This is a genomic window from Stenotrophomonas sp. 2YAF26, assembly GCF_052114625.1.
GTDB classification, from domain to species: Bacteria; Pseudomonadota; Gammaproteobacteria; order Xanthomonadales; family Xanthomonadaceae; genus Stenotrophomonas; species Stenotrophomonas indicatrix.
Map to the genome: position 1 here is coordinate 111461 of NZ_JBFRFC010000016.1, position 54243 is coordinate 165703.

General features: G+C 67.2%; 55 protein-coding genes, 1 pseudogene and 1 riboswitch (1 of these 57 running past the window's edge). Of the genes and pseudogenes, 34 read left to right on the forward strand and 22 right to left on the reverse strand.

Annotated features, from left to right (window positions below):
* The first annotated feature begins 400 nt into the window (after positions 1–400).
* The 13 genes from AB4Y98_RS16590 to AB4Y98_RS16650 all read left to right on the forward strand — a co-directional run bounded on the left by AB4Y98_RS16590 (position 401) and on the right by AB4Y98_RS16650 (position 12729).
* Complete coding sequence (locus tag AB4Y98_RS16590; RefSeq protein WP_312786981.1) at positions 401–817, forward strand: YciI family protein; 417 nt, start codon at positions 401–403, stop codon at positions 815–817.
* Positions 818–856: 39 nt separating this feature from the next.
* Positions 857–1279 carry a VOC family protein gene (locus AB4Y98_RS16595; protein ID WP_313251441.1) on the forward strand — a complete coding sequence of 141 codons (423 nt, stop codon included), beginning with the start codon at positions 857–859 and terminating at the stop codon, positions 1277–1279.
* A 37-nt stretch (positions 1280–1316) separates the two neighbouring features.
* On the forward strand, positions 1317–1727 hold the full coding sequence (locus AB4Y98_RS16600) for a VOC family protein (RefSeq protein ID WP_442244733.1): 411 nt from the start codon (positions 1317–1319) through the stop codon (positions 1725–1727).
* Between the two features lie 24 nt (positions 1728–1751).
* Positions 1752–2108 carry a DUF1428 domain-containing protein gene (locus tag AB4Y98_RS16605; protein ID WP_025878383.1) on the forward strand — a complete coding sequence of 119 codons (357 nt, stop codon included), beginning with the start codon at positions 1752–1754 and terminating at the stop codon, positions 2106–2108.
* Positions 2109–2153: 45 nt separating this feature from the next.
* Positions 2154–3416, forward strand: coding sequence for an RNA polymerase sigma factor (locus tag AB4Y98_RS16610; protein ID WP_442244734.1), 1263 nt, complete (start codon positions 2154–2156; stop codon positions 3414–3416).
* A gap of 107 nt (positions 3417–3523) precedes the next feature.
* On the forward strand, positions 3524–4720 hold the full coding sequence (locus tag AB4Y98_RS16615; RefSeq protein WP_025878385.1) for a hypothetical protein: 1197 nt from the start codon (positions 3524–3526) through the stop codon (positions 4718–4720).
* Positions 4711–5811, forward strand: coding sequence for a hypothetical protein (locus AB4Y98_RS16620; protein ID WP_025878386.1), 1101 nt, complete (start codon positions 4711–4713; stop codon positions 5809–5811). The genes AB4Y98_RS16615 and AB4Y98_RS16620 overlap by 10 nt, the downstream gene beginning before the upstream one ends.
* A gap of 89 nt (positions 5812–5900) precedes the next feature.
* Positions 5901–6575, forward strand: a complete 675-nt coding sequence (locus AB4Y98_RS16625; protein ID WP_032977073.1) for a hypothetical protein — start codon at positions 5901–5903, stop codon at positions 6573–6575.
* A gap of 16 nt (positions 6576–6591) precedes the next feature.
* Positions 6592–8238: a CsgG/HfaB family protein gene (locus AB4Y98_RS16630; protein ID WP_033830237.1), complete on the forward strand. Its 1647-nt coding sequence runs from the start codon at positions 6592–6594 to the stop codon at positions 8236–8238.
* Positions 8239–8542: 304 nt separating this feature from the next.
* Positions 8543–10192 carry a M28 family metallopeptidase gene (locus AB4Y98_RS16635; protein ID WP_442244735.1) on the forward strand — a complete coding sequence of 550 codons (1650 nt, stop codon included), beginning with the start codon at positions 8543–8545 and terminating at the stop codon, positions 10190–10192.
* Positions 10193–10332: 140 nt separating this feature from the next.
* Positions 10333–11592, forward strand: a complete 1260-nt coding sequence (locus AB4Y98_RS16640) for a sensor histidine kinase (RefSeq protein WP_032977067.1) — start codon at positions 10333–10335, stop codon at positions 11590–11592.
* Positions 11582–12352 carry a LytR/AlgR family response regulator transcription factor gene (locus AB4Y98_RS16645; RefSeq protein ID WP_033830239.1) on the forward strand — a complete coding sequence of 257 codons (771 nt, stop codon included), beginning with the start codon at positions 11582–11584 and terminating at the stop codon, positions 12350–12352. Before AB4Y98_RS16640 ends, AB4Y98_RS16645 begins: the two co-directional genes overlap by 11 nt.
* Positions 12353–12384: 32 nt before the next feature.
* The gene (locus tag AB4Y98_RS16650) at positions 12385–12729 is read left to right on the forward strand and encodes a hypothetical protein (protein WP_312108141.1); all 345 of its coding nucleotides are present in this window, start codon (positions 12385–12387) and stop codon (positions 12727–12729) included.
* A gap of 39 nt (positions 12730–12768) precedes the next feature.
* Here the strand turns inward: AB4Y98_RS16650 and AB4Y98_RS16655 are convergent, their stop codons facing one another.
* Positions 12769–13383: a hypothetical protein gene (locus AB4Y98_RS16655; RefSeq protein ID WP_033832034.1), complete on the reverse strand. Its 615-nt coding sequence runs from the start codon at positions 13381–13383 to the stop codon at positions 12769–12771.
* A 310-nt stretch (positions 13384–13693) separates the two neighbouring features.
* Between AB4Y98_RS16655 and AB4Y98_RS16660 the strand changes: the two genes are divergently transcribed.
* On the forward strand, positions 13694–14623 hold the full coding sequence (locus AB4Y98_RS16660) for an oxygenase MpaB family protein (RefSeq protein WP_025878394.1): 930 nt from the start codon (positions 13694–13696) through the stop codon (positions 14621–14623).
* A 134-nt stretch (positions 14624–14757) separates the two neighbouring features.
* Here AB4Y98_RS16660 and AB4Y98_RS16665 read toward each other — a convergent pair whose 3' ends face one another.
* Complete coding sequence (locus AB4Y98_RS16665; RefSeq protein WP_394198644.1) at positions 14758–16869, reverse strand: M13 family metallopeptidase; 2112 nt, start codon at positions 16867–16869, stop codon at positions 14758–14760.
* A 174-nt stretch (positions 16870–17043) separates the two neighbouring features.
* Between AB4Y98_RS16665 and AB4Y98_RS16670 the strand changes: the two genes are divergently transcribed.
* Complete coding sequence (locus AB4Y98_RS16670) at positions 17044–20106, forward strand: bifunctional diguanylate cyclase/phosphodiesterase (protein ID WP_442244736.1); 3063 nt, start codon at positions 17044–17046, stop codon at positions 20104–20106.
* A gap of 94 nt (positions 20107–20200) precedes the next feature.
* On the opposite strand, the gene AB4Y98_RS16675 is transcribed toward AB4Y98_RS16670, so the two are convergent.
* Positions 20201–21082: a LysR family transcriptional regulator gene (locus tag AB4Y98_RS16675; RefSeq protein WP_025878397.1), complete on the reverse strand. Its 882-nt coding sequence runs from the start codon at positions 21080–21082 to the stop codon at positions 20201–20203.
* A gap of 94 nt (positions 21083–21176) precedes the next feature.
* Here AB4Y98_RS16675 and AB4Y98_RS16680 point away from each other — a divergent pair, with 94 nt between their 5' ends.
* The 3 genes from AB4Y98_RS16680 to AB4Y98_RS16690 all read left to right on the forward strand — a co-directional run bounded on the left by AB4Y98_RS16680 (position 21177) and on the right by AB4Y98_RS16690 (position 24322).
* Entirely contained in the window at positions 21177–21587 is a 411-nt protein-coding gene (locus AB4Y98_RS16680) for a DoxX family protein (protein ID WP_442244737.1), read from the forward strand.
* A 43-nt stretch (positions 21588–21630) separates the two neighbouring features.
* Positions 21631–22440, forward strand: a complete 810-nt coding sequence (locus tag AB4Y98_RS16685) for a dioxygenase family protein (protein ID WP_442244738.1) — start codon at positions 21631–21633, stop codon at positions 22438–22440.
* Positions 22441–22678: 238 nt separating this feature from the next.
* Positions 22679–24322, forward strand: coding sequence for a Na+/H+ antiporter (locus tag AB4Y98_RS16690; protein ID WP_025878400.1), 1644 nt, complete (start codon positions 22679–22681; stop codon positions 24320–24322).
* 81 nt (positions 24323–24403) lie between these two features.
* Here the strand turns inward: AB4Y98_RS16690 and AB4Y98_RS16695 are convergent, their stop codons facing one another.
* The gene (locus AB4Y98_RS16695) at positions 24404–24652 is read right to left on the reverse strand and encodes a DUF3297 family protein (protein WP_025878401.1); all 249 of its coding nucleotides are present in this window, start codon (positions 24650–24652) and stop codon (positions 24404–24406) included.
* Between the two features lie 90 nt (positions 24653–24742).
* Between AB4Y98_RS16695 and AB4Y98_RS16700 the strand changes: the two genes are divergently transcribed.
* On the forward strand, positions 24743–25285 hold the full coding sequence (locus AB4Y98_RS16700; protein WP_025878402.1) for a DUF6630 family protein: 543 nt from the start codon (positions 24743–24745) through the stop codon (positions 25283–25285).
* Positions 25286–25421: 136 nt separating this feature from the next.
* Here the strand turns inward: AB4Y98_RS16700 and AB4Y98_RS16705 are convergent, their stop codons facing one another.
* The 5 genes from AB4Y98_RS16705 to msrB form a co-directional block, all read right to left on the reverse strand.
* Positions 25422–25697 carry a DUF4031 domain-containing protein gene (locus AB4Y98_RS16705; RefSeq protein WP_223494123.1) on the reverse strand — a complete coding sequence of 92 codons (276 nt, stop codon included), beginning with the start codon at positions 25695–25697 and terminating at the stop codon, positions 25422–25424.
* 13 nt (positions 25698–25710) lie between these two features.
* Entirely contained in the window at positions 25711–26220 is a 510-nt protein-coding gene (locus AB4Y98_RS16710) for a hypothetical protein (protein ID WP_089238433.1), read from the reverse strand.
* A 119-nt stretch (positions 26221–26339) separates the two neighbouring features.
* The gene (motB, locus tag AB4Y98_RS16715) at positions 26340–27278 is read right to left on the reverse strand and encodes a flagellar motor protein MotB (protein WP_442244739.1); all 939 of its coding nucleotides are present in this window, start codon (positions 27276–27278) and stop codon (positions 26340–26342) included.
* A gap of 3 nt (positions 27279–27281) precedes the next feature.
* Positions 27282–28136 carry a flagellar motor stator protein MotA gene (gene motA / locus AB4Y98_RS16720; RefSeq protein WP_012509934.1) on the reverse strand — a complete coding sequence of 285 codons (855 nt, stop codon included), beginning with the start codon at positions 28134–28136 and terminating at the stop codon, positions 27282–27284.
* A gap of 100 nt (positions 28137–28236) precedes the next feature.
* The gene (msrB, locus tag AB4Y98_RS16725) at positions 28237–28704 is read right to left on the reverse strand and encodes a peptide-methionine (R)-S-oxide reductase MsrB (protein WP_442244740.1); all 468 of its coding nucleotides are present in this window, start codon (positions 28702–28704) and stop codon (positions 28237–28239) included.
* A gap of 137 nt (positions 28705–28841) precedes the next feature.
* On the opposite strand from msrB, the gene AB4Y98_RS16730 reads away from it, so the two are divergent.
* The gene (locus tag AB4Y98_RS16730) at positions 28842–29216 is read left to right on the forward strand and encodes a classical arabinogalactan protein 4 (protein ID WP_442244741.1); all 375 of its coding nucleotides are present in this window, start codon (positions 28842–28844) and stop codon (positions 29214–29216) included.
* Between the two features lie 413 nt (positions 29217–29629).
* Positions 29630–29782, forward strand: a complete 153-nt coding sequence (locus AB4Y98_RS16735; protein WP_089238441.1) for a lana protein — start codon at positions 29630–29632, stop codon at positions 29780–29782.
* A gap of 57 nt (positions 29783–29839) precedes the next feature.
* Here AB4Y98_RS16735 and AB4Y98_RS16740 read toward each other — a convergent pair whose 3' ends face one another.
* Positions 29840–30319 (reverse strand): Lrp/AsnC ligand binding domain-containing protein, encoded by a 480-nt coding sequence (locus AB4Y98_RS16740; RefSeq protein WP_442244742.1) that lies wholly within the window; start codon positions 30317–30319, stop codon positions 29840–29842.
* 149 nt (positions 30320–30468) lie between these two features.
* Here AB4Y98_RS16740 and AB4Y98_RS16745 point away from each other — a divergent pair, with 149 nt between their 5' ends.
* Together AB4Y98_RS16745 and alr are read left to right on the forward strand one after the other, a co-directional pair.
* A complete protein-coding gene (locus tag AB4Y98_RS16745) occupies positions 30469–31773 on the forward strand; it encodes a D-amino acid dehydrogenase (RefSeq protein WP_025878410.1) in 1305 nt (434 codons plus the stop codon).
* Positions 31752–32822, forward strand: coding sequence for an alanine racemase (alr, locus tag AB4Y98_RS16750; protein ID WP_223494127.1), 1071 nt, complete (start codon positions 31752–31754; stop codon positions 32820–32822). The genes AB4Y98_RS16745 and alr overlap by 22 nt, the downstream gene beginning before the upstream one ends.
* A 124-nt stretch (positions 32823–32946) precedes the next feature.
* On the opposite strand, the gene AB4Y98_RS16755 is transcribed toward alr, so the two are convergent.
* The gene (locus AB4Y98_RS16755) at positions 32947–33513 is read right to left on the reverse strand and encodes a DUF3016 domain-containing protein (RefSeq protein WP_442244743.1); all 567 of its coding nucleotides are present in this window, start codon (positions 33511–33513) and stop codon (positions 32947–32949) included.
* 249 nt (positions 33514–33762) lie between these two features.
* Here AB4Y98_RS16755 and AB4Y98_RS16760 point away from each other — a divergent pair, with 249 nt between their 5' ends.
* Positions 33763–35748, forward strand: a complete 1986-nt coding sequence (locus AB4Y98_RS16760) for a hybrid sensor histidine kinase/response regulator (protein WP_312787045.1) — start codon at positions 33763–33765, stop codon at positions 35746–35748.
* A 44-nt stretch (positions 35749–35792) separates the two neighbouring features.
* Positions 35793–36083, forward strand: coding sequence for a DUF3247 family protein (locus AB4Y98_RS16765; protein ID WP_025878414.1), 291 nt, complete (start codon positions 35793–35795; stop codon positions 36081–36083).
* 208 nt (positions 36084–36291) lie between these two features.
* Here the strand turns inward: AB4Y98_RS16765 and AB4Y98_RS16770 are convergent, their stop codons facing one another.
* Positions 36292–36555, reverse strand: a complete 264-nt coding sequence (locus tag AB4Y98_RS16770) for a hypothetical protein (protein WP_025878415.1) — start codon at positions 36553–36555, stop codon at positions 36292–36294.
* 155 nt (positions 36556–36710) lie between these two features.
* On the opposite strand from AB4Y98_RS16770, the gene AB4Y98_RS16775 reads away from it, so the two are divergent.
* The 3 genes from AB4Y98_RS16775 to AB4Y98_RS16785 are packed head-to-tail and all read left to right on the forward strand — an operon-like array spanning position 36711 to position 39159.
* Positions 36711–37781, forward strand: coding sequence for a class I SAM-dependent methyltransferase (locus tag AB4Y98_RS16775; RefSeq protein ID WP_442244744.1), 1071 nt, complete (start codon positions 36711–36713; stop codon positions 37779–37781).
* Positions 37778–38479 (forward strand): pseudouridine synthase, encoded by a 702-nt coding sequence (locus AB4Y98_RS16780; RefSeq protein WP_312787121.1) that lies wholly within the window; start codon positions 37778–37780, stop codon positions 38477–38479. The genes AB4Y98_RS16775 and AB4Y98_RS16780 overlap by 4 nt, the downstream gene beginning before the upstream one ends.
* Positions 38476–39159, forward strand: coding sequence for an HAD family hydrolase (locus AB4Y98_RS16785; RefSeq protein WP_442244745.1), 684 nt, complete (start codon positions 38476–38478; stop codon positions 39157–39159). The genes AB4Y98_RS16780 and AB4Y98_RS16785 overlap by 4 nt, the downstream gene beginning before the upstream one ends.
* Before the next feature lie 311 nt (positions 39160–39470).
* On the opposite strand, the gene fabB is transcribed toward AB4Y98_RS16785, so the two are convergent.
* Positions 39471–40679 (reverse strand): beta-ketoacyl-ACP synthase I, encoded by a 1209-nt coding sequence (gene fabB, locus AB4Y98_RS16790; protein ID WP_394198942.1) that lies wholly within the window; start codon positions 40677–40679, stop codon positions 39471–39473.
* Entirely contained in the window at positions 40679–41194 is a 516-nt protein-coding gene (fabA, locus tag AB4Y98_RS16795; RefSeq protein WP_025878420.1) for a 3-hydroxyacyl-[acyl-carrier-protein] dehydratase FabA, read from the reverse strand. The genes fabB and fabA overlap by 1 nt, the downstream gene beginning before the upstream one ends.
* Positions 41195–41385: 191 nt before the next feature.
* On the opposite strand from fabA, the gene dinB reads away from it, so the two are divergent.
* A complete protein-coding gene (gene dinB, locus AB4Y98_RS16800; protein WP_442244746.1) occupies positions 41386–42474 on the forward strand; it encodes a DNA polymerase IV in 1089 nt (362 codons plus the stop codon).
* A 293-nt stretch (positions 42475–42767) separates the two neighbouring features.
* On the opposite strand, the gene AB4Y98_RS16805 is transcribed toward dinB, so the two are convergent.
* On the reverse strand, positions 42768–43679 hold the full coding sequence (locus AB4Y98_RS16805; protein ID WP_442244747.1) for an MBL fold metallo-hydrolase: 912 nt from the start codon (positions 43677–43679) through the stop codon (positions 42768–42770).
* Between the two features lie 173 nt (positions 43680–43852).
* Positions 43853–44491 (reverse strand): NAD(P)-dependent oxidoreductase, encoded by a 639-nt coding sequence (locus AB4Y98_RS16810; RefSeq protein WP_442244748.1) that lies wholly within the window; start codon positions 44489–44491, stop codon positions 43853–43855.
* Positions 44492–44597: 106 nt separating this feature from the next.
* Between AB4Y98_RS16810 and AB4Y98_RS16815 the strand changes: the two genes are divergently transcribed.
* The 3 genes from AB4Y98_RS16815 to gph are packed head-to-tail and all read left to right on the forward strand — an operon-like array spanning position 44598 to position 47022.
* Complete coding sequence (locus AB4Y98_RS16815; RefSeq protein ID WP_442244749.1) at positions 44598–45527, forward strand: LysR family transcriptional regulator; 930 nt, start codon at positions 44598–44600, stop codon at positions 45525–45527.
* Positions 45524–46315 (forward strand): class I SAM-dependent methyltransferase, encoded by a 792-nt coding sequence (locus tag AB4Y98_RS16820; RefSeq protein WP_312111296.1) that lies wholly within the window; start codon positions 45524–45526, stop codon positions 46313–46315. The genes AB4Y98_RS16815 and AB4Y98_RS16820 overlap by 4 nt, the downstream gene beginning before the upstream one ends.
* Positions 46316–46365: 50 nt before the next feature.
* Positions 46366–47022, forward strand: coding sequence for a phosphoglycolate phosphatase (gph, locus tag AB4Y98_RS16825; protein ID WP_442244775.1), 657 nt, complete (start codon positions 46366–46368; stop codon positions 47020–47022).
* A gap of 98 nt (positions 47023–47120) precedes the next feature.
* On the opposite strand, the gene btuB is transcribed toward gph, so the two are convergent.
* Positions 47121–48962, reverse strand: a complete 1842-nt coding sequence (btuB, locus tag AB4Y98_RS16830; RefSeq protein WP_442244750.1) for a TonB-dependent vitamin B12 receptor — start codon at positions 48960–48962, stop codon at positions 47121–47123.
* A gap of 117 nt (positions 48963–49079) precedes the next feature.
* Positions 49080–49300: riboswitch (cobalamin riboswitch) on the reverse strand.
* A gap of 176 nt (positions 49301–49476) precedes the next feature.
* Here btuB and AB4Y98_RS16835 point away from each other — a divergent pair.
* Positions 49477–50055 (forward strand): histidine phosphatase family protein, encoded by a 579-nt coding sequence (locus AB4Y98_RS16835; protein WP_117309440.1) that lies wholly within the window; start codon positions 49477–49479, stop codon positions 50053–50055.
* 50 nt (positions 50056–50105) lie between these two features.
* Here AB4Y98_RS16835 and AB4Y98_RS16840 read toward each other — a convergent pair.
* A pseudogene (locus AB4Y98_RS16840) lies at positions 50106–50435 on the reverse strand (TfoX/Sxy family protein); the annotation flags it as partial.
* Positions 50432–50914, reverse strand: a complete 483-nt coding sequence (locus tag AB4Y98_RS16845) for a GAF domain-containing protein (RefSeq protein WP_025878430.1) — start codon at positions 50912–50914, stop codon at positions 50432–50434. The gene AB4Y98_RS16845 and the pseudogene AB4Y98_RS16840, both read right to left, overlap by 4 nt.
* A 67-nt stretch (positions 50915–50981) precedes the next feature.
* Between AB4Y98_RS16845 and bioD the strand changes: the two genes are divergently transcribed.
* Positions 50982–51674, forward strand: coding sequence for a dethiobiotin synthase (gene bioD, locus AB4Y98_RS16850; protein ID WP_442244751.1), 693 nt, complete (start codon positions 50982–50984; stop codon positions 51672–51674).
* A 64-nt stretch (positions 51675–51738) separates the two neighbouring features.
* Here bioD and AB4Y98_RS16855 read toward each other — a convergent pair whose 3' ends face one another.
* The 3 genes from AB4Y98_RS16855 to AB4Y98_RS16865 all read right to left on the reverse strand — a co-directional run.
* Positions 51739–53187, reverse strand: a complete 1449-nt coding sequence (locus AB4Y98_RS16855) for an aminotransferase-like domain-containing protein (RefSeq protein ID WP_442244752.1) — start codon at positions 53185–53187, stop codon at positions 51739–51741.
* 217 nt (positions 53188–53404) lie between these two features.
* Complete coding sequence (gene msrA / locus AB4Y98_RS16860) at positions 53405–54142, reverse strand: peptide-methionine (S)-S-oxide reductase MsrA (RefSeq protein ID WP_088101640.1); 738 nt, start codon at positions 54140–54142, stop codon at positions 53405–53407.
* Positions 54143–54156: 14 nt separating this feature from the next.
* Positions 54157–54243 carry the 3' portion of a cytochrome c biogenesis protein DipZ gene (locus AB4Y98_RS16865; RefSeq protein WP_442244753.1) on the reverse strand. It continues 1680 nt past the right edge of the window, so 87 of the gene's 1767 nt are visible here — the last part of the coding sequence; its start codon lies beyond the right edge, outside the window — the gene reads right to left on this strand; its stop codon occupies positions 54157–54159.

Genomic DNA, 54243 nt, shown 5'->3' on the forward strand with positions numbered 1-54243 from the left:
AAGCGGGTCGCTTCGCTCGCAAAGCCGAGGCCGCCAGCCAACCGCCTTTGCTGTTGCTTTTGCCTTTTTTCTGATCTTCCCGTGGTGAATCGGAGGCAGGAATCTGTCCGTGGCCGGGCGGGTGGGTTGCGCAGGGGCGTAAGCGCCATGGATGGCGCGCCCGAGCCTACAGGGACGTATTCACGGCGTCCCCTGCGCAGCCCACCCGCCCGGCCAACCCGCAGAGATGCAGCTCTTCACGACCAACCAACCCCACCACGGAGGGGCCCCGCCGTTCGCTGATCCCCGCCGAAGGCGCGCTCTCCGCAGGAAAAATAATTAGCACGACGGTGTCGATCCTCGCGCCCCTGGTTCGTTGTAAGAGGGAAGGGCACGCACCCGCAGCCCAGCGGAGACCGCAATGAAAGTGATGGTGATCGTCAAAGCCAACGCCGATTCCGAAGCCGGGCGCATGCCCAGCGAACAGGAACTGGCCGCCATGGGCGCCTACAACGAACAACTGGTAGCCGCCGGCATCATGCTCGCCGGGGAAGGCCTGCATGCCACCCAGCGTGGTCGCCGCATTCATTTCGGCAGCGGCGCGCCGCAGGTCGAGAGCGGCCCGTTCGGCCCGGCTGGCGAGCAGATCGCTGGGTTCTGGCTGTGGGAGGTGCGCTCGCTGGACGAGGCCACCGAATGGGCCAGCCGTGCGCCCTTCGGCGCGGGCGGTGCCCTCGAACTGCGCCCCCTGATCTCGGCCGAAGACTTCGGCGAAGCCTTCACCCCTGAATTACAGCAGCAGGAACAGCGTCTGCGTGAGCAGCTCGACCGTGCCTGAGCACGGCCGCGCATTCATCCAATCCTACGGAGCATTCCCATGAAACTGATTCCCTTCCTCGGCTTCAGCGGCCAGGCCCACGACGCAATGGCGTTCTATGCCAAGGCACTTGGCGGCCAGGTCACGTCGGAGATGAAGTACCGCGACATGCCGCCGTCCGACGGCTCGCCGGGCTGCAATGAAATGCCGGCCGACACCCTCGACCATGTGGCCCACAGCCAGCTGGAGATCGGCGCAGCGATCCTGATGGCAGCCGATGGCCCCGGCGGCGGCGAGGGTGGTTCGACCACCATCAACGTCGACGTGGACAGCATCGAAGAAGCCGAGCGCGTTTTCGCGGCGCTGGCCGAGGGTGGCCAGGTGCAGATGCCGATCGCCGAAACCTTCTGGGCCCACCGCTGGGGCATGTTGACCGACCGCTTCGGCAAGCCGTGGATGGTCAACTGCATGAAGCAGCCCTGATTTTCCTTTTCTCCATCCATCGCAGGGAACCGCACCGATGAGTACACCGCAACCGCAGATGATCTTCGTCAACCTGCCCGTGCAGGATCTGGAAAAAGCCAAGGCGTTCTTCGCCGCGCTGGGCTACAGCTTCAACCCGGCCTTCACCGACGAGAATGCCGCCTGCATGGTGGTCAGCGAGAGCATCTTCGTGATGCTGCTGGTCAAGCCGTTCTTCCAGCAGTTCACCACCAAGGACATCGCCGATGCGCATGCGCAGACCGAGGTGATCACCTGCCTGTCGGCCGACAGCCGCAAGGCGGTGGACGCCATGGTGGACAAGGCGCTGGCCGCCGGTGCCAGCGAACCGCAGCCGGCGCGCGACTACGGCTTCATGTACCAGCGCGGCTTCCAGGACCTGGATGGGCATCTCTGGGAAATCGCACACATGGACGGCGAGCCGGGCTGAGCGGCCGCCGCAGGGAGAATCCCCATGGCTTACGTGGATGCTTACGTATTGCCGTGCCCGCAGGACAAGGTGGCGGCCTATCGCCGCCTTGCCCGCCAGGCCGGCGCAGTGTGGAAGGACCATGGCGCGCTGCAGTACATGGAATGCGTGGCCGATGACGTGCAACCCGGGAAATCGACCTCGTTCCCGCAGGCGGTGAAGCTCAAGCCGGGCGAAACGGTGATCGTGGCCTTCGTGGTGTTCCGCACGCGTGCCGCGCGCGACCGCATCAACAAGAAGGTGATGGCCGACCCGCGGCTGGCGCATATCGGCCCGAAGGACATGCCGTTCGATACCAAGCGCATGTTCTGGGGCGGCTTCAAGCCGATCGTGGAAGCGTGAACGCCGGCGCTTGTGCGGGCCGGGCCCGCATGCTGTGATCGGCGCATGCACGAGCCCGCCCTGAGCCAGCGCCTGGACACCCTCTGGCGGATGGAATCGCCAGTGTTGATCGCGCGCCTGGCGCGCCTGCTCGGCGGCGATGTCGGTCGTGCCGAAGAGCTGGCCCAGGACACCTGGCTGGCCGCGCTGGAGCGTTGGCCGGTGCAGGGCATCCCGGACAATCCTGGAGCCTGGCTGATGACCACCGCGCGCAACCGTGCCATCGATGTGCTGCGCCAGCACCGTCGGGTGGCGCAGCAGCATGCGCAATGGGGGGAGGAACTGCATCCGGCCGCATTGCCCGCGCCCGACGACAGCCAGGCGCTGGAAGACGACATCGGCGATGACCTGCTGCGGCTGATGTTCGTGGCCTGCCATCCGGTGCTGCCTGCCGATGCGCGGGTGGCGCTGAGCCTGCGCCTGCTGGGCGGGCTGACCACGACCGAGATCGCCCGCGCGTTCCTGCAGCCGGAACCGACCATCGCCCAGCGCATCGTGCGTGCCAAGCGCACGTTGGCGCAGAAGAAGATCCCTTATGAAGTGCCCCGTGCCGATGCATTGCCGGCACGACTGGCCTCGGTGCTGGAGGCGATCTACCTGGTGTTCAACGAAGGCTATGCAGCCAGTGCGGGTGACGACTGGATGCGACCGGCGCTGTGCGCTGAGGCGCTGCGGCTGGCGCGCATCCTCGCCCATCGCATGCCGGCACCGCCGGTGCTGGGGCTGTTGGCGCTGATGGAACTGCAGGCCTCGCGTGCGGCGGCACGGGTGGATGCACAGGGCGCGCCGATCCTGCTGGACCAGCAGAACCGGGCGCGCTGGGATTGGTTGCAGATCGAACGCGGCCAGCAGGCACTGACGCGTGCGGTGTCGGCGGGTGGCGGCGATGACCCCTATGTGCTGCAGGCACGGATCGCCTTCTGCCATGCCAGCGCGCGGCGCGCCGAGGACACCGACTGGGCGCGCATCGCTGCACTGTATGCGCAGCTGCTGCAGGTAATGCCATCGCCGGTGGTGGCATTGAACCGGGTGGTGGCGGTGTCGCGCAGCGAAGGCGCGTTCGCGGCATGGGCGCTGTTGCAGCCGCTGCTGGACGAGCCACGCCTGCAGGGCTACGCACCGCTGATGGTGGTGCGCGGCGAACTGCTGCAGCAGCTGGGACGTGAGCAGGACGCGCGTGACGCATTCGCCTCGGCAGCGGCGTTGAGCCAGAACCAGGCAGAGCGGACCCTGCTGCGGCAACGGGCCGGCCTGCCGCAGGAAAATTGAAGCCGACAAGGTCAGCACTTGTCGGTTTGCCCCGGAGCGGCTATGTTTCGCGCCCAGCGGGCGTGTTCGCGCCTGTCATTCGTGTGTCGTGACCGAGGAGCGGTTGGATGTTTTCAAGGACGAAGAGCGCACCGCGCGCTTTTGCGCGCCTGCTTGCCTATGCCCTGTGCCTGGCCGTATGGCCGTTGGCCAGCCAGGCCGCAGACAAATCGCAGCAGGCCTACTGGGCCGGTTTTGCCTATACCGCTGACGCCGCCGCCGTACAGGCGACCACCCCGCATGCGCATGCCGTGCTGGAAAAGCGTGGCCTGATTCCGCTCAACCAGACCCTGGCACAGGCGCTCAAGCGCCGCGCGCCGGCCAACCTGGAACTGATCGACCAGCCGGTGGCGATGCTCGATGGCACCACCAGTGCCGTGGTGCTGGCCGCTGCGCTGGACCGCGAGCTGGTGTCGGTCGAACCGATCGGTGACCAGTACAAGGTGCTGGTGGAAGTGGCACTGCAGGCGCTGTTCTTCGATTTCCGCGAGCGCCAGGTGATCGCCTCCTATCCGCTTACCCTGCAGCGCATCGACGTGCAGGAGTACCGCCCGGACAGCGACGATATCGATGCGATCGTCGCCGATCTGCTGTACGGCGGTGCCGATACCAGCCTGTCGCAGGTGCTGGCCACCACCCTGGCCCAGGCCAAGCTGCCGGAAGCGGCCACGCGTCGCCTGCAGGTGGGTGCGGTGACCTTGTCCGACGCCACGCTGGCCAAGCTGCCCGACCCGAAGTGGGCCGGTCCGCTGCGCGCCACGCTGGCCCATGAACTGTCCAAGACGCTGTCGTCCAATACCGGCGTCGGCCTGCTGCCGCCGGCCTCGGGCCAGGCGATCGGCGGTGCCATGGCCGCGCGCTTTGCCGACGGCAAGGTCTACCAGCTGAAGATCCCCGAGGCCGACTACGTCATCAGCCTGCAGGTGGATGCGCTGAAGAACGGCGTCATCAGTGAAACCCCGGCGATGAAGACGATGCTGTTCGGCGCCTTCTTCACCGCCAAGGTCACCGAGCCGTTCTCCGGCAAGGTGTACTTCGAACAGCCGCTGCGCAAGGGCGCCACCAAGGTGGTGCCGGTCACGCAGTGGCAGGTCGACCAGTGGTCGGCCAGCTACGAAACCCTGCTGGCCGGCTTCGATGCCTTCGCCGGCGCCGCCGCCAAGCGCGCCGACTCGCGCGCCTGGCTGGACGAGCAGAAGCCCGGCGGACGCCCGCTGCAGCAACAGACCCAAGCCCTCCAGGAGTTGATCAAATCATGTCGTTGATGCGTACCATCCTGCTCATCCTCATCGCCCTGGCGGTGGCCTCGCCGGTCGCCGCGCAGACCGCCAGCTCGCGCGGTACCGGTTCGGCCAGCTACAGCCTGCGCCTGAGTGCCGATACCCGTGCGCAGGCCCTGAACAAGGCCAAGGCCAATGCACTGGAGGCGTACATCGCCGAATCCGGTGCGGCCAAGCTGCGCCTGTTCGAATCGCGTCGCGCCGAGTTCCTCGGTGAAATCGACCGCTACGTGCTCAGCGCCGTGCAGCTGTCGGACAACGAAGACAAGAAGGCCAAGACCTACAGCGTCACCGTCCGCGCCGAAATCAACACCACCCTGCTGCAGACCAAGCTGGATGCCGGTTCGGCCGTGGCCGGTGCCACCGCTGCACAGCGCTCGCTGCTGACCTTCCTGTTCATGGCGCGCTCGCAGGACACCGTGCAGTCGTTCCAGGACAAGGAATACCGCCGTGTCGACGCCAGCAGCAGCTACAGCGAGAACACCCGTGAGGGCGACAGCTTCCGCGGCAACTCGGTCAGCACCAACGGCAGCATCAACCAGAACGGTTCGGTGTCGGTCACCAGCGGCGGCAGCACTACCGCCCGCAGCGACAACATCAGCTGGAAGGTGGCCAACGCCGCCGAAGTCAACACGGCCATGACCGGTGCCTTCAGCGCCGCCGGCTACGAAGTGGTTGAAGCCGAATACGTGGAAGGCGAGTCGCGCGGCCTGCTCAGCATCGAGCGCATCCGCAAGGACTTCAGCACTGGCAACGATCTGTCCGCGGCCACCCTGCGCGATACCGCCAACGGCATCCGCGCGGCGAACATCCCGTACATCGCCGTCGGCACCCTCGACGTCGGCATGCGCGACCGTGACCCGGCCAGCGGCAACACCCGCGTGTTCGTCACTGTCACCGGCAAGGTGCTGGACGTGACCGGTCGCTTCCCGCGCACCGTGTCGTCGGTGGGCCCGGTGCAGTTCTCCGGTACCGGCCCGAACGAAACCGTCGCCCGTACCAATGCACTGCAGCTGGCTGCGGAAAAGGCTGCCCAGCAGATGATCAACGAGCTGAACGTCAAGGCGGTCCGCTGACGTTGGTGGGTGCCGGGTTAGCCCGGCACCGCTCTGCTTCCCGTTTCTTGCGTGCCGCATCGCGGCCGTCTCTCCCAAAGGACTCTTCCATGATCCGTAATACCGCTCTCGTCGTTGCCATCGCGGCCGCCACCCTGTCGATGCCGGCCCACGCCCAGTTCGGCAAGCTGAAGGACCTGGCCGGCGGCGCCACCGGCACCTCCAGCAGCAGCGCCAGCGCTGCCGCTCCGGACGAAGCCGCGCAGGAAGCGCTGGTCCGTCGTTTCGTCAGCTCGCAGTCGCACTCGCTGCAGGCCCAGACCTCCTTCGCCCGCGCCTTCGGCCTGGCCGAGCAGGTGCAGCTGCTGGAAGCCGAGCGCCAGGCGCTGTCGTCCGGTTCGGTGAACGTCGATGCGATGAAGAAGTCGGTGTCGGTCAGCGAAGCCGCCCAGGCCGCCATCGACGAGCGCCAGGCCGCACAGCCGGAACTGAACGCTGAATCCAAGCAGCACTATGCCGAAGGCCTGGTCTCGCTGCTGGCCTCGGCTGCCGAAGCGCAGAAGCTGAGCGGCGAAGCCAGCGGCTTTGCGGCCGGCATGAAGAACCTGGGCGCGACCCAGATGGCCACTGTTGGCCGCAAGCTGGCCGCCGGTGCCTGGGTTGCCAAGGAATCGCCGGGCTTCATCAAGGGCCTGTACGGCTCGACCAAGTCGGCTGTGACCTTCGCCAAGAAGAGCAAGGTGAAGGTGCCGTCCAACGCCGATTCGATGCTGGATTCGCTCTGATACGAGGCAACTCCGCATGCGTACGACGACTCGATTGATCGGCCTGGGCCTGGCAGCGGCCCTGCTGGCAGCCTGCGGCAAGCAGGATGCACCGGCAGAAACCGCTCCGGCCAAGGACAAGGCTGCCAGTGCACTGGCCAGCAACGCGCCGGTGCAGGAAGCGCCCCTGCGTGGCACGCCGGATTTCGGCGGCACCACCCAGGTCGCGCGCGAAGCCGACGGTATCGGCAGCACCCCGGAACTGGCGGTGCTGGCGGCATTGCAGTCGGCCGTGGCCCAGGTCAACGGCGTACGCGTGGCCAGCCAGATGCAGAGCCTGCGCGCAGGCCTGCATGTGGACGTGGACGGTGAACACGTCGGCGATATCCGCGCCGACGCGTTCTCCCAGCAGATGATTGCCGGCTCGCAGGGCGCGGTGCTGGGCTACGAAATCCTCTCGCAGGATGAAGTGAGCCAGCTCGACGAAGAAACCATCGCCCGCGTGCGCGCCAGCGACGAAGGCTGGAGCTTCAAGGGTTCGGCCTCGGCCAGCGCTTCCGGCGAAGCCTCCGCCAAGGGCGGCTCGGCCTCGGCCAGCGTCAAGGAAAACTACGAAGAGCAGGTCAAGGTAGACGCCAAGCGCGGTGCCAGCTCCTTCGATTCGGATGTCACCCGGCGCAGCATGCGCAGCTACTGGAAGGTGCGTGTCCGCGCGCAGATTGCCCAGTACCGCGCACCGGATGAAGAAGGCAAGCCGAAGATCGTGGTGGCCCTGCCGCGCACCAAGTCGGGCAGCTATGCCGTTGGCGATGGCCGGGTGAACGCCGACGAGGTCGCCCAGGCGATCCGCGCGCGGCTGTCCGACACGCTTACCCAGACCCAGCGCTTCATCGTGCTGGACCGCGAGTTCGGCGACGAACTGCAGGCCGAGATCGACCACATCAACAGTGGCAACGTGCGCCTGCAGGACACCGCACGCGTTGGCCAGCAGCTGGCGACCGACCTGATCCTGATTCCGACCATCGAACGGTTCGAGTACCCGCGCAGCGTGCGCAACCTGCGCATGTCCGATCGCCAGGTGACCTCGTACTCCGGTGGCGGCCGCATCACCCTGCGCCTGGTCAATGCCACCACCGGCCAGGTGGTGATGTCCGACAGCTTCGACCATCAGTTGGCCTCGACCGGCCCGAGCACGCTGCCGCGCGTGGTCAATGGCCGCAGCATGGCCGCCTCGATGATGGACTCGCTGTCCGGGCAGATCGGCAGCACGATCGTCACCACGCTGTTCCCGGTGTCGGTGGTGTCCGTCGATGGCGACCAGGTGGTGCTGAGCCAGGGCGGTGACACCGTGCAGGTCGGCCAGCGCTGGCAGGCCGTGCGCCTGGGCGAAGAGCTGAAGGACCCGCAGACCGGCCGTTCGCTCGGCCGCAGCGAGCATCCGTGCTGCACCATCCGCATCGACCGCGTTGCCGCGCAGACGTCCTACGGCACCCTGGAAGAGGGCGTCGACGCGATGCGCGGTGGTTTCCGCCCCGGCCAGATCGAACTGCGCCAGAAGCTGGGCAGCAAGCCCAAGGCCACCGCCGGCGCAACCGCATCGGCCGCTCCGGCCGCCGCAGCGCGCCCGGCCAGCAAGCCCAAGCCCAAGCCCGCCGCCGCCCCGGCCGAAGACCCGAACTGGTAAGACACCCAGGCAATGCACAGATGGGGTCAGATCCCTTTCCCGCCGGGAAAGGGATCTGACCCCTTCTTGTTTCCGTGTCGACCAAGGTCGACACCTACCAGAGCAGAACGCCGTTCCGACAGGCCACGGGAAACTGTCGAAGGCGGGGTGGGTCCGGTTGCGGGAGTGTCCGCGGCATGGATGCCGCGGCCAAGCCCCCAAGGATTGCTCCGGCCGTTGCCGTTGTTTCGGCGGGTGCAGGGCGCAGCCCTGCCGAACCCCTTACCCCTTACACTCCAGAACGATTTCCCTGCTGGAGAGAGCAATGAAGCGAGTAGTACTGGGCGTGCTGGCCCTGTCGGTGTCGAGCGCACTGATGGCGGCCACCCCGAAATTCGATGGCGCGCGGATCTCCGCCGACGTCAAGGAACTGGCCTCCGACGCCTACGAAGGCCGCTCCCCGGCCACCGCCGGCGAACAGAAGACCATCGCCTTCCTCAGCAAGCAGTTCGCCGACGCCGGCCTGCAGCCCGGCGGCGACCTGAAGGACGGCAAGCGCCTTTGGACCCAGGCCGTGCCGCTGCGCAAGGGCGACATCGTCGGCACCCCGCAGCTGTCGCTGCAGCAGGGCGGCAAGACCATCGCGCTGGAGCAGGGCAAGCAGATCGCCGTGCGTGCAGCCATGAACGGTGCGACCAGCGTGGACATCAGCAAGGCACCGTTGGTGTTCCTCGGCTATGGCGTGAAGGCAGCAGAGCGCAACTGGGACGACTTCAAGGGCGTGGACCTGAAGGGCAAGATCGCCGTCGTGCTGATCAACGACCCGGACTTCGAAACCGGCAAGGGCGACTTCGACGGCAAGGGCATGACCTGGTATGGCCGTTGGCCGTACAAGTACGAAGAAGGCGCACGCCAGGGCGCACTCGGCGTGCTGATCGTGCATGAGACCGCCCCGGCGTCGTATGGCTGGGCCACGGTGGCCGGCTCCAACACCAACACCATGTTCGACGTGGTGCGCGACAATCCGGCTGACAGTCATCCGCTGCTGGAAGGCTGGATCCAGCGCGATCTGGCGGTCGAACTGTTCCGCTCGGCCGGGCAGGATTTCGAGGCGCTGAAGAAGAAGGCGCAGCAGCGCGACTTCACCCCGGTGCCGCTGACCGGCGCCAGCCTGGATGCGAAGTACGCGGTGAAGACCGAAGTGATTACCTCGCACAACGTGGCCGCGCGCCTGGAAGGCAGCACGCATCCGGACGAGACCGTCATCTACAGCGCGCATTGGGACCACATCGGCGTGGGCGAGCCCGACGCACGCGGCGACCGCATCTTCAACGGCGCGCTGGACAACGCCAGCGGCACCGCCTCGCTGATCGAACTGGCACGCGGCTTCGCCAAGGCGCCGCGTCCGCAGCGTTCGGTCGTGTTCCTGGCGGTAACCGCCGAGGAGAAGGGCCTGCTGGGTTCGGAGTACTACGCAACGCACCCGCTGTACCCGCTGGAAAAGACCGTGGCGATGATCAACATGGACGGCATGGCGCCGTTCGGCCCGTCGCGCGATTTCGGCATCTACGGCGCGGCGCGCTTCGAGCTGCTGGACCAGTTGAAGGACGTGGCCAAGGGCTGGGACATCCGCTACACGCCGGACCCGAAGCCGGAGGCCGGCCTGTTCTTCCGCTCCGACCACTTCCCGTTCGCCAAGCGTGGCGTGCCCGCGCTGTCCTGGTCGGCCGGGCAGGACTGGGTGGACGGTGGCGTCGCGGCGGGCAAGAAGGCGTCCGAGGACTACACCGCCAAGCGTTACCACCAGCAGGGCGACGAGTGGCAGCCGGACTGGGTGTTTGCAGGCGCCGCCCGCGACCTGGGAGTGCTGTACACCCTGGGCAACCAGTTGGCCAACTCGCGCAGCTGGCCGAACTGGAGCAAGGACGAGGCGTTCCGCGCCGTGCGTGACGCCAGCGCCGACCAGCGCAAGTAAGGGAATGCGCCGGGTTCGCCCGGCGCCTCCCCGGTTGCCGGCCGCTGGCCGGCAATCGTGTGATGCCTGGTAGTGCCGGCCGCTGGCCGGCCACCCCGGGCGCTCTATGCTCGGCTCACCCCTTCCACCAAGGCGCCGCCGTGATCGCCAGCTTCTCCCTCATCATCCGTCATCTGCTGGCCTGGGCCGCGGCGCTGTTCGTTGCCGGCATGGTCTGGAGTGGCATCTTCAGCGGCATGAACGACGGCCCGGGCTGGGTATTCGGGCTGCTGGTGATGTTCCTGATGATTTCCGCGCTGGGCAGCGCGATCACCCACGTGCGCCGGGTCTGGCTGGTGGCCGGCCGCCTCGATGGCGCCACCTTGTCGGGCCGCCAGCGCCGGCAGATCGAACTGCCGATGGATGCCGGGCAGGCCTTCGCAGTGGTCGAGGCTGCCGTCGGCGAACTGCCGCGGGTGGAAGAGGTGGAGAGTTCTGCCGGCAGTCTGCAGGTACGTGCCTATGTGCGCCGCGTCGACCTGTGGAACGGCCGGCAACCGTCGCGCTGGAACCTGCCGGCGCGGCTGGCGATCAAACGCAACAGCGTGCTGGCCACGGTAACGCCGGGGCAGGGCACCAGCACCGTCACCCTGCTGTTCGAACCGGACGCCGGCTGGTGGGCCGATCTGCTGGCACTGGATGAAGGCAGCAACTATGAGAACGCCGAAGCGGTGACCCGAGCGATCAGCCGCCGCGTGGCCGACCAGCGCCGCGACGAGCAGGCCGCTGCCGAACAGACCCAGGTGGAAAAGGAACTGTCGGTCGCGCGCTTGAACCTGCTGCACGCGCAGGTCGAGCCGCACTTCCTGTACAACTCGCTGGCCAATGCACAGGTGCTGACCCGCACCGACCCGGCGCGCGCCGAGCAGATGCTCGGCCACCTGATCCAGTACCTGCGCAGTTCGCTGCCGCAGGTGGATGAATCGGTTTCCACGCTGGGCGTGGAGCTGGAACGTACCCGCGCCTATCTGGAAATCCTGCGCATCCGCATGGGCGCACGGCTGGCGGTGGAAGTGCAGGTGCCTACCGAGCTGCACGAAGTGAAGATGCCGGCGATGGCGCTGCAGACCCTGGTCGAGAATGCGATCAAGCACGGCCTGGAACCCAAGCCCGGCGGCGGCACGATCTGGATCCTCGCGCGTGGTTTCGATGACCATGTCACCGTGACGGTCGCCGACGATGGGCTCGGTTTCGGACAGGGCACCAGCGGCACCGGCATCGGCCTGAAGAACCTGCGCGAGCGCCTGCGGCTGACCTGCGGCGAGCAGGCCGGAGTGGCGATCGTCGCCAATTTCCCCAGTGGTGTAGCCGCTACCATGACCCTGCCGCAGTCGGCCAAGGAGCCCAGCCATGCCGCTTGAAGCGCTGATTGCCGAAGACGAGGAGCTGCTGCGGCATTCGCTGGTCGAGCAGCTCGGGCGGCTGTGGCCGGAGCTGAAGCTGGTGGCCGAATGCGAGGACGGTGCCAGTGCGCTGGAACAGCTGGCCGAGAAGCAGCCGGACATCGCCTTCCTCGACATCCGCATGCCCGGCATCAGCGGCATCGAAGTGGCGCGGTCATTGGCCGAACTGAGCCCGCGCACGCAGGTGGTGTTCGTCACCGCCTACGACCAGTACGCCATCGATGCCTTCGAGCAGGGCGCGATGGATTACCTGCTCAAGCCGGTCAGTGACGAACGGCTGCTGGCCACGCGCGATCGCATTCTTTCGCGGCTGCCATCCACGCGCCAGGACGATGCGGTGCTGGAGCGCCTGCTGCAGCGCCTGGGTGCAGGCCCGGCCGCCAACGACCGGCCGCCCCTGGCCTGGATCACCGCCAGCAATGGCCGCGATACGCAGCTGATCATGCTGGACGATGTGATCTATTTCCGTGCTGACAACAAGTACACCACCGTGGTCACTGCCGCCGGCGAAAGCCTGTTGCGCACACCGCTGCGCGAACTGCTGGAAGTGCTCGATCCGCTGCACTTCCGCCAGGTACATCGCTCCACCATCGTCAACATGAAGGCGGTGGCAGCCGTCAGCCGCGACGATACCGGCCGTGGCGTGCTGCGCCTGCGCCAGCGTGCCGAAACCCTGGTGGTCAGCCAGCCGTTCATGAGCCTGTTCCGCGGCATGTAGCCGCAGCCATTGCCATCGACCGAGGAACGAACATGCGCCGTATCCTGCTTGTAGTTGTCGCCGTGTTGGCCATCGCCGGCTGCGAAAAGTCCAGCAACACGTCGATCACCCGCACCAATGCCAATGGCGTGGACACGCTGTACAGCAAGAGCACGGTGGTCGATGGCGTGGCGCGTTTCGAATGCATCGCCAGCAGCAGTGGCCAATGCCATTACCTGGTGCTGGCGCCGGGCTGCAGCACCGACACCGCTTGCGCGACGCCGCCGCTGCGCCGGTTCGCGGTGGCCGCAGGCAAGACCGAGCAGGTCAGCGGCCTGCCCAAGGACTTCCGCCAGTGCGTCAGCGACGTGCAGAAAGAACAATGCCACCGTGACTGAGCACGGTGGCATTGTGGCTCCCCCCGGATTGCGTTCGGCTCAGTAAGCCGGCTGCAGCGTCATGTCGTGATGGTGTTCGGTTTCACCGACATGATTCAGGCGACCCACCAGTTCGGAATGCTGCTTCATGCGCCCGATCTCGGTCATGATGCGGATGTCCTCGTGGCGCAGCTCGCGCTTGGCGGTGACCGCCTGCTTGTAGTCCAGCACTTCCGGATAGTGTTCAGCCAGGTCCAGCGCTTCGGCCACGTGCTCGACGCTGTCGGCCTTGGAGGTGATGCGGGCGCGGCTGTTGAAGGCCTTCATCCAGCGTTCGAAGCCCGCTGTGCGGTCGAACATGTTGGCCATGAACCAGATCACGAACAGGATCGAGATCCATGAGCCGAACACCACGACCACGCGGGTGAAGGTGATGTGGTAGTCGTCGCGCCACAGGTAATTGGTGATCAGGCCGAGGATCAGCAGCGAAGCCGCCTGCCATCCGACGATCGAAGTGATCAGCCATTGGCACTTGGCCTGGGCCAGCACCGCCACTTCATCGCGGATCTGCTGTTCGCTGAGGGTGCGCCAGTGCGCGACCTGTTTTTCGAACGGGCTGCTGTAGAGCTCGTTGTCGCGAAGCAGTAATCCCAAACCCTTGAACAAAGCAATCATGGCTGGCTCCTTGGTGGAACGTGCGGCGATCTGCAGTGGACGGTGTGGCGGGTTCAGTTCTAGCACTTCCAGCGAGCGGTGCAATGGCCTCAAGGCCACGCGGCACAAGGGTTCTGTCTGAACAGGTGAATATTGGTGCGACGCAACATTGCTCGCGTGGCCTGCGACAAGATGTCGCAGGGTGAAACGTGCTGCGCACGCACATGAAACCGACGCTGAGCGGGTGGGCTCGCTGTGCCGGTCGTGATCGACCAGAATCGGGGTGGACCGCGCAGGACGCGGTCCGCCCCTCCGCCGATCTGGACCCATGATGCCGCCGTTGCTGCACCGTCTTTCCCGCCCCGTCACCGCGCCGATCCGGCGCTGGGTCCTGGATGCGTTTCCGCGTGGCCAGAGCGGCATCGACTACGACCATCCACTGGGCGATCCAGGCTGGTTCGGGCCGGACAGCGTGACCTGGCGGATGCACGCTGAGCTGCCCTCGATGCTGGCCGGCGGTCTGTGTGCCCTGATGCTGCAGACGCTGCATCCGCGCGCGCTGGCCGGTGTCTACGATCATTCCAATTTCCGCCAGGACCTGGTCGGCCGCCTGCGCCGCACCACTGCCTTCGTGGCCGGCACCAGCTACGCGCCGGCGCGCGAGGTGGAAGCGCTGGTGGCCAAGGTGCGGCGCATCCACGCACAGATCCGCGGGCATACCGCGCAGGGCGAGCCGTATGCCGCCGATGATCCGCACCTGCTGACGTGGGTGCACGTGACCGAGGCCTACGGCTTCCTGCAGGGCTATCGTCGCTACGGGCGCGAGGTGCCTGCCGCGATCGCCGACCGCTATTACGACGAGTACCGCTGCGTGGCCGAAGCGCTTGGCGCGGTGGACGTACCACGCAGTGCAGCGGAAGTGGATGCGTATTTCTGCGCGCGGCAGCCGGAGCTGGTGGTGGACGAACGCTCACGCGAAGTGTTGCAGGTGCTGTCCGGCGTGCGGCTGCCTGTACCGGTGCCCGGCCTGTCGCGCGAGATATTCCTCGGTGCCGGTGCCGCGCTGTTGCCGGACTGGGCCGAGGGCATGCTCGAGCGCAGCACGCGCCAGCGTGCGCAGGCCGCAGCTTCGGCGAAGCTGATGCAGGGCATGGCGCCGCTGTTCCGCCGCGCGCTGCCCGACGGCCTGGCGAGCCGCGCCTGCGCCCGCGTGGGCGTGCCGGTGGAATCGTTGCGCGAGTGGCCGGCATTGCCCCGGTAGGCGCCGACCTTGGTCGGCGCGCCTTGCCGCGGTGCCCATCCATGCGATGCGTGGATGCCGGAAGAACGCCAACCAAGGTTGGCGTCTACCCATGGAAATAAAACGGGCGCCTTTCGGCGCCCGTCTGCGTTACATCACCACACCTTGACCCGCTTGTCCGGGGCCAGGTACAGCTTCTGGCCTTCCTTCACTTCAAACGCCGGGTACCAGGCGTCGATGTTGCGCACCGTCAACGCGCGGAACTGGCCCGGTGCATGCACGTCGGTCAGCAGCGAATTGCGCAGCGCCTGCTCGCGGCTCTTGCTGCGCCAGGCCTGGGCGAAGCCGAGGAAGAAGCGCTGGTCCGGGGTGAAACCTTCCAGGGTCTGGCCCGGCTTGCCCTGCAGCGACAGCTGGTAGGCATCGTAGGCGGTACCCAGGCCGGCGACATCGGCGATGTTCTCGCCCAGCGTCAGCTTGCCGTTGACGTGCACGCCGGCGAACGGCTCGTAGCTGCTGAACTGTGCGGCCAGCGCATCGCCCGCTGCGTTGAACTGCTTGAGGTCTTCGGCCGTCCACCAGTTGTGCAGTTTGCCGGTGTCGTCAAACAACGCGCCCGCGTTGTCGAAGCCGTGGCTGATCTCGTGGCCGATCACCGCGCCGATCGCACCGTAGTTCACCGCGTCGTCGGCGGCACCGTCAAAGAACGGCGGCTGCAGGATCGCCGCCGGGAACACCAGACGGTTTTCCAGCGGCACGTTCATCGCATTGATGGTCTGCGGCAGCATCGCCCACTCGCTGTGGTCGACCGGCTTGCCCAGCTTGGCGATGTTGCGCTGGTACTCGAACAGCTCGGCGCGCTGCGCATTGCCCAGCGGATCATCACGACGGATGTCCAGGCCGGTGTAGTCGCGCCACTTGTCCGGATAGCCCATGCCCACGGTGAGGCCGGCCACCTTGGCCTTGGCGCTGGCCTTGGTCTGCGGTGACATCCAGGCCAGTGCATCGATGCGCTTGGCGAAGGCGGCGATGATGTTCTTCGCCATCTCGTCGGCACGTTCCTTGGTCTTGGCATCGAAGTGCTTTTCGACGTAACGCTTGCCGATGGCCTCGCCGACGGCATGGTTGGCGTCATCCACGGCACGCTTCCAGCGGTCGCTCTGCTGCGGCGTACCGCTCAGCGCGGTGCCGTGGAAGGCGAAGCGCGCATCGGCGAACTTCTTCGGCAGGTAGGCAGCGGCGCGGTCCAGCGCGTGGAAGGTCATGTAGTCCTTCCAGGCATCCAGCGGCTCGGTGGCCACCAGCTTGGACAGGCCGGCCACGGCCTTGGGCTGCCACACGATGAAGTCCTGCTGCTGGCCAAGCTTTGAGGCGTCCAGGAACGCGGCCCAGTCCATGCCCGGGGCCTTGGCGTTGAAGTCGGCCTGGGTCCAGGGGTTGGCGCCCTTGGTCACGTCATTGGTTTCTTCCTGCGTGGCATGCGCCTGGGCGATCTTCGTTTCCAGGGCGAGGATGCGCTGCGCCTTGCCGGCCGGGTCGGCCACGCCGGCCAGCTGCAGCACCTGCGCGATGTAGGCCTGGTACTGCTTGCGCAGGTCGGCCATGCGGCCACCGCCCAGGTAGAAATCGCGGTCCGGCATGCCCAGGCCGCCCTGCACCAGGTACGGCGCGGTACGGTCCGGCTGCAGCAGGTCCACCGACACCCACAGGCCGAACAGGCGGTCGGTGTAGAAGTTGGTGGCATTGAGCAGGTCGACGTCGGCGCGCACGTCGCCGCCGAGGGCGCGGGCCAGGCCGGCCTTGTCGGCGATCGCATCGATGTTCTTCAGCTGCGGCTGCACCGGTGCCAGGCCGCGCTGCTCGATGCCGGCCTCGTCCATGTAGGCGGCGTAGTAGTCGCCGATCAGCTTGTCTTCGCCGCTGGCCTGGGCGTTGCCGGCAGCGCCTTCCAGGATCGCGCGGGTGTCGGCCTGGGTCTTCTCGGCAATCACGTTGAAGCTGCCGAAGCGCGAGCGGTCGGCCGGAATCTCGGTGTTCTTCACCCAGCTGCCGTTGGCGAAACCGAAGAAGTCGTCACCGGCGGCGATGCTGCGGTCCATGCCACTGGCATCGAAACCAAAGCTGCCCAGCATCGGCTTGGCGGCAGCGGGTGTCGCCTCGGCCGGTGCGGCGGTGCCGGCGGCCGGATCGGCCGGGCGGTCGCAGGCGGCCAGGGACAGGCTGGCAACGATGGCCAGTGCCAGGGTGGGGCGGCGCAGCTTGGACATGGACTTCTCTTGCGGCGGAAAACTCCAAGTCTAATCCGCTGCGGGCCGGCTGGACGTGCTCGACAGGGCCAGCACTGTGCGTGATCTGGCTGAACACGCCGCAGCGATCTTCACGCGGTCACCGGCGTGGTGCATGCTGCGGGCTGGATGTCTGCAGCACCCGGGGGAGGGCGCATGCAGGACGGGTCGAGGCGTCAAGAATGGCGTCCGCCGGCCGTTGAGGTCGGGGATGTGGAGGAATCGTTCGCGCATGAAGCCAGCCGACTGCACAGGGAAGACCGACCGATGCCGGCGCTGAGACACGCGCTGGCCCGGCCGTTGCGTGCCATTACCTGGGGCGGCGTGGTGCTGGGCGTGCTGCTGGCGGCAGGCCTGGCCGCGATGCTGGCCAACGATTACCAGCGCCGGCTGGAAGCCGCGCAGCGGCAGAGCCGGGCGCTGGCGATAGGCAGCGAGCGCCTGCTGGCACTGGAGCTGCGCAACCTGGAACGGGCGATGGCCGGCATCGCCGCCGATGCGGCCGAGCTGTTCCGCACGGTGCCTGCGCAGGCGCCTGGGCTGCTGGACGCCGCCATAGCCGGCGTGCTGCGCCGGCACGCTGAACTGCACAGCATCGTCGTGCTCGATACTTATGGCCGCGCCCTGACCGCCGGCAAGGGCGACCTGCAGCTGCCACTGTGGACCGATCCGCAGCGACGGGGGCAGGGAAGTGCGCTGTACATCGGGCCGCCGCAGCGTGCCAGCGATGGTGGCTGGGTGGTGCCGCTGGCGCTGCCGATGGCTGGCGATCGCTGGCTGCTGGCACGGCTGCGCTGCGGCGAACTGCAGCGGATCGTGGGTGGTCTGGATGTGGGGCCCAGTGGCCTGGCCTCGATCAGCGACGCCGATGGCTACATGCTGGCCCGTGTCCCCGATCCGCACGGCACCGTCGGCCGCCGTTACACGCTGCCGGCACGCACGCTGCTGGGCCGGCAGGCAGTGGTCGAGCTGGGCAGCATTCCCGGAGCGGTGGACCAGATACCGCGCATCTCCACCATCAGCACCCTTGAGCGCAGTCCACTGGCGGTGCAGGTCGGCCTGGCAAACGAAGGTGTGCTGAAGCCGTGGTGGCCGTATCTGCAGGCGGCGATCGCCATCATGCTGGCCTACGTGGTGCTGCTGCTGGTGCTGCTGTACGCGGTGCGCCGCAGCACGCACCGGCAGCAGTCGATGGCCGAAGAGCTGCGCACCGGCCACGCCGAGCTGCGCCTGGCCCATCAGGTGGGCCGCGTATGCACCTGGTATGTCGACGAAGACGCTGCGCTGCTGCGCTGGTCACCGCTGGCGCGCGAGATCTTCGGTGTGCAGACCGATGCGCTGCCGGTGGCCGAATTCTTCGCCCGCGTGCACCACGATGACAGCGCACGCATGCAGCAGGCCTTCGATCAGGCCTTCGCCGGCAACGCTGTACTCGACGAAGAATTCCGTCTGGTGCTGCCCGGCGGTGCCGTGCGCTGGGTTGCCGCGCGTGGCCAGCGGGTAGCGGTGGTCGATCGGCAGCGGCGCATGATCGGCGCACTGACCGACCTCAGCGAGCGCTACCAGGCACGCGAACAGATGCGCCAGGTGGAACGCCGCTTCCGCCTGCTGTTCGATCGCAACCCCGCGCCGTTCTGGGTGTTCGATCCGGACACCTTGCGCTTCATCGAGGTCAACGAGGCGGCCGTGCAGCAGTACGGCTACAGCCGCGACGAATTCCTGGCGATGAGTATCCTCGACATCCGCCCACGCGAGGGCTGGGACGAGGTCAAGGGCGCGATCGCGCAGGTGCGCAGTGGTGAACTGCAGGACGCTGCGGTGCGCCTGCACCAGCGCAAGGATGGCAGTGTGTTCGAAGTGCGCGTGCACCTGTCGCAGCTGGATTTCGATGGCCAGCCCGCGTGCCTGGTGCTGGCCGAGGATGTCAGCGAGCGCCTGGCCTACGAGCGCGACCTGGCCTATCACGCACGGCACAACCCGGCCACCGGCCTGCTCAACGTGCGCGCACTGAGCGAACAGCTGGACGAGCAGGCTGGCGCCTACACCATCGCCTATGTGCAGCTGCGCGGTCTGCAGCTGGTGGCCGATACGCTGGGTCGTGAGATCGGCGACGCGGTACTGCAGTCGATGGCCTCGCGCCTGGGCGGGCTGGGCGCGCGCTTCGGCCTGCTGGCGTTCCAGCCGGCGGAGGATTTCGTGCTGGCCATCGCGCCGGAACACAATACCCAGCGCGTGCTGGACGATCTGCTGCAGATCGTCTCGGCACCGATGCGCGGCCAGGATTCGCTGCACCAGTTCGAACCCCGCATTGGTGTGGCGGTACGTGACGCCGATGCAGGCCACAGTGCGGAACAGGCGATCGGCATGGCCGCACAGGCAGCACACGCGGCCCGCGCCGAAGGCAACGTCGTGGCCTGGTTCGATGCGGCGGTGACCATCCGCCTGGCCGACCGCCTGCGCCTGGCCGGGCGCATCCACGCGGCGATCGACAACGAATTCCAGCTGTACTTCCAGCCGATCCGGCACGCCAGCGATGGCAGCCCGGCGTCGCTGGAGGCGCTGCTGCGCTGGCCGCAGGCCGATGGCAGCTTCATCCCGCCCAGCGAGTTCATCCAGTTGTGCGAGGACACCGGCCTGATCCTGGCGTTGGGACGCTGGGTGATCCGCGCAGCGGCACAGGCGCAGCGGCGTCTGGTCGAAGCGGGGTGGGGCGAGCTGTCGATCGCGGTCAACGTGTCGGCGGTGCAGTTCTTCAACAGCGATCTGGTGGCCGAGTTTGCCCGCGCGCAGCAGGATTTCGGCCTGGCCCGTGGTGCACTGCACGTGGAACTGACCGAGAGCAGCCTGATGCGCAAGCCGGCACAGGCGATGCAGACCATGCAGCGCCTGCACGAGCAGGGCATCCGCGTGTCGCTGGACGATTTCGGTACCGGCTACTCGAGCATGTCCTACCTGCAGCACCTGCCGCTGGACGTCCTGAAGATCGATCGCAGTTTTGTGGCCGACGTGGAAACCAATCCCCGCAACGCGTCGATCTGCCGGGCACTGCTGTCGCTGGGCCACAGCATGGGGCTGACGATCATCGCCGAGGGCGTGGAGACGCCGGGGCAGCTGGACTGGCTGGCCGCGCATGGCTGCGACCAGGTGCAGGGCTACCTGCTGGGGCGGCCGGCACCGCTGGAAAAGATCATCGCGCAGCTGGATGAGGTTGTCGTTTGACCGGTAGTGCCGGCCGCTGGCTGGCAGCCGAGGGCAATCGATGTCATGCGGATGCCGGCCAGCGGCCGGCACTACCGGAAGTCGCGCGAATCCCCTACACCCCGGTTTCCACCAGGTAGTCGATGAAGCTGCGCACCTTCGGTGCGAGATGGCTGCGGCTGGTGTAGACGGCGAAGATGCCGATCGGCTCAGCTTCCCATCCGGGCAGGATGCGCACCAGGCGGCCATCGGCCAGCGCCTCGTGCAACAGGAAGTCCGGCTGCAGGATCACGCCCATGCCGGCAATCGCGGCTTCGCGCAGGACGTCGCCATTGTTGGCGCGCAGCAGGGTGGTCACTGCAACCTTCACTTCGCCACCCGGTCCCTGCAGTGGCCAGTGGTCGCCGGCGGCCCAGTAGCTGTAGCCGAGGCAGGCGTGGGTCTGCAGATCCTCTGGTGCCTGCGGTGTTCCGTGTGCGGCCAGGTAGGCCGGTGCGGCACACAGGCTGATCCGCGATTGGCCCAGGCGCCGCGCGATCAGGCTCGGGCCCGGTTCGCGGGTGATGCGGATGGCCACGTCGTAGCCTTCTTCGACCATGTCCACCAGGCGGTCGGACAGCGCCAGGTCCAGCTCGACCTGCGGGAAGCGCTCGCGGTAGCCGGCCAGCAAAGGGCCGAGGCGGGCGATGCCCCAGCTGACCGGTGCGTTGATGCGCAGCGTGCCGGACGGCTCCAGCGCCTGTGCGCCGATGCTGGCCTCAAGCGCATCGAACTCGGCCAGCAGGCGCACGCACTGCGCGTAGTAGGCGGCGCCGGCGCTGGTCGGGCTGACCCGGCGGGTGGTGCGGTGGAGCAGGCGGGTGGACAGGCGCTTTTCCAGCGCGGCGACCTGGCGGGTGACACCGGCCGTGGACATGTCCAGCGCCTGTGCGGCGGCGCTGAAGCCGTTGCGTTCGACCACCGCGACGAACACGCGCATGGCATCCAGGGTGTCCATTGTTGCGCCTTCTGAAATAAATACGGTCGATCCATCGTATTTATCGGCAATGGAGGGCGCAATAACCTGTGCCCTGTCCCTACCGAGGTATCCCATGAACGCTACCGCCGCCCCCATGTCTCCGCTCGCCCCGTATGCCGCGACCCTGCTGCGGCTGGCCCTGGGCGTGTTGTTCCTGGTCCATGCGCTGACCAAGTTGCTGGTGTTCACCCCGGCAGGTACTGCTGCCTTCTTCGAGTCGCTGGGCCTGCCCGGCGTCCTCGGCTACCTCACCATTGCCGTTGAACTGACGATTTCCGCAGCGCTGCTGCTTGGCATCTACGCGCGCTGGATCGGTCTGCTCGGTGTGCCGTTGCTGCTGGGCACCATCGTGACCGTGCATGGCGCCAACGGTTTCAGCTTCGCCAACGCGGGCGGTGGCTGGGAATACCCGGCGTTCTGGGCGCTGGCCCTGGTCGTGCTGTTCCTGCTTGGCGATGGCCGCTGGACCCTGCGTTCGCGCTGACCGTCACCCGGCCTGCTGCCTGTTCCTGTCATTGGAGAAGATCATGTCCCGTCTGCCTTCGCTGTACATCTCCCACGGCTCGCCGATGACCGCCCTGCATCCGGGCCAGGTCGGCGTGCGGCTGGCCGAGCTGGCCCGCGACCTGCCAACGCCGCGTGCGATCGTCATCGCCTCGGCGCATTGGCTGGCCCGGCAGCCGCTGGTCGGCAACCATCCGCAGCCGCCCACCCTCCACGATTTCGGCGGCTTCCCACGCGAACTGTTCGCGCTGCAGTACCCGGCGCCCGGTGATCCGGCGTTGGCTGAAGAGGTAGCGGGCCGCATCGCCGCCGCCGGCCTGCCGGTGGCACTCGATCCGCAACGTGGCCTCGACCATGGCGCGTGGGTACCGCTGCGCCTGCTGCACCCGCAGGCCGATATCCCGGTGGTGCCGCTGTCGATCCAGCCGATGCTGGGCCCGCAGCATCAGTTCGCGCTGGGCCGTGCGCTGGCGCCGCTGCGCGAACAGGGCGTGCTGCTGATCGGTTCGGGCAGCATCACCCACAACCTGCACGACTGGGGCCATTATCAGGACGGCAAGCAAGCGCCCTACGTGCGCCCCTTCATCGACTGGGTGGAGCAGCGGCTGGCTGCCAATGACCGCGATGCCCTGTTCGACTACCGCCGACAGGCACCGTTTGCCGAGCGTGCGCATCCCACCGATGAGCATCTGCTGCCGCTGTACTTTGCGATGGGTGCGGCGGGGGAGGGTGGCTTCGGTGCCAAGCGCATCGATGCCGGTATCGATGCCGGCTTCCTGGCGATGGACCTGTACCGCTTCGATGGCGCCGAGCGCGCTCAGGATGCGGCGTGACCCCACCGCTGCTGCCAGGGCTGGAACGCCCTGCATCAGGACACGTGCAGGGCCGGTTGGCAGTGGTGCATGACGACGTGGCCAGCACGCCGGCCTGGATCGGGCGGCGCTTGCTGTCGCGGTCCTGACGCGCATTCAGATCGCTGGGCGCAGTGGCGGCCTGCTGTGTTAAGTTTTTTCCCGTCCCCCGGCGCACTCCGGTTTTTCCGGCCCCACGCGCCGCTCCTGTGGAAGAAGCATGCACACCATCGAAGTCGTCCTGGCGATGCTGGTGGCCGTTGTCGCCAGCGGTTACCTGGTTCGCGTCCTGCCATTCTCGTTGCCGCTGCCGCTGGTGCAGATCGGCCTCGGCGCGGTGATCGCCGGGGTATTCAACCGCGGTCATGCACTGGAACCGGAAGTGTTCTTCCTGCTGTTCCTGCCGCCGCTGCTGTTCCTTGATGGCTGGCGCATTCCCAAGCAGGGCCTGTTCCGCGACAAGGGCGCGATCCTCGAACTGGCGTTCGGGCTGGTGGTGTTCACCGTGATCGGCGCGGGCCTGCTGATCCACTGGATGATTCCGGTGATGCCACTGGCGGTGTGTTTCGCGCTGGCCGCGATCGTGTCACCGACCGATCCGGTGGCGGTCGGCGCGATCGCTGCCAAGGCACCGATTCCCAAGCGCCTGATGCACATCCTGGAAGGCGAGTCACTGCTCAACGATGCCTCCGGCCTGGTCTGCTTCCGCTTCGCGGTGGCGGCGGTGATGACCGGTACCTTCTCGTTGGCGACCGCCTCGCTGACCTTCGTGTGGGTAGCGGTGGCCGGCCTGGCCGTCGGCGTGGCGGTCACCCTCGGCGTGTCCACGTTCCAGCGCTGGCTGTGGCGCCGTTTCGGCGAAGAGCCGGGCGCGGCGATGCTGGTCAACCTGCTGATCCCGTTCGCGGCGTACCTGCTGGCAGAAGAAATCAACGCGTCGGGCATTCTCGCTGCGGTCGCAGCGGGTATTTCCATGAGCTACGTGGAAATGACCGGCCGTGTCTCCGGCAGCATGCGCGTGCAGCGTGCCGGCGTCTGGAACATGCTGCAGTTCAGCTTCAACGGCATCATGTTCGTGCTGCTGGGCGAGCAGTTGCCGGGCATTGTCGAACGCGCCACCACCACCATGAACGAGAGCGGCCACCAGAGCGCGTGGTGGCTGTTGGTTTACGTGCTGGTGATCAACGCGACGCTGATTGCGCTGCGCCTGCTGTGGGTGTGGCTGTCGCTGCGCTGGAACCTGCTGCGCGCGCGACGCCGCGGCCTTGAGCGTGGCGAGGCACCGAACTGGCGCATCGTGGTGGCCACCTCGGTGGCGGGTGTGCGTGGTGCGATCACCCTGGCCGGCGTGTTGACGCTGCCATTGTTCCTGCCCGATGGCAGCCCGTTCCCGGCACGCGACCTGGTGATCTTCCTGGCTGCTGCGGTGATCCTGTGCTCGCTGGTCGGCGCCAGCGTGGCGCTGCCGCAGCTGTTGAAGGGCCTGCAGCTGCCGGCCGATTCGGGTGAGCGCAAGGAAGAGGATCTCGCCCGCAAGCTGTCCTCGAAGGCCGCGTTGGCGGGCGTGGAGCGCATGCGCCAGCAGCTGGTGCTGAACCAGAACACCGAGAACGTGCAGCTGTACAACGACGCCGCATCGCGGGTGAGCCTGCTGTATCAGCGGCATCTGGACCGCGACAACCCGGACGTGGACCCGGAGAAGGTGAACCGGATGGAGATGGGCTATCGCCAGCTGCGCAGCGCCGGGCTGAATGCCGAACGCGAGGAACTGTTCCGGCTGACCCGCCGCGGCGTGGTGTCGGACGAGATCGCACGGCGGCTGATCCGCAACCTCGACCTGCTGGAATCGCGCAAGCGCGAGTGAACGGTATGCCGACCGGGCTGCCGATCGGGGTCAGATCCCTTTCCGCAGGAAAGGGATCTGACCCCGCCCCGGGACGGCCGGTTACTCCGGCTTCTGTTCCAGGAAATACGCCTCGACCTTGCCCTTGACCTTGATGGTCATCGGGTTGCCGCGACGGTCACGAGCCTTGCCGGCCTGCACGCGGATCCAGCCTTCGCTGACCGAGTATTCCTCGACGTTGTCGCGCTCGACATCGTTGAAGCGCACGCCGACGCCGCGCTCCAGGGCCTGCGCATCGTGGAAGGGGCTGGCCGGGTTGATCGCCAGGTGGTCGGGAGGGGTATCGCTCATCGCTTCATTCACAGTGACGGCCACCACGGCCGGCTTCAGCGGTACAGGATAAACCGTAGAATGCCCCCCTGCTCCCGAGGACGTTCCGCCATGCCTGACAACAGCGACTATTTCGACTTCGAGGAAGACGCCCACGATTTCGACGAGGACGACTTCGAGGCGCGGGTCTGGAACCTGCTCGTGCTGATCAACCCCGGTGACGAAGAGCTGGCCCTGCAGCAGTTCAACCGCTGGCGCGAGCATCTGTCCGAGGACGGCCAGCCGCTGGAAGCCGACAGCGACTGGCTGCCGGCGCTGTTCACGGCCATCGCCTGGCAGTCGGGCTTCGAGGTCGAACGTGATGATTTCGATTCGCTGCAGTCGGCGGTGAACGAGCTGTCGGCGCGCTTCAACCTGCAGCTGGACTGGGGTGGCGACCTGGACGACGAGGATTTCGCCGCGGACCTGGACGGCGTGCAGCTGATGAGCACCGCCTTCGACCGCCTGCGCGAGCACAACTACACGCTGTGGAGCGTGGATGCCGGCAACGACGGCTTCAGTGGCTGGATGGCGCTGACCCGCGATGACGACGCCTTGCTGGCGCTGTGCTCGCTGCTGAACGTGGAAGTGCGGCTGGGCAGCGACCCGTTCTGAGAGTCACCGGTAGCGCCGGGCCATGCCCGGCTGCTTCTCGCCGTGCTGGATGAATCGTGTCCAATGTGTCGCGGCAGGTTCCGCGCGCATTGCGATGCGTTCATGCCAATCGCGCCCTCGTGTTCCTTGGGCGCGCCTACGGCCGGTACTGCGCCCTGGCGTTGGCGATCACCGCTTTCACCTGTGCGCGATCCGCGTGCCGGGAAATGGCTACCGCGCCCAGCGCGAGTGCCTGCGCACGCAGCTCGGCGGTGACATCGTAATGCGCCCCGCTGGCCTTGTTCTGGAAGGCCCGTGGAGGAATGCCGAGCTGCGCCGCCATCGCGTGCAGCTCGGCCAGGGTATCGGCCATCAGGTGCGCCCAGCGCTGACCGCGCCAGGGATGCACCGCGTCATCGACGTAGACCGACACCGCCGCAGCCGGATCAGGCCTGCGGCTTGCCGTCGGCGTCGGCGGCCGTAGCGGCCTCCGCGTCGGCAGCGCCTTCGGCGCCGGCAGTGTCCGCAGCCGCTTCATCGGCAGCTTCGCCTTCGGCTGCTGCGTCTTCAGCCTGCTCGCTGGCGAACTCGGCCACCAGCTTGTCCAGGTACTCCTCGCCGGTCTGGCCCGCTTCTTCGGCCAGGGTGTCGAGCAGCTTCTGCATCAGCTCGGAATATTCCAGGGTGACCTTGCGGCCTTCGGCTTCCTGCACGTTGGACAGGTGCTTCAGCATGGCCAGCATCGGCACCGGGTTGTCGGCGTTGCCCATGGTCTGGCCGCCGATGGCCAGCAGCCACTCACGGCCCTGCAGGCCGATGGCGGCCACGGCCTGGCCGTCCTCGTTCACCAGCACGGCATGGTTCTGCACCTGCTGCTGGGCGTTCAGACGGAGGAACGGGCGCTTGGCCTGCTGCTTCTTGCGCTTGTCGCGCTTGGCCTTGGAGGACTGGGACATGGGGTGGGATCACCTGAAATCGGAAAGACCGCCATTGTAAGCGGCATGACCATTGGTGGGTGCGGACCTTGGTCCGCACGCTTTTCCCGGATGTGCGGACCCAGGTCCACACCCACCTATTACTTTGCTGGCCCCTGCGCGGCCTGCACGTCCGGGTCCACGGTGGTCGCCGACAGGCCCACGTGCGGCCCAGCGCCGGCCAGCGCAGCTTCCTCGGCAGCCTTGGTCATCACCACGATGCTGATGCGGCGGTTGATCGGGTTCTGCGGATCGGCCTTGTCAAACAGCACCGACGAAGACAGGCCGACCACGCGGGTGATCTTGCTGTCTTCCAGGCCGCCATCGATCAGCGCGCGGCGCGCGGCATTGGCGCGGTCGGCGCTCAGTTCCCAGTTGCCGTAACCGCGTGCGGCCGAATAGGCGGTGATGTCGGTGTGGCCGGTCAGGCTGATCCGGTTCGGCACGTGGTTCAGGTACTCGGCCAGCTCGTGCAGGATCTGCTGGGTGTACGGCTTCAGGGTGGCGCTGCCGAGGTCGAACATCGGCCGGTTCTGCTTGTCCACGATCTGGATGCGCAGGCCTTCCGGGGTCAGGTCCAGCAGCAGCTGGTCCTTGAACGGTTCCAGCGCCTGGCTGCGGCTGATCGCTTCCTGCAGTTCCTTCATCAGCGCTTCCAGCTGCTGCTTGTCGCGCTGCTGCTCGTCCACCGGCTGCGGTATCGACTTCTGCTGGTTCTGGAAGGGATCGTTGCTGTTGCCGCGCGAAACATCGGTGGCGCCGCCGAGCTTGATCATCGAGGTGCTGGCACCGCCCGGCCCGGCCATGCCTGGCGCCGGCGTCGCGCTGGAGCCGACCAGCGGGCTGGGGTTGCGGAAGTACTCGGAAATGGCTGCGCGCTCGGGCTTGCTGGTGCTGGCCATCAGCCACAGCACCAGGAAAAAGGCCATCATCGCGGTCACGAAGTCGGCATAGGCCACCTTCCACGAACCGCCATGGTGGGCGGCGTGGCCGGCCTTCTTGACCCGGCGGACGATGACGGTGGGCTTGGTCTCGGCCATGGCTTACTTGACCGTCTTCAGGTGCTGCTCGAAGTCGGAGAACGCCGGGCGCACGTTCGACGGCAGCGTCTTGCGGGCGAACTCCAGCGCGATCTTCGGGTTGTAGCCGCGCAGGCAGGCCAGCAGGGCGGTCTTCACCGACTCGTAGATGCGGCTGTCCTGCTCGGCACGGGCTTCCATCGCCGAGGCCATCGGGCCGACGAAGCCATAGCCCAGCAGGATGCCGAGGAAGGTGCCGACCAGCGCGCCGGCCACATGGCCACCCACTTCGACGATGTCGCCACCGATCGAGCCCATGGTGATGACGATGCCCAGCACTGCCGCCACGATGCCGAAACCGGGCAGGCCGTCGGCAACCTTGGTCAGCACCTGTGACGGCGCCATCGCTTCGGCGTGGTGCTTTTCCAGCTCCAGCTCCAGCAGCGGCTCCAGCTCATGCGGCTCGATGTTGCTGCCGATCATCAGGCGCAGGCAGTCGGTGATGAAGTCGATCAGGTGGTGGTCGGCCTGCACCTTCGGGTAGTTGCCGAACAGCGCGCTTTCGGCCGGGCGCTCGACGTGGTCTTCCAGTGCCATGAAGCCTTCACGGCGGGCCTTGTTGAGCAGTTCGTAGACCAGGCTGAGGACATCGATGTAGTCCTGCTGCTTGTAGCGCGGGCCCTTGAACACGCCGACCATGGCCTGCAGCGTCTGCTTGACCGTCTTGGCCGGGGTGCCGACCAGGAATGCACCCAGCGCGGCACCGCCGATGATGACCAGTTCGTAGGGCTGCCACAGCGCCCCAAGGCGGCCGTGTGCGCCGAGGTAGCCGCCCAGCACGCTGATGATGACGACCAGGAATCCAACGATGATGAGCATGGCGCGACGCAAGGAGGGGGGATATCTCCTTGTCGGCCTGACACCGGTGTTTCTGAAGAGGGAATTCTGTGAAGTCGGTCAGCGGGGCATTGCGGCGGTGTCAGCCCGCCACGCCGGCCTCCGCGCCGCCACGCTGCAGCGGATCGGGCCACGGCTCGCCGTTGCCGGTGAATGAAAGTGAGACCGAGTTCAGGCAGTGGCGCTCGTAGGTGGGCGGCGGACCGTCCGGGAACACGTGGCCCAGATGGCTGCCACAGCGGGCGCAGGTGATCTCGGTGCGGACCATGCCATGGCTGCTGTCGCGGATCTCGCGCACGTGCGACGGGTCGAACGGGGCGAAGAAACTGGGCCAGCCGGTGCCCGAATCGAATTTGGTGCTGGAGCGGAACAGCGGCAGCGCGCACAGCCGGCAGCAGTAGACGCCCTCACGCTTGTTGTCGAGGAACACCCCGCAGAAGGGCGCCTCGGTGCCGTGCTGCAGCAGCACGCGGCGCTCCTCGGCGCTGAGCCCGGCGACCAGGGCTTCGGTCTGCGTGGCGGTGGGGGGCGTCAGATCGAAAGCGCTCATGCCGGCTCTCCGTGGGGTTGTGGCCTGGGATGCCGCAGACGTGGGGGTGTCGGCACGCGCTTGCAAGTGTGATGGCCGTTCATGGCCGGCACACAGGGGCAGGCGCAGGGTGAATGTGGACCACCCTGGAGCGCGCCATGAAACCCCGCCTTGTCCTGCTGTTGACGGCCCTGCTGCCTCTGCTCGCCCAGGCGCAGGTGCCCACCGGCAATCCGACCACCACCCGCAGCAGCTCGACGGTGGCGCCGCCGCCTGTGGCCCCGCCACCGCAGGCGTCGCGCCCGCAGCCGCAGGTGCTGCCCTCGCCGCAGCCGGCCCAGCCGATCCGCTCGACCGGCCCGGCCCAAGTGACCCCCACGCCCGCGCCGGCGCTGCCGGACAAGGTCTACGACCGCAACGGCCGCATCGTTCCCGGCGTCAAACCGGTCGGCCCCAACCGCGTGTTCGACTCGCGCACCGGCCGCTACTACGACAGCGTACCGACCGGCGACGGCCAGCAGATCAAGCGCTGACCCCAGCGCCCGCAACCGATCGCCTAACCCAAAGAGAGCGCAGCGACCCGCTGTTGCTCTTTTTTTTCTTTTTCCGTGGCTGGCGCCCGCATGAACCTGTCAGAGGCCGGGCGGGTGGGCTGTGCAGGGGCGTGAGCCGCATGGATGCGGCGACCGAGCTTACAGGGACGTACTTGCAGCGCCCCCTGCACAGCCCACCCGCCCGGCCTCACCCGCAATGCTGGAAGTCTGCCCAGCCACGAGGGGCCCAGCCGTTGGCAGGAAACCCACCCACATGAACGCCGGAAAACAGCCCCCGCCCTGCACACCCCGCATCACCCGTTTTTCGCCTGCGATTAACCGCCCCAGGACCACGGTGGACCTGCGCCGGCATCCCCGCCGTCGCGCTTCCCTCGTCCCCTTGGAATACGATCATGGCCAACCAGCAGAACCGTCATCCCGGCAAGGAACAGCAGGGCAAAACACCGCAGGACCAGCAGCGCCAGCAGCAACAGCAACAGCAGCCGAACGAGCAGCAGAAGAAGAATCCGCAACAGGGTTCCATGAAGAACCCGCAGCAGCGCTGATGCAGCCAGGGGCCAGAGCCCGTGCTACGGGGTCTGGTCCCGCTGCCGCCCGTCGACTCAATCGGGAATCGGCAGCGTCCAGGTCTCCTTGACCTCTTCCATCACGATGTAGCTCTTCGATTCACGCACATGGGGCAGGGTCAGCAGGGTGCTGCCAAGCAACTTTCGATACGAGGCCATCTCGCTGATCCGCGCCTTCAACAGGTAATCGAAATCGCCCGACACCAGATGGCATTCCAGTACGTTGGGCAGCTTCAGTGCCGCACGCCGGAACTCCTCGAAGATGTCACCGGATTTGTAGGCCAGGCTGATCTCCACGAACACCAGCAGGCTCGCCTTCAGCGCCGACGGGTCCAGGTGGGCGTGATAGCCGGTGATCACCGCTTCGCGCTCCAGCCGACGCACGCGCTCGGTGCACGGGGTGGTCGACAGGCCGATCCGTTCGCCCAGCTCGGTGAAGGAGATGCGGCCTTCGCCCTGCAGGATGCGCAGGATCTTGCGGTCGATCTTGTCCAGTTCGCGGGGGCGGGTGGTCATGGCCGTCAACCTTGAGGAATGAATCAGAGGAAAATATCCTGCCTGCATTCCTAAAATCAGGCAAATCACCTAGGAACGGAAGAATATACTTCCCCGATTATGGCCCCTGCGCACACAAATGCAGGGAATGATCGGGTTGGAGAATTTCCATGCGAGTCCTAGTTCTCGGCAGCGGCGTGATCGGCACCACCAGTGCCTGGTACCTGCGACAGGCCGGGTTTGAAGTCACGGTCGTCGACCGCCAGCCCGGTCCCGCGCTGGAAACCAGCTTCGCCAATGCCGGCCAGCTGTCCTTCGGCTACACCTCGCCGTGGGCCGCCCCGGGCGTACCGAAGAAGGCCATCGGCTGGCTGTTCGAAAAGCACGCACCGCTGGCGATCAAGCCGGGCATGGACCTGGCCCAGTACCGCTGGCTGTGGCAGATGCTGCGCAACTGCACCCACGAGCGCTACGCGATCAACAAGGCGCGCATGGTGCGCATGTCCGAGTACAGCCGCGACTGCCTGAACGAGCTGCGCGCGCAGATCGGCATCGATTTCGAAGGGCGCGACCTGGGCACCACCCAGCTGTTCCGCACCCAGCAGCAGCTGGATGCATCGGCGCAGGACATCGAGATCCTGGCCCAGTACGGGGTGCCGTACGAAGTGCTGGATCGCGCCGGTATCATCAAGGCCGAGCCTGCGCTGGCCCACGTCGATGGCCTGGTGGGTGCACTGCGCCTGCCGCGCGACCAGACCGGCGATTGCCAGCTGTTCACCCGCCGCCTGGCGCAGATGGCGGCCGAAGCGGGGGTCGAGTTCCGTTACGACCAGGACATCACCGGCGTGGAATTCGACGGCGACCGCATCACCGGCGTGCGCATCGGCGGCAAGCTGGAAACCGCGGACCGCTTCGTGGTCGCGCTGGGCAGCTATTCGCCGGGACTGGTCGCGCCGCTGGGCATGCGCCTGCCGGTGTATCCGCTGAAGGGCTACTCGCTGACCCTGCCGATCACCGACCCGGCGATGGCACCCACTTCGACCATCCTCGATGAGAGCTACAAGGTGGCGGTGACCCGCTTCGACAACCGCATCCGCGTCGGTGGCATGGCCGAGGTGGCCGGTTTCGACCTGTCGCTGTCGCCGCGTCGCCGCGAGACGCTGGAGCTGGTGGTGCGCGACCTGTACCCGAAGGGCGGTGACCTGGCCAAGGCCGAGTTCTGGACCGGCCTGCGCCCGGCCACGCCGGACGGCACACCGGTGATCGGCGCCACGCCGTTCCGCAACCTGTTCCTCAACACCGGCCACGGCACGCTGGGCTGGACCATGGCCTGCGGCTCCGGCCGCTACCTGGCCGACCTGATGAGCGCGCGCCAGCCACAGATCAGCACCGAAGGCCTCGATATCTTCCGCTACGGCCAGTACCGCCACGCCCCGCAACATGAGAACCGCACATGCGTCCTGCCCGCGCGCTGATCGACCTGGGCGCACTGCGCAGCAACTATCGCCTGGCCCGTGAACTGGGCGGTGGCAAGGCGCTGGCGATCCTCAAGGCCGATGCCTATGGCCACGGTGCGGTGCGCTGTGCGCAGGCACTGGAAGGCGAGGCCGACGGCTTTGGCGTGGCCACCATCGAAGAAGCGCTGGAACTGCGCCAGGCCGGCATCCGTGCGCCGATCCTGCTGCTGGAAGGCATCTTCGAGCCCAGCGAAATGGCGCTGGTGGCCGAGCATGACCTGTGGTTCTCGGTCGGTTCGCCGTGGCAGCTGGAAGCGCTGGCCGCGTTCGACAGCCCGCGCCCGCTGACGGTGTGGCTGAAGCTGGACAGCGGCATGCACCGGCTGGGCCTGGACGTTCCCGGTTTCCGCGCCGCGCACGCACGTTTGTCTGCACTGCCGCAGGTGGCGCGCATCGTGATGATGACCCACCTGGCACGCGCCGATGAACTGGACAGCGAGCGTACCCATGAGCAGGCCGCGACCTTCGTCGAGGCCATCGATGGTCTTGAAGGCGAGACCAGCATCTGCAATTCGCCGGCGCTGCTGGGCTGGCCGGACGTGCGCAGTGACTGGGTGCGCCCGGGCCTGATGCTGTACGGCGCCAATCCGCTGCCGGACAACAGTGAACTCACCGCGCGCCTGCGCCCGGTGATGACGATGCAGTCCAAGGTGTTCGCCGAGCGCTGGATCGAAGCTGGCGAGCCGGTCGGCTACGGTGCGCGCTTCGTGGCCAAGGCGCGCACACGCGTGGGCGTGGTCGCACTGGGCTATGCCGATGGTTATCCGCAGTTCGCGCCCAATGGCACCCCGGTGCTGATCGATGGCCAACCCGGTGGGCTGATCGGCCGCGTGTCGATGGACATGTTGACCGTGGACCTGACCGCGCATGCGCAGGCCGGCGTCGGCAGCGTGGTGGAACTGTGGGGTACGGCGCCGACCCTGTCCGAGCTGGCGCCGCGCTGCGGTGTCAGTGCCTACCAGCTGCCGTGCGGCGTCAAGCGCGTGGCACGCGTCTACCAGGATTGACCGGCTCAGGTAGCTGCCGACCCCCTGGTCGGCGCTGTGAACGCGTGTCGACCAAGGTCGACACCTACCGGATCGGATCAAACCCTGGTCGGCGCTGTGAATGCGTGTCGACCAAGGTCGACACCTACCGGGCAGCGGTAACGCGCGAGGTCAGCTGGCGCTTCACCCAATCATCGATCAGGCGCTTTTCATAGCGCAGCGGATCGGTATCGCTCCTCAGGCCGATGTTGTGCAGATAGCCGCTGTCGCTCAGGCGGGCGTCGCCTTCATCGATGATGCGCCCGCTGGCGTCCTTCAGTGTGTACTGCAGGGTGATCCGCGGCGGGTAGATGTCGCGCATGATCCGGATGTCGCTGCCGCGCGGGCCGTGCCAGGGCTCATAGTCGCCCGCGCGCTTGATATCGACCAGGGTCACGTCCAGCGTCTGCCCGGCCTGCAGGGGCTTGGCGGCGCTGGTCTGCACGTAGCTTGCCAGCTGCTGCACCCAGTCCCCGCGTTCGGCCTCGAAGCGGTTGGTGCTCTGGCGGATCTCGGTGAATTTCGCCGGATCATTCCACTGCACGCTGACCGGGCCATCGGCCTGCAGTGCGCGCGGCGCATCGGGCGCGGTTACCGTCCGCGGCGCGGCAGCCACGCTGCCCACGGCAAGCATGCCGGCCAGCAGCAGGGCGGTTGGAAGCGAACCTTTCATGGCAGTCTCCTGCGTCCCCGAAGCGGGGAGGATGATGATCTCGGATCGAGTGTGATCCCGCCGCGGGGCCGCAGCAATGGCCAGTAGCGTCAAATGCGTCAACAGTTGCCGCCAATTCATGGTCGTCAACCCTGACTGACGGCGCTTGACGCTGTGAATACGCGGTCTGGAAGATGCTGTACCTCCATCCGGTCTTTTCCTCCCACGCCCTTGTCCACATTGCCGCCCCTCGTGGAGCGCTCACCCTTGATGGTGCCGACGCCCGAACCCGACCTGCACCATGGCGTGCTTGAGCGCATCCACGCAGGTTTCTGTGTGATCCAGGTGCTGTTTGATGGCGACGAGGCGATCGACTACCGCTTCCTCGAGGTCAACGATGCCTTCGAGCGCCACACCGGCCTGAAGGATGCCTGCGGCAAGCGCATGAGCACGCTGGAGCCACAGCACGAAGGTGACTGGTTCCGTATTTACGGCGAAGTGGCGCGGACCGGGCGACCGGCCCAGTTCGAAATGGATGCCCGTGCCCTGGGGCGCACGTTCGCCGTGGATGCGGTGCGTGTTGGCCGGGCGGGCGATGACAAGGTGGGCGTGCTGTTCTTCGATGTGACCGCGCGCAAGCAGATGGAAGTGGAACTGGGTGAGAGCGAGGCGCGTTTCAGTGCGTTGGCCGATGGCCTGCCGATGCCGGTGTGGGTACTGGACGAGCGCGGCCACGCCCGCTTCGTCAACAGTGCCTTCAGCGAGTTCTTCGGCGGCGACGAGAACCGTGTGCCCGAAGATGTCTGGCGCGGCCTGGTGCATCCCGACGATGCGTCGGTGTTCGAATACGAACTGCAGGAAGCGCTGAAAGCGCAGCGCTCGATGCACGCCCTGGTGCGCGCCCGCCGCGCCGATGGGCAGTGGCGCTGGCTGGAAATGAACGCGCGTCCGCGCTTCTCGCGGATGGGCCGTTTCATCGGCCTGGCCGGCAGCAGCCCGGACGTCACCGAGCGCCGCGAGATCGAACTGGCGCGCGAGGAACTGCTGCAGTCCGAGCGTGCCGCGCGCAGTGCGGCCGAGAACATGGCGCGGCTGAAGGATGAGTTCCTGGCCACGCTGTCGCACGAGCTGCGCACGCCGCTGACCACGATCCTGGGCTGGAGTGAACTGCTGCTGCAGCGCGTCGATTCCACCAGCCCGCTGTACAAGGGCCTGGGCGTGATCGCCAACAGCGCGACCGCGCAGAAGCGGTTGATCTCGGACATGCTCGACCTCAGCAGCATGCTGCTGGGCAAGGTGCAGCTGGAAGTGGAAGTGCTGGACCTGCGCGACCAGTTGAACGAAGCGATGGGCGCACAGGAGCTGGTGGCCGAGGGCAAGGCGCTTGACGTCACCCTGCAGCTGCCGGCACAGCCCTGCCAGGTGCTGGGCGATGCCACCCGGCTGCAGCAGGTGTTCTGGAACCTGTTGTCCAACGCGATCAAGTTCACCCCGGCCGAAGGCCGCATCGACGTGCAGCTGCAGGCTGATGGCAACTATTGGACGATCACCGTGCGCGATACCGGCGATGGCATCGCGCCGGAGTTCCTGAACCATCTGTTCAGCCGCTTCCGCCAGGCCGACGGCACCACCACCCGCCGCCATGGCGGTCTGGGCCTGGGCCTGGCCATCGTGCAGCAGCTGGTCGAACTGCATGGCGGTTCGGTCAGCGCGGCCAGCGATGGCCACGGTCACGGCTCCACCTTCACCGTGCGCCTGCCGCAGCATCTGCCCGATGCCGAACGGCGTCCGCTGCGCGAGGTCGTCAGCGGTCCTATCCTGGAACCGATGGTGGTCGAGCCGTATCCGTTGCGCGGCCTGCATGTGCTGGCGGTGGAAGACCAGCCAGAAGTGCTGGAGTACCTGCGGCGCATGCTGGAAGAGCAGGGCGCCAGCGTATCCGCGGCCAGTTCTGCGGGCGAGGCGCTGGCATTGCTGGCCGACAATGGCCACCTGCAGTACCACGTGCTGCTGACCGACATCGGCATGCCGGGCATGGATGGCTATGGCCTGGTGAGCACGCTGCGCGAGGACCTGGGCGTGGATGCGGCAGCACTGCCGGCGGTGGCGGTGACCGCGCTGGCGCGTGCCGATGACCGTCGCCGTGCGTTGGCCTCGGGCTTCCAGGAGCATGTGGCCAAGCCGTATTCGGTGGCCCAGCTGGTGGGCGTGGTGCGGCGCGTGCAGGCCACGCGCGGGGACAGCCTGCTGCACTGAGCATTCACGGACGATCGGCGACCCTGCAGTTCAGGAGGTCGCCGATGTCCCGTATTGCTCCCCGTATCCATACTGATTCCGCGCAGATCGCGCGCCTGGAAGCCCTGTTGCCGCAGTTGCAGGGGGAAACCGAGGTGCAGCTGACCCTGCACGATGGCCGGCGCCTGCTGGGCACGGTTGCGGTGCAGCCGACGCTGCAGCAGTACCGCAACGACGCCGGCGACGAAGGCAGCAATGGCCAGCTGCGGTTGGACGATCTTGATGCGCCGGTGCAGCAGCATCACGTGTGGCTGGATGAGATCGCCAGCATCCGCAGACTGCCGCCGAGGCTCTGACGGCAACTGCGGATGGCGCATCCACGCATGGCGTGGATCTACTGCAGAGCCACGCCACGCGTGGCCGCGATGGTCAACGTTCGAACAGGTGTAGAGCCACGCCATGCGTGGCCGCGATGGTCAACATTCGAACAGTAGAGCCACGCCATGCGTGGCTGCGATGATCAACATTCGGACAGTAGAGCCACGCCATGCGTGGCTGCGATGTTCAATGTTCGAACAGCGTTGCCGTCGCTTCGAACCTGCGCGCATACGCGCGCTCCTCGGCTACCCGGGTCACTTCATCGTCTGCCAGATCCGGCGCGCCATAGACGGCGTAGGCCACGCTGCCATCGGCGCCGTGGCCAACCTGGTGCAGGCGGTAGCGGGAATGGCCGCCGCCGGTGTCCTCCGGGTAATGCACGGGGGGATGGCTGCCTTCCAGGTCCATTTCACTGTTGTCGACGACACCTCCGACGAACAAGGCACGCATGCAGGATCTCCAGGGGTTGCGGGGAGCTTCTACCCTGAACGCTGGCATGTTGCTGCGGCATCAAGGCAACGTTGAAGTTTCGCAAAGCGGTGGCCGGGGCCGGGGCGGACAAGCCGGTACAATGGACGGCCCTCACGCTTCCAGTACCCGCGCCGATGGCATCCAGCGACGACGCCCCCCTGCAGACCCTGTTCCTGCCGTTCTCCAGCGGCGCCCTGCGCTGGCCGGAAGGTCCGGTGGCCTTCCTGCGCGCCCGTGACGGCTGGCCACTGCGCGAGCAGGCCGGCGGCCGCGAAGTCGACTGCGAGCAGAGCTTCGCCCCGTTCGCGCAGCCGCTGCAGCAGGCCGCTGGCTGGACCGTCAGCGGGCAGCTGGATGATGCTGCCGGCCGCGGCCGTTACCCGCTGGTGCTGGTGCTGCCGCCGCGCCAGCGAGAGGAAGCCCGTGCGCTGTTCGCCCGCGCCCTGGCGCTGGTCGCCGAGGGTGGCCGCATCGTGGCCTGCCAGCACAACAACGAAGGTGCCCGCTCCGGCGAAGGCGACCTCAAGCAGTTGGCCGGCCTCGGCGGCAGCCTGACCAAGAACCATTGCCGCGTGTTCTGGACCGCTCCGCTGCAGGGCCAGCACGATGTGGACGTGGCCAAGCGCTGGGGCGCGCTGGACGCGGTGCGGCCGATCGTCGGCGGCCGTTTCCTCAGCCGTCCTGGCGTGTTCGCCTGGGACCGCATCGACCCGGCGTCGGCCCTGCTGGCCGAGCATCTGCCGGCCGACCTTGCCGGGCGTGCAGCTGACCTCGGTGCCGGTTACGGCTACCTGTCGCGTGAACTGCTGGAGCGCTGCCCGAAGATCACCGCGCTGGACCTGTACGAGGCCGAGAAGCGCGCGCTGGACCTGGCCGAACTGAATCTGGCACCGCCACCGCGCCCCGTGCCGCTGCGCTTCCTGTGGCGCGACGTCACCGCCGGTATCGAGCCGGACTACGACGTCATCATCAGCAACCCGCCGTTCCACACGCCCTCGCGTGCGGATCGCCCGGACATCGGCCAGCGCTTCATCGCCGTGGCCGCGCAGGCGCTGCGCCCGGGTGGGCGCCTGTACGTGGTGGCCAACCGCCACCTGCCCTACGAGTACACGCTCAACGAGAGCTTCGGCGCGGTGCGCGTGGTTGCCGAGCGCGATGGCTTCAAGCTGGTCGAAGCGGTGAAGGGCAAGGGGAAGGCCCGGTGAAACTGGTCAAGCACATCGCCAACCTCGGCTACGGCAGCCGCAAGCAGGTGCAGTGGATGTTCCGCGAAGGCCGCGTCACCGACGCCGACGGCGAGGTGCTCTACGCCGACGACCAGGTGCCGCATGAAGCGGTGCGGGTGGACGGCGAGCCGCTGGACCCGCCGGTGGGCCTGTCGCTGGCGATGTACAAGCCGGCCGGCTACACCTGTTCGACCAAGGACAAGGGCCGCCTGATCTACGACCTGCTGCCGCCGCGCTTCCGCGACCGCGACCCGGTGCTGTCCACCGTCGGCCGCCTCGACCGCGAGACCAGCGGCCTGTTGCTGCTGACCGACGACGGCAACCTGCTGCACCGGATCATCTCGCCGAAGTCGAAGCTGCCCAAGGTCTACGAAGTGGAGCTGGCCGAAGACCTGCGTGGTGACGAGGTGGCGCTGTTTGCCAGCGGCACGCTGATGCTGGAAGCGGAGAAGACGCCCCTGCTGCCGGCTGAACTGCAGGTGCTCGGGCCGCGCAAGGCGCGCCTGGTACTGCACGAAGGCCGCTACCATCAGGTACGCCGCATGTTCGCTGCCGCAGGCAACCATGTGCAGGCACTGCATCGCAGCCGTGTTGGTGGCCTGGACCTGCAGGGACTGGCCGAAGGGGAATGGCGGCTGCTGACCTCCACCGATCTGGATACGTTGTTCGCTCCATGACCTCCATCGCTGCGCTGCCGTTCCTGCCCGACGCCGTCATCTTCGACATGGACGGCCTGATGATCGACAGCGAGCGTGTGTCGCTTGCATGCTGGAGCGAGGCGGCGGAGGAGCTCGGCTTGCCCCTGGATGCCAGCTTCTTCGTCCGCATGGTCGGCCTGGGCGACCGCGACAGCCAGGCGCTGCTGCGCCAGCAGGGCATCGAAGACAGCATGATCGAGGCCATGGCCGCGCGTTGCCATGATCTGTACGAGGAGCGCACCCAGACCGGGCTGCCGCTGCGGCCGGGCATCCTGGAACTGCTTGAGTTGTTGAAGTCGCACGCGGTGCCGCGTGCGGTAGCGACCACCACGCGGCAGCCGCGGGCCAACCGCAAGCTGGCTGCAGCCGGGCTGCTGCCATACTTCGATGCGGTGATCACCAGTGGCGATGTAGCGCGGCCGAAGCCGGCGCCGGACATCTACCTGCTGGCCGCGCAGCGGCTGGGCAAGGCACCGGAACGCTGCCTGGCGCTGGAGGATTCGCCTGCCGGCACGCGTGCTGCGCTGGCGGCCGGCATGACCGTGATCCAGGTACCGGACCTGGTGCATCCCGATGAAGAACTGCGCGCGCTGGGCCACCGCATCGTCGGCTCGCTGGTGGACGCGCACGCCTTGCTGCTGCCGCTGCTGCCGAGGTAGGTGCCAACCCTGGTTGGCATGCCTTGAACCGGGTGGGTGCCGACCGTTGGTCGGCACGCCTCACCGCTCTCGCCGGGCATGGCCCGGCGCTACCGCTCTGGTAGGTGCCACCTTGAACCCGGTGGGTGCCGACCGTTGGTCGGCACGCTTCACCGCTCTCGCCGGGCATGGCCCGGCGCTACCGCTCTGGTAGGTGCCACCTTGAACCGGGTGGGTGCCGACCGTTGGTCGGCACGCTTCACCGCTCTCGCCGGGCATGGTCCGGCGCTACCGCTCTGGTAGGTGCCAACCTTGGTTGGCACGCTTTCAGATCACACCCTGCCGAACACCAGAGCCGCGTTGGTGCCACCGAAGCCGAAGCTATTGGACATCACCGTATCCAGCTTCTGCTCGCGGCTTTCGCGCAGGATCGGGAAGCCTTCCACCCTCGGGTCCAGCTCGCCGATGTTGGCCGAGCCGGCCACGAAGCCATCGCGCATCATCAGCAGGCAGTAGATCGCTTCATGCACGCTGGCAGCGCCCAGCGAATGGCCCGACAGCGCCTTGGTCGAGGACAGCGGCGGAATCGTATCGCCGAACACCTCGCGGATCGCACCCAGCTCGGTCACATCGCCCAGCGGGGTCGAGGTGCCGTGGGTGTTGAGGTAATCCAGCGGACGGTCCACGTTCTGCAGCGCCATCTTCATGCAGCGCACGGCGCCTTCGCCGGACGGCGCGACCATGTCGGCGCCATCGGAGGTCACGCCATAGCCGATCAGCTCGGCATGGATGTGCGCGCCACGTGCCACCGCGTGGTCGTAGTCCTCCAGCACCAGCATGCCGCCACCGCCGGCGATGACGAAGCCATCGCGGTCCTTGTCATACGGGCGCGAGGCGCTGGCGGGGGTGTCGTTGAAGCTGGTGGACAGTGCGCCCATCGCATCGAACATCACGCTCATCGACCAGTGCAGGTCTTCACCGCCGCCGGCGAACATGATGTCCTGCGCGCCGTGGCGGATGAGGTCGGCAGCTGCACCGATGCAGTGCGCCGAGGTCGCGCAGGCGGCCGACAGCGAGTAGCTGACGCCCTTGATCTGGAATGCGGTGGCCAGGCAGGCCGACACGGTCGAGCACATCGTGCGCGGCACCATGTAGGGACCCACTTTGCGCACGCCACGGCTGCGCAGCAGATCCACCGCACCCACCTGCCATTCGCTGGAGCCACCGCCGGAACCGGCGATCAGGCCGGTGCGCAGGCCACTGACCTGTTGCGGGGTCAGGCCCGCATCGGTGATGGCATCGGCCATCGCCAGGTAGGCGAAGGCAGCGGCATCGCTCATGAAGCGCTTCTGCTTGCGGTCGATCAGCGCATCCAGATCGAGGTCGACGCGACCGCCGACCTGGCTGCGCAGGCCGGCTTCGGCGTGGTCGGCCAGCGCGGTGATGCCAGCGCGGCTTTCACGCAGGGCGGCCGAAACGGTATCCAGATCATTGCCGAGGCAGGACGTGATGCCCATGCCGGTGATGACGACGCGACGCATCAGAAGCTCCCGGTTTCAGTGAACAGGCCCACGCGCAGGTCGCGGGCGTTGTAGATCTCGCGGTCGTCCACGTACATGCGCGCGTCAGACTGGGCCATCACCAGCTTGCGGTTGATGACGCGGCTGATGTCGATCTCGTAGCGCACCAGCTTGGCATCGGGCAGCACCTGGCCGGTGAACTTCACTTCGCCGCAGCCCAGGGCGCGGCCCTTGCCGGGGGCACCCAGCCAGGTCAGGAAGAAGCCGGTCAGCTGCCACATGGCATCCAGGCCCAGGCAGCCGGGCATCACCGGGTCGCCGATGAAGTGGCAGCCGAAGAACCACAGGTCCGGACGGATATCCAGTTCGGCGCGTACCATGCCCTTGCCATGCGGTCCGCCGTCCTCGCGGATTTCGGTGATGCGGTCGAACATCAGCATCGGGTCGTTGGGCAACCGGCCGGCGGCAGCGCCGAACAGTTCACCGCGTGCGCTGGCCAGCAGCTGGTCGCGGTTGAACGCGTGGAGACGAGTCATGGAAAGCGCAATCCTGGAAGCGAAAACAAGGCAACGAGCTCCCGAGGATGCACGACGGATCAGGCGGATATCAAACCGCGTCTCCGTACGCGTGCGTAGTGTTTTCAGCTGAAACCACGCATCCCGTTGATGCACAACGACCATACTTCGGCGTCTGGACGGGTACGGTGCAGGTATCATGTGGGCCAACCATGAACGCACTGCGCAAGATCATCCACGTCGACATGGACGCCTTCTACGCGTCTGTGGAGCAGCGCGACGATCCGTCACTGCGCGGCAAGCCGGTGGTGGTGGCATGGCGCGGCGCGCGTTCAGTGGTGTGTGCCGCTTCGTACGAGGCGCGCGTGTTCGGCGTGCGTTCGGCGATGCCGGCACTGCGTGCCGAGCGCCTGTGCCCGGACGCTGTCTTCGTGCCGCCGGACTTCGCGCGTTACAAGGCGGTGTCGCGCCACGTGCGCGAGATCTTCCTGCGCCATACCGACCTGGTCGAGCCGCTGTCCTTGGACGAGGCCTACCTGGACGTGACCGATCCGAAGAGTGGCATCGAACTCGCCACCGACATCGCCCGCACCATCCGCGCGCAGATCCGCGAGGAAACCAACCTGACGGCTTCAGCCGGGATCGCGCCGAACAAGTTCCTGGCCAAGATCGCCTCGGACTGGCGCAAGCCCGACGGCCAGTTCGTGATTCCGCCGCAGCGGGTGGACGCATTCCTGCTGCCGCTGCCGGTGAATCGCGTGCCCGGTGTCGGCAAGGTGATGGAAGGCAAACTGGCAGCGCGCGGCATCGTCACCTGCGGCGACCTGCGGCAGTGGACGCTGCCGGACCTGGAAGAAGCCTTCGGCAGCTTCGGCCGCAGCCTGTACAACCGCGCACGCGGCGTCGACGAGCGTCCGGTGGAGCCTGACCAGCAGGTGCAGTCGATCTCCTCTGAAGACACCTTCGCCGAGGACCTGCTGCTGGAAGACCTGGGCGAAGCGATCGTGCAGCTGGCCGAGAAGACCTGGCATGCCACCCGCAAGACCGAACGCATCGGCCACACCGTGGTATTGAAGCTGAAGACCGCGCAGTTCCGCCTCCTCACCCGCAGCTTCACCCCGGAACGCCCGCCGGAATCGATGGCCGAACTGCGCGACATCGCGCTTTCATTGCGCGCCCGTGTAGATCTACCCGCTGACACCCGCTACCGCCTGGTCGGCGTCGGCCTCGGCGGCTTCCGTGAAAAGGAGCCGGTAGTGCAAGGTGAGTTGTTCGAGCACACCCAGACCGATCATTCCTGATCGTTCATCCACGCATGGCGTGGATCCAAGTGTCGACCAAGGTCGACACCTACCAAGGGCAGGCCATGCCATCCAGACAGATTGCGGAGATCTGTCGAAGGCGGGGTGGGTCCGGTTGCGGGGGCGTGAGCCGCATGGATGCGGCGACCGAGCTTACATGGACGTACTTGCAGCGTCCCCCGCAACCGGACCCACCCCGCCAACCCACGGAATGCCCGCTTTTGCCGTTGCCGTTGCCGTTGCCGTCGATTCGGCAGGTGCAGGGCGCAGCCCTGCAAAAGAAAACCCCTACCTTACGGCCACTGCATCTCGCCCTTGGCCACCTTCGCACTCAACTCCAGCGACGCCACACCCGCCAGCTGCGGATAGCGCGCCTGCATCGCCTTCACCAACGCAGCGCTGTCCCTGGCCTTGGCGGTTTCAACATCGAAGGCACGGATGTAATCCGCGGTGAAGCGCAACGCACTGGCATCCAGTGCCGCACCCTCCGCGTAATGACCGGGCACCACCACCTTCGGCTTCAACGCCTGCAGCTGCTGCAGCGTGCGCAGCCAATCGGCATGCGACTGCGGCGTCTGCGTATCGGCCATCCACACATGCTCGCCAGCCACCACCGGAATGCCACCGACGATTGCACGCAGCGACGGCACCCACAGCACGCTGCGGTCCGGCGTCGGGCCATCCAGGCCGATCAACGGCAGGCGCTGCCCTTCCAGCAGCAGTGCATCGCCTTCCAGTACCGCCGGCACCACGATGCGTGCGGGAACGTCGGCGCCCATCTTCGGCCCCCAGTACGCCAGCTTGCCGGCCTGGGATTCACGGATATGCGCCACGGTCTGCGCGGTGGCGACGATGCGCGCCTGCGGGAACGCGTCCTGCACGGTGGCCAGGCCGAAGTAATAGTCCGGATCGCCATGGCTGATGTAGATGGTGGTCAGCCGCTTGCCGCTGGCGCGGATCTGCTCGACCAGCCGGCGCGCATCGCCGGCAGCGAACTGCGCGTTGACCAGGATCGCGTCGTTGCGCCCTTCGATCAGCACCGAAGACACCGAGAACATCGCCTGCGGGCCGGGATGGAAGGTCTGCAGGCGCAGCTGGGATTTGGCAGCGCTGGAGGGTGCAGGCGCGGCCGGTGCGGCCAGCAGCGGGGCGCTGGTGAAGCTGGCAGCCAGCGCGAGGGGAAGCAACAGGGCAGCAGTACGCATGGGAGGTGTCCTTGGGGTGTCGAGCCGAGCGTTGGCTATGCCGGGCGTCCTTGCCCGGCCCCCTACGGGCCGTCGCAAGCGACGTTGGCAACGGCTCCTGCCGTTGCCTTCGGCTTTACAGGTGGGTAGCGCCGGGCCATGCCCGGCGGGCGGTCAGGCCGGCGAGTGCGTGATCAGTACGCCGCCGTGATGATCTGCTTCGGGTACTTGCGCGCTTCCAGTTCGGCGACGAACGCGGCGCCGTAGTCGGCGTAGCTGATGCGGCTGTGGCCGTTGGCATCGGCGAGGAACGCCTTGGGCTGCACGCGGTACTGCCCACGCTCTTCACCCGGGCCAATTTCGGCCGCCGGCGAGAAGAAGGTCCAGTCCAGGTCATCCACCGCCTGCAGGCGGTTGAACGCTTCACGGTGGGCCAGCGCGTAGGGCTTGTAGGCATCCGGGAAGGTGGGGGTGTCGACCAGTTGCACGCCGGGGGCGACTTCCAGGCTGCCGGCGCCGCCGACCACGACCAGGCGCGGCACGTTGGCCTTGCGGGCGGCGTTGGCCAGCTGTGCGGCAACCTCGCCGACGCGACCGATGTCGTCGCCCGGGCGCGGGCCGTAGGCGCTGGCCAGCACATCGTGGCCGGTGATGGCGGCGACCAGGGCGTCCTGGTCATCCAGCGAGGCGATGACCGGATGGGCGCCTGCCAGCTCGGCCGGCAGGTCCTGCGCGCTGCGCACGATGACGGTCAGTTGATGGCCGTTGGCCAGCGCGTGGCGGGCGATCTGGCGGCCGATGTTGCCGGTGGCACCGACGAGGGCGATCTTCATGGCAGGACTCCGTGGGGGTGGTGGTTGGGAATGGGGCCACTGTAGGTCGCTGCAGTCGCTCGAAAAACAGCGTATAACGCGCTTGTTTGTTGCATGGATCGAGCAGATGGACCGATTGACCGCCATGACCGTATTCGTCGAAGTTGCCGAGCGCGGCAGCCTGACCGCCGCCGCCGAGGTGCTGGACATGTCCAGGGCCATGGTCAGCCGCTACCTGGCCGAGGTGGAGGGCTGGCTGGGTGCGCGGCTGCTGCACCGGACCACGCGGCGGGTGAGCCTGACCGGGGCCGGTGAAGCCGCGCTGGCGCGTTTCCGGCAGATGCTGGCGATCGGCGAGGAACTGCAGGGGGAGCTGGCCAGCGACGATCCCGAGCCACACGGCACGCTGCGCATCACCGCCAGCGTGTCGTTCGGGCAGAGCCATCTGGCGCGTGCGGTGGCCGCCTTCGTGCAGCGCCATCCGGCCGCACGCATCGAACTGCTGCTGGTCGACCGTATGGTCAACCTGGTGGAGGAGCGCGTCGACCTGGCCGTGCGCATCGCGCGGCAGATCGACCCCAGCCTGATCGCACGTCGTTTGGCGATCTGCCGTTCGGTGCTGTGCGCGACGCCGGCCTACCTGCAGGCGCGTGGCACGCCGACCGCGCCCGAACATCTCGCCGCGCACAATTGCCTGACCCATCACTACGTCGGCAAAAGCCTGTGGCAGCTGYATCGCGAAGGACGCTCGTTGTCGGTGGCGGTGGGCGGCAACATCAGTGCCAATGAAGCATCGCTGTTGCTGGAGGCGGTGCGCGCCAATGCCGGTATTGCCATGTTGCCGACCTACCAGGTCGCACCGTTGCTGCGCAGTGGCGAACTGATCGAACTGCTGCCCGAGTACAGCCTGGACGAGCTGGGCATTCATGCCGTGTACGCCTCGCGCCGGCAACAGCCCGTTATCATGCGGCGATTCCTGGATTTCCTCGCCGAGTGCTTCGCCAGCCCGGCCTTCCAGGATCTGGACTGGCGCCCTTCGGGCAAGGAGAACACATGAACCATGGACAGGCGTTGATCGACCACAACCGTGCTGCCTGGGACCGCCAGGCCAGCGAGGTGCGCGAGTGGTCGCGACCGGTGGATGCCGAAACGATTGCCGCCGCACGCGAAGGACGCTGGCAGGTACACCTGACACCGCGTGCGTTGCCGCTGGATTGGCTGGGCGATGTGCGTGGCAGGCGCATCCTGTGCCTGGCCTCGGCCGGTGGCCAACAGGCACCCGTGCTTGCCGCGGCAGGCGCTGAGGTGACCGTGTTCGACCTTTCCGACGGGCAGCTGGCACAGGACCGCGCCGTCGCCGACCGCGATGGTCTGTCGCTGCGCACCGTGCAGGGTGACATGCGTGATCTGCAGGCCTTTGCCAACGACAGCTTCGATGTGGTGTTCCATCCCATCTCGAACCTGTACGTGCCCGACGTGCGTCCGGTGTGGGCCGAGTGCCGCCGGGTGCTGGCACGCGATGGCCTGCTGATGGCCAGCTTCTACAATCCGGTGGTGTTCGTTGCTGCGCGTGATGCACAGCTGAGCGAGCAGGGCCTGATCCGCCCGCAGTACGCGATTCCCTATTCCGACCTGGAAGACCTGGAGCCCGCCGCGCGCGAGGCCAAGCTGGCCCGTGGCGAAGCGCTGACATTCGGCCACAGCCTGGGGGATCTGATCGCCGGGCAGCTGGATGCGGGGTTCGTCATCGACCGCTTCATGGAAGACTGGCAGCCGCAGCCGCGCTTCCTGATCGACCGTTACCTGCCGACCTTCCTGGCCACCCGCGCACGCCGGATCGGCTGAAGACGCGGGCGTACAATGGACGGCCCCACGTTGCACGAGTGAGCCGTCCCTTGTCGTATCCCTATCCGCTGGTCGTGTTCGACCTCGATGGCACGCTGGTCGACAGCGCCGCCGATATCGCCGAAGCACTGAACCGCACGCTGGAAGACATCGGCCTGGCGCGCGTACCCGAAGCCACCGTGCTGGGCTGGATCGGCGACGGCGTGCGCCGGCTGGTCGAACAGGCCGTGCAGGCCGCCGGGCGTCAGATCGATCTGGCAGCGGTGATGCCGACCTTCATGGTCCATTACCGCGAATGCCTGCTGCGCAGCCCGCAGCTGTTCGCTGGCGTAGTGGATGCGCTGGCGCAGTTGCGTGCGTTGAAGGTGCCGCTGGCCATCTGCACCAACAAGCCGGTCGCGCTGGTGCCGCCGTTGCTGCAGCACCTGGGTATCGCCAACGCCTTTGCGCTGGTGCTGGGTGGTGATTCGCTGCCGCAGCGCAAGCCCAGTGGTGAGCCGTTGCGGCATATCGCCGCGCACTTCGAAGTGCCCGTCGATGCGTGCCTGATGGTTGGCGATTCGCTCACCGACTATCGTGCTGCCGAGGACGCCGGCATGCCGATCGCGCTGGTGCGCTACGGCTATCCGCGAGGACTGGACCTGGAAAAGGCGCACGCGGTAGCGGTGATTGACGACCTGCGCGAGCTGCCGGGGCTGCAGGGCTGACGCAACGGTAGTGCCGGCCGTTGGCCGGCACCCCGTGACGCGCTGCCGAAGGTCATGATGTTGCCGGCCAGCGGCCGGCACCACCGTGACCGTTGCGGTCACTTCGGCTGGTAACGCACGCTCAGCTGATACTCGCGGCTTGGCTGGTTGAACCACGCCACGGTTTCGTACTCGCGGTCGAATACATTGGCCACCCGCGCCAGCACCGACCATGCCGGGGTCAGTGCGTATTCGGCGCGCAGATCCAGCGTGCCGTAGCCGCCGACCTTCACCGCGTTGGCGGCATCGTCAAAGCGCTTGCCCGCGCCCTGCACGGTCAGGCCGGTGCGGAAATCACCGAAATGGCGGTCGATGTCCAGGCGCGCGGTCTGCTGCGCACGGCGGGCCAGCCAGTTGTCGAACTGCGCGCTGCCGTTGGTGCGGTTGCGCGGGTCGGTGAAGCTCAGCTGCGCGTTGATGTCGAAGCCGGCCACAGTGGCGCCGCCGGTCAGTTCGGCACCGCGGATGCGTGCCTTTTCGACCTGCTGCATGCGGAAGGTGGCCGCGTCGTAGGTGATCAGGTCATCGATGCGGGTTTCGTAAACGTCCAGGCCCCAGCGCCAGCCCTGGCCCTGCTGCGAGATACCGAGGTTGGCACTCTTGGACTTCTCCGGGTCCAGCGTCGGCACGCCGCTCCACGGGTCATACAGGTCGCTGAAGGTCGGTGCCTTGAACGCGGTGCCATAGCTGGCGTTGACGCGCAGGCCGTGGCCCAGCTCCATCGCCCAGCCGAGGCTGCCGGTGGCGTGGTTGCCGAACTGCTGGTTGTCATCATTGCGTGCGCTGGCCTGCAGCTGGTGACGGCCGAAGCGCGCTTGGTACTGCAGGAATACGCCGGTGTTGCGGCGGCTGTCGACCAGGTAACCGGCGCTGCTGCCATCCAGGTTGTCTTCGCTCCAGTCCACGCCGGTGCTGAGCAGCTGGCCTTCGGCAACACCGATGTCGGCCTGCAGCGAAGCGCTGTCGCGGTGCGTCTGCGCGCTGCCGCGTGCACCGAAATCACCGAAGTTGTCGGACTCGTTGTCGCTGCGGCCGACGTTGGCGGTCAGCGTCAACTGCTCGGACGGGGTGTAGCGCACCTTGCCGGCCAGCACCTGCTGGCGGGTCTCGGAGTAGTTGTAGTAGCCGTCGTAGTGGTTCTTGCCGTCGGCACGCAGGGCGCTGCCTTCCACGGTCCACTGGTCGCTCAGGTTGTAACCACCGCGCAGGCTCTTGGACAGGTTGCGGTAGCCATCGCGGTCGGGTTCATCGGCAAAGCAGCCGGCAAACAGCGTGGCCGAACCGCGGCAGGCATCGATGCCGTCCGAATGCTGGTAGGCGATGTCGGCGCCGAACCAGCCGCGTTCGGTGCCGCCACCGATGCCGCCGCTGGCTTCACGCAGGCCATTGCTGCCGCCGCCCAGCTGGAAGTGCGGAGCGAAATCGCCCTGGTTGCGGCGGGTGAAAATCTGGATCACACCGCCGATGGCGTCGGCACCGTACAGGCTGGACTGCGGGCCGCGCACGATTTCCACGCGCTCGATCTGTGCCAGCGGCAGATCCTGGTACATCGCCAGGCCAAGGTCGGCGCTGTTGATGCGCACGCCATCGACCAGCACCACGGTGTGCGAGGAATTGGTGCCACGCAGGAACAGCGAGCTCTGCTTGCCCAGGCCACCGGCGTTGGTCAGGTTGATGCCGGCGCGGCCCTGCAGCAGTTCCTGCAGGGAGGTGGCCTGGCTGGATTCGATCTGCGCGCGGTCGATCACCTGCGCAGGCGCAATGCTGTCCTGCAGGGCGATCGGAGTACGGGTAGCGGTGACCAGCACCTGGTCGAGGTCGGCGGCACCATCATCGGCCAGGGCCAATGCAGGAAGCGCGGCCAGCACGGCCAGGGACAGCATTCGGGACTGCAGTTTCATCGGGGGACTCCAGGTGCCGCGCACGCCCGCGCAGCGAAGGGGAGGAGTCACGACAGGCAGGCACGCGCCGATGCCGCGGCCATCGCCGCGGACAACCAGCGCCATGCCCACCGCATCGCGACCTGAGGCTTCCGGGCCGGTCTCCGGGCTCGCCGCCGGGTGGCCCGAGGCCACCGTCCAGGCGCCTTCCCATGCCTGCGGCACAGTGGCGGGTTGCCTGGAACTGACGTGCTTACCGTTGCGGGGGCAGCGCCGGCATGGCGTGTTGTCACGCGTCACCGGCTTCCCGTTTCAACCTGCCGGCAGGGCCGCAGGTCACCTGGAAGTGCGCGCAGTCTACGGCATCGCGGCCGGCCCGTAGCGTCGAACCTGCACGACTGAAGAGGCGCGGATGCACCTGCACGGTGCAGCAGACCTGCGCCAGCGCCTAGAATGCAGCTCGAATTATCGTGGTGCCGTTGCCGATGTCCGTCTGTTTTCCGCTGTTCCCGCGCCGCCCTGACTGGGCACGCGCATGATCCTCGACCTGGTCCGCCATGCCGGCAACGGTCGCGATGAGTTCCTCGATGGCCGCAGCGATCCGCCGCAGCTGGCCCGCCTGCCGCAGGAGCTGGTCGATGCCTATGCCGGACAATCGTGGGAACGGGTGATCAGTTCGCCGCGCCTGCGCTCGTTGCATACGGCGATGGCATTGGCCACACCGCGCGCGCTGGACGTGGAGGCGGACGAGGAGTGGGAAGAGCTGGATTTCGGCGACTGGGACGGCCAATCGTTGTTCGACCTGCCGGAAGAGGCGTTGGCCGCGTTCCACGCAGATCCGCACGCATTCCCGCCGCCGCATGGCGAGAGCTGGGGCCACTTCGAACGGCGCATCGCACGCGCGCTGGATCGACTGCTGGACGACGACGACCCTCCGCCGACGGTCGTGGTCAGCCACGGCGGCCCGCTGCGCATGGTGCTGTCGCAGGTGTGTGGTCTGCCGATGTCGCTGTGCTGGGCGCTGCGCATCGACCACGGCACGCGCCTGCGCGTGTGGGTCGAGCGCGGTGAAGCCGGGCTGGTGGGCGAGCTGCTGGAGCTGCAGCAGCCCTGATCGGACGGTAGTGCCGGCCGCTGGCCGGCAACTGCACGATCTTCGCAACGTTCCTGAGGATCCTCGGCGTCGAAGCGCTGCTCATGCACCGGGCCCGATGCCGGGCCTGCCGCCTTCAACGGATGCACTGCGATACGTGCTTCGTAGTCCTGCACCAGCGCTGCGCGCTGCGGTTCGCTCAGTTCCTGCCAGTGGCAGTCCAGCAGCGCACCTTCCAGCGAATACAGCAGGTTGAGGCTGGGCTTGAAGCCGGCACGCTTGACCTTGACGAAGGCACCAACGGCACCGATGGCAACCAGGTCCTCACGGCTGCGCAGGCCCACTTGGCGCAGCCATGCCGCACTCTTCGGGCCGATGTTGCGCAGCTTGACCGCGCTCACGCCAACGCCCCGACGAACACCTCGGCGATGGCTTCCAGGCCAGCCTGGTCCTCGGCATCGAAGCGGCCGACGACCGGGCTGTCGATATCGAACACGCCGATCAGCTCCCCACCGCGGAGCAACGGCACCACCAGTTCCGAGCGCGATGCGGCATCGCAGGCGATATGGCCGGGGAAGGCGTCCACGTCTTCGATCCGCTGGGTGACGCGCTGGCTGGCGGCCGCACCGCACACGCCCTTGTCCAGCGGAATGCGCACGCAGGCCGGCAGGCCCTGGAACGGACCGACCACCAGTTCCTTGCCGTCGTAAAGGTAGAAGCCCACCCAGTTCAGGTCGGGCAGGGCGTGGTAGACCAGTGCAGCGAGGTTGGCCGCATTGGCGATGCGGTCGGACTCGCCGTAGACCAGGCCACGGGCCTGTTCCAGCAGCTGGGCGTATTGTTCCGGCTTGCTGCCGGTGAGCGAGGCGTTGGCGAACATGGCCGCAGTCTAGCAAGCGTGCCGGGCCAGCGATAATGGGGACTCTGCTGCCCTGCTGGAGCCTGTGATGTCCCTGCCTGCCACGTTGCCGACGGCCCTGTTCGTCACCGGTACCGATACCGAGATCGGCAAGACCGCCGCCAGTACCGCGCTGCTGCACGCGCTGCGCCGGCGCGGCCTGCGCGCGGTGGGCATGAAGCCGGTGGCCAGCGGCAGCCACGACGCGGGGCAGGGGCTGCGCAACGACGACGCGCTGGCACTGCAGGCCGCCAGCCTGCCGGTGCCGGACTATGCCGATCTGAACCCCTACGCATTGCGCCAGCCGTTGGCGCCCGAGCTGGCGGCCGCAGAAGATGGCGTGCGCATCGAACTGTCCCCGATCCTGGCGGCCTTCGAACGCCTGCGCGCACAGGCCGACGTGGTGGTGGTCGAGGGCGTGGGCGGCTGGCTGGCGCCGTTGTCGGCGCAGCTGGACCAGCTTGACCTGGTACGTGCGCTGCGGCTGCCGGTGGTGCTGGTGGTCGGCATGCGCCTGGGCTGCGTCAACCACGCGCGGCTGACCGCACACTCGCTGCAGGCCAGTGGCGTGGAGTGCCTGGGCTGGATCGGCAACCACATCGATCCTTCGATGCAGCGCCAGGATGAGAATTTCGCGACCTTGCAGCAGCGCCTGCCGATGCCCTGCTGGGGCCGGATGCCGTATCTGCCGGGCGCCGATGGTGAAGCGTTGAGCGCGCACCTGCACGACGACCACGGGTAGTGCCGGCCGCTGGCCGGCAACTGCACGCACTCACTACCTCGAGGTCGCCGGCCGCTGGCCGGCACTACCGTGTTGCCGCCACCAGCTCCCGTGCGATCGCACCCAACCGTTCCACCGCAGCGATGAAGCGCGCGTCCAGGGTCTGGCAGCACGACAACCGCAGGCAATGCCGGTAGCGCGCGCCACGCGAATACACCTGGCCCGGCATGAACACGATGTCCTCTGCCAGCGCGCGCTCGAACAGCTCCCGGGTGTCTACGCCAGGCAACTCCAGCCACAGCAGGAACCCTCCCTGCGGCTCGGTGGCGCAGGTGCCGGCCGGGAAATGTTCGGCCACCAGCTGCCGCAGGCGACCGACCTGTTCGCGGTACAACCGGCGCATGCGATGCAGGTGGTGCTCGTAGCTGCCTGCTTCCAGGTAGGCCGCCACCGCATCACCGAGCAGCTGCGGTTCGCCGCCGGTGGACTGGAATTTGAGCAGCGCGATGCGTTCGGCGAAGCGGCCGCCATCGAGCCAGCCGATGCGGTAGTCCGGTGCCAGCGTCTTCGAGAATCCACCGACCACCATCACCCAACCGTCGCGGTCGAACGCCTTCAGCAAGGGCGCCGGCGGCTCGCTGAACTGCAGTTCGGCATACACCGCGTCTTCGATCAGCGGCAGCTGGCGTGCGTTGACCAGTTCGGCCAGGCGCTGCTTGTCGGCGATCGGCATCGTGCAGCCCAGCGGGTTGTGCACGGTCGGCATCACCACCAGCGCCGCAAGAGGGGTGTGCTGCAGCAGTGCTTCCAGCGCATCCACGTCCAGGCCGCGCTGCGGATGGGTGGGCAGTTCGATCGGCTGCAGGCCCAGCGTGGTCAGCAGGGGATACAGGTTGAAGTACGAGGGTGCTTCGATGCCGACTGCATCGCCGGGCTGGGTGACCGCGCGCAGTGCCAGTTGCAGTGCTTCCATCGCACCATGGGTCAGCAGCAGGCGTTCGGGGTGGGTATGCAGGCCCATCCGCGGGCCACGCCGCACGATCTGCGCCAGCAGGCGTGGCGAACCATTGGGACGGGCGTAGGTCTCCACGGTCTGCTGGCCATGGCGAAGTACCTGCGCGGTGTGCCGGGCCAGCTGCGCACCCGGGTAGAACTGGCGCCCACGCGGGCCGGCAAAGGCGAGGTCGATCACGCCGGGGCGCCGCTGCGCTTCCAGCACCCGCGCCATCAGCACCTGCTGCAGCGGGGCGGTGGGCGCGGACGGCGCATCACGCAGCGAGCGCTGCGGAACCGACAGTCGCGGCGCCACTTCGAAGCCCGCCTTCGGCCGCGGAATGACCAGACCGGCGTCTTCCAGCTGACGGTAGGCCGCGATCACGGTGTTCAGGCTGAGCTGGCGCTGCGATGCCATCTGCCGCAGCGACGGCAACCGGCTGCCGACCGGCAGGCGCCCGCCGTGGATGGCTTCAGCCAGCTCGTCCGACAGCCGCTGGTAGCGGGGTGGGATCATCGTGGTGGTGTCTTCTGTATCCATCGACTCGACCCGCATCTGGTTCTGTACCCATGATGCCGACGAGCCTAGCATGTCGTTGTCGGCCGGGCCTGATCGGGGCCGGGTCGATACTTCCCAAGCGCACGGCCCTGTGGCCGTGCGTCTTTTTTTCATGCCTTGGTGGTGCCGGCCGCTGGCCGGAAATCCCCGGCTGCGGAAGGGTGCGGTTGCCGGCCGGCGGCCGGCACTACCCGGGGTGTCACCGCATCGGCACCAACGCGGGATCGCGGCGGTACAACGCCGGGAACTGCTTGCCCAGCGCGGTCAGCTTGGGTGCGTCGTAGTAGCGGATGTACGCGGCCTGCGGGTAGTTGCTCATGTAGTTCTGGTGGTAACTCTCAGCCGGGTAGAAGCGCTGGCCGCTGCTCACCTGGGTCACGATCGGCGCGCGGTAGCTCCCCGCCTGACCGAGCTGACCGATGTACGCACGGCTTGCTGCCTGCTGGCGCGCGTCTTCGACGTAGATCGCCGAGCGGTACTGGCTGCCGTGATCGGGCCCTTGGCGGTTGAGCTGGGTCGGGTCGTGCACCACCGAGAAGAACACCTGCATCAACTGTCCATAGCTGACCTGGCGCGGGTCGTAGTCCACCTTCACCGCTTCGGCGTGGCCGGTGCGGCCACCGCTGACGCGCTCATAGCGGGCGTCGGCGGCACTGCCTCCGATGTAACCGGACACCGCGTTGCTCACCCCTTTGACGTGCTGGAACACGCCCTGCACGCCCCAGAAACAACCGCCGGCGAAGACCACGCTGGCGTGGCTGGCGTCATCGCGGAAGGCCGCATCACCGCTGGGCGCAGGCAGTGCCTGCAGCTGTGCCGTGGGCTCGGCCGGGGCGGCGATCGCGCTGTGGTCCACCAGCAGCACACCCGCGACCAGCGCGGTGGCGACCAGGCCGGCGACGCCGGCGGCAATGCCCTGTTCGAAGGAGAGTTTCATCGTGTGCTCCCGGTTCAACCGAAGGTGAAGGCGTAGGCCTGCACGCCTGCGTCGAGGAATTCGATCTCGAAACGATGCGGACCAATCGTGCCGCGCTGGCG

Excerpts from the sequence above, each read along its gene's own strand:
- AB4Y98_RS16590 (WP_312786981.1), top strand. The coding sequence starts at position 401 with ATGAAAGTGATGGTGATCGTCAAAGCCAACGCCGATTCCGAAGCCGGG.
- AB4Y98_RS16595 (WP_313251441.1), top strand. The coding sequence starts at position 857 with ATGAAACTGATTCCCTTCCTCGGCTTCAGCGGCCAGGCCCACGACGCA.
- AB4Y98_RS16600 (WP_442244733.1), top strand. The coding sequence starts at position 1,317 with ATGAGTACACCGCAACCGCAGATGATCTTCGTCAACCTGCCCGTGCAG.
- AB4Y98_RS16605 (WP_025878383.1), top strand. The coding sequence starts at position 1,752 with ATGGCTTACGTGGATGCTTACGTATTGCCGTGCCCGCAGGACAAGGTG.
- AB4Y98_RS16610 (WP_442244734.1), top strand. The coding sequence starts at position 2,154 with ATGCACGAGCCCGCCCTGAGCCAGCGCCTGGACACCCTCTGGCGGATG.
- AB4Y98_RS16615 (WP_025878385.1), top strand. The coding sequence starts at position 3,524 with ATGTTTTCAAGGACGAAGAGCGCACCGCGCGCTTTTGCGCGCCTGCTT.
- AB4Y98_RS16620 (WP_025878386.1), top strand. The coding sequence starts at position 4,711 with ATGTCGTTGATGCGTACCATCCTGCTCATCCTCATCGCCCTGGCGGTG.
- AB4Y98_RS16625 (WP_032977073.1), top strand. The coding sequence starts at position 5,901 with ATGATCCGTAATACCGCTCTCGTCGTTGCCATCGCGGCCGCCACCCTG.
- AB4Y98_RS16630 (WP_033830237.1), top strand. The coding sequence starts at position 6,592 with ATGCGTACGACGACTCGATTGATCGGCCTGGGCCTGGCAGCGGCCCTG.
- AB4Y98_RS16635 (WP_442244735.1), top strand. The coding sequence starts at position 8,543 with ATGAAGCGAGTAGTACTGGGCGTGCTGGCCCTGTCGGTGTCGAGCGCA.
- AB4Y98_RS16645 (WP_033830239.1), top strand. The coding sequence starts at position 11,582 with ATGCCGCTTGAAGCGCTGATTGCCGAAGACGAGGAGCTGCTGCGGCAT.
- AB4Y98_RS16650 (WP_312108141.1), top strand. The coding sequence starts at position 12,385 with ATGCGCCGTATCCTGCTTGTAGTTGTCGCCGTGTTGGCCATCGCCGGC.
- AB4Y98_RS16655 (WP_033832034.1), bottom strand. The coding sequence starts at position 13,383 with ATGATTGCTTTGTTCAAGGGTTTGGGATTACTGCTTCGCGACAACGAG.
- AB4Y98_RS16660 (WP_025878394.1), top strand. The coding sequence starts at position 13,694 with ATGCCGCCGTTGCTGCACCGTCTTTCCCGCCCCGTCACCGCGCCGATC.
- AB4Y98_RS16665 (WP_394198644.1), bottom strand. The coding sequence starts at position 16,869 with ATGTCCAAGCTGCGCCGCCCCACCCTGGCACTGGCCATCGTTGCCAGC.
- AB4Y98_RS16670 (WP_442244736.1), top strand. The coding sequence starts at position 17,044 with ATGCAGGACGGGTCGAGGCGTCAAGAATGGCGTCCGCCGGCCGTTGAG.
- AB4Y98_RS16675 (WP_025878397.1), bottom strand. The coding sequence starts at position 21,082 with ATGGACACCCTGGATGCCATGCGCGTGTTCGTCGCGGTGGTCGAACGC.
- AB4Y98_RS16680 (WP_442244737.1), top strand. The coding sequence starts at position 21,177 with ATGAACGCTACCGCCGCCCCCATGTCTCCGCTCGCCCCGTATGCCGCG.
- AB4Y98_RS16685 (WP_442244738.1), top strand. The coding sequence starts at position 21,631 with ATGTCCCGTCTGCCTTCGCTGTACATCTCCCACGGCTCGCCGATGACC.
- AB4Y98_RS16690 (WP_025878400.1), top strand. The coding sequence starts at position 22,679 with ATGCACACCATCGAAGTCGTCCTGGCGATGCTGGTGGCCGTTGTCGCC.
- AB4Y98_RS16695 (WP_025878401.1), bottom strand. The coding sequence starts at position 24,652 with ATGAGCGATACCCCTCCCGACCACCTGGCGATCAACCCGGCCAGCCCC.
- AB4Y98_RS16700 (WP_025878402.1), top strand. The coding sequence starts at position 24,743 with ATGCCTGACAACAGCGACTATTTCGACTTCGAGGAAGACGCCCACGAT.
- AB4Y98_RS16710 (WP_089238433.1), bottom strand. The coding sequence starts at position 26,220 with ATGTCCCAGTCCTCCAAGGCCAAGCGCGACAAGCGCAAGAAGCAGCAG.
- motB (WP_442244739.1), bottom strand. The coding sequence starts at position 27,278 with ATGGCCGAGACCAAGCCCACCGTCATCGTCCGCCGGGTCAAGAAGGCC.
- motA (WP_012509934.1), bottom strand. The coding sequence starts at position 28,136 with ATGCTCATCATCGTTGGATTCCTGGTCGTCATCATCAGCGTGCTGGGC.
- msrB (WP_442244740.1), bottom strand. The coding sequence starts at position 28,704 with ATGAGCGCTTTCGATCTGACGCCCCCCACCGCCACGCAGACCGAAGCC.
- AB4Y98_RS16730 (WP_442244741.1), top strand. The coding sequence starts at position 28,842 with ATGAAACCCCGCCTTGTCCTGCTGTTGACGGCCCTGCTGCCTCTGCTC.
- AB4Y98_RS16735 (WP_089238441.1), top strand. The coding sequence starts at position 29,630 with ATGGCCAACCAGCAGAACCGTCATCCCGGCAAGGAACAGCAGGGCAAA.
- AB4Y98_RS16740 (WP_442244742.1), bottom strand. The coding sequence starts at position 30,319 with ATGACCACCCGCCCCCGCGAACTGGACAAGATCGACCGCAAGATCCTG.
- AB4Y98_RS16745 (WP_025878410.1), top strand. The coding sequence starts at position 30,469 with ATGCGAGTCCTAGTTCTCGGCAGCGGCGTGATCGGCACCACCAGTGCC.
- alr (WP_223494127.1), top strand. The coding sequence starts at position 31,752 with ATGCGTCCTGCCCGCGCGCTGATCGACCTGGGCGCACTGCGCAGCAAC.
- AB4Y98_RS16755 (WP_442244743.1), bottom strand. The coding sequence starts at position 33,513 with ATGAAAGGTTCGCTTCCAACCGCCCTGCTGCTGGCCGGCATGCTTGCC.
- AB4Y98_RS16760 (WP_312787045.1), top strand. The coding sequence starts at position 33,763 with ATGGTGCCGACGCCCGAACCCGACCTGCACCATGGCGTGCTTGAGCGC.
- AB4Y98_RS16765 (WP_025878414.1), top strand. The coding sequence starts at position 35,793 with ATGTCCCGTATTGCTCCCCGTATCCATACTGATTCCGCGCAGATCGCG.
- AB4Y98_RS16770 (WP_025878415.1), bottom strand. The coding sequence starts at position 36,555 with ATGCGTGCCTTGTTCGTCGGAGGTGTCGTCGACAACAGTGAAATGGAC.
- AB4Y98_RS16775 (WP_442244744.1), top strand. The coding sequence starts at position 36,711 with ATGGCATCCAGCGACGACGCCCCCCTGCAGACCCTGTTCCTGCCGTTC.
- AB4Y98_RS16785 (WP_442244745.1), top strand. The coding sequence starts at position 38,476 with ATGACCTCCATCGCTGCGCTGCCGTTCCTGCCCGACGCCGTCATCTTC.
- fabB (WP_394198942.1), bottom strand. The coding sequence starts at position 40,679 with ATGCGTCGCGTCGTCATCACCGGCATGGGCATCACGTCCTGCCTCGGC.
- fabA (WP_025878420.1), bottom strand. The coding sequence starts at position 41,194 with ATGACTCGTCTCCACGCGTTCAACCGCGACCAGCTGCTGGCCAGCGCA.
- dinB (WP_442244746.1), top strand. The coding sequence starts at position 41,386 with ATGAACGCACTGCGCAAGATCATCCACGTCGACATGGACGCCTTCTAC.
- AB4Y98_RS16805 (WP_442244747.1), bottom strand. The coding sequence starts at position 43,679 with ATGCGTACTGCTGCCCTGTTGCTTCCCCTCGCGCTGGCTGCCAGCTTC.
- AB4Y98_RS16810 (WP_442244748.1), bottom strand. The coding sequence starts at position 44,491 with ATGAAGATCGCCCTCGTCGGTGCCACCGGCAACATCGGCCGCCAGATC.
- AB4Y98_RS16820 (WP_312111296.1), top strand. The coding sequence starts at position 45,524 with ATGAACCATGGACAGGCGTTGATCGACCACAACCGTGCTGCCTGGGAC.
- btuB (WP_442244750.1), bottom strand. The coding sequence starts at position 48,962 with ATGAAACTGCAGTCCCGAATGCTGTCCCTGGCCGTGCTGGCCGCGCTT.
- AB4Y98_RS16835 (WP_117309440.1), top strand. The coding sequence starts at position 49,477 with ATGATCCTCGACCTGGTCCGCCATGCCGGCAACGGTCGCGATGAGTTC.
- AB4Y98_RS16845 (WP_025878430.1), bottom strand. The coding sequence starts at position 50,914 with ATGTTCGCCAACGCCTCGCTCACCGGCAGCAAGCCGGAACAATACGCC.
- bioD (WP_442244751.1), top strand. The coding sequence starts at position 50,982 with ATGTCCCTGCCTGCCACGTTGCCGACGGCCCTGTTCGTCACCGGTACC.
- AB4Y98_RS16855 (WP_442244752.1), bottom strand. The coding sequence starts at position 53,187 with ATGGATACAGAAGACACCACCACGATGATCCCACCCCGCTACCAGCGG.
- msrA (WP_088101640.1), bottom strand. The coding sequence starts at position 54,142 with ATGAAACTCTCCTTCGAACAGGGCATTGCCGCCGGCGTCGCCGGCCTG.